This window comes from Sphingomonas silueang, from assembly GCF_040049155.1.
Taxonomy (GTDB): Bacteria; Pseudomonadota; Alphaproteobacteria; order Sphingomonadales; family Sphingomonadaceae; genus Sphingomonas; species Sphingomonas silueang.
In genome coordinates, this window is record NZ_JBDZDK010000032.1 from 1 (window position 1) to 41,735 (window position 41,735).

The 41,735-nt window shown below is 70.1% G+C and carries 47 protein-coding genes and 2 pseudogenes; 19 read left to right on the plus strand and 30 right to left on the minus strand.

Annotated elements, in window-relative coordinates:
- Nucleotides 1–123, minus strand: a pseudogene (locus tag ABLE43_RS19680) (IS5-like element ISNeu3 family transposase); the annotation flags it as partial.
- Nucleotides 124–200: 77 nt separating this feature from the next.
- The gene (locus ABLE43_RS19685; RefSeq protein WP_348979848.1) at nucleotides 201–749 is read right to left on the minus strand and encodes a TlpA family protein disulfide reductase; all 549 of its coding nucleotides are present in this window, start codon (nucleotides 747–749) and stop codon (nucleotides 201–203) included.
- 52 nt (nucleotides 750–801) lie between these two features.
- Here ABLE43_RS19685 and argH point away from each other — a divergent pair, with 52 nt between their 5' ends.
- The 5 genes from argH (at nucleotide 802) to ABLE43_RS19710 (ending at nucleotide 5,516) form a co-directional block, all read left to right on the plus strand.
- On the plus strand, nucleotides 802–2,166 hold the full coding sequence (argH, locus tag ABLE43_RS19690) for an argininosuccinate lyase (RefSeq protein WP_348979849.1): 1,365 nt from the start codon (nucleotides 802–804) through the stop codon (nucleotides 2,164–2,166).
- Entirely contained in the window at nucleotides 2,166–2,402 is a 237-nt protein-coding gene (locus ABLE43_RS19695) for a hypothetical protein (protein WP_348979850.1), read from the plus strand. Before argH ends, ABLE43_RS19695 begins: the two co-directional genes overlap by 1 nt.
- A gap of 143 nt (nucleotides 2,403–2,545) precedes the next feature.
- The gene (gene lysA, locus ABLE43_RS19700; RefSeq protein WP_348979851.1) at nucleotides 2,546–3,814 is read left to right on the plus strand and encodes a diaminopimelate decarboxylase; all 1,269 of its coding nucleotides are present in this window, start codon (nucleotides 2,546–2,548) and stop codon (nucleotides 3,812–3,814) included.
- Nucleotides 3,811–4,566: a precorrin-2 dehydrogenase/sirohydrochlorin ferrochelatase family protein gene (locus ABLE43_RS19705; protein WP_348979852.1), complete on the plus strand. Its 756-nt coding sequence runs from the start codon at nucleotides 3,811–3,813 to the stop codon at nucleotides 4,564–4,566. Before lysA ends, ABLE43_RS19705 begins: the two co-directional genes overlap by 4 nt.
- A complete protein-coding gene (locus tag ABLE43_RS19710) occupies nucleotides 4,563–5,516 on the plus strand; it encodes a CorA family divalent cation transporter (RefSeq protein WP_348979853.1) in 954 nt (317 codons plus the stop codon). The genes ABLE43_RS19705 and ABLE43_RS19710 overlap by 4 nt, the downstream gene beginning before the upstream one ends.
- A gap of 43 nt (nucleotides 5,517–5,559) precedes the next feature.
- Here ABLE43_RS19710 and ABLE43_RS19715 read toward each other — a convergent pair whose 3' ends face one another.
- From ABLE43_RS19715 to ABLE43_RS19805, 19 genes are all read right to left on the minus strand, one after another.
- A complete protein-coding gene (locus ABLE43_RS19715) occupies nucleotides 5,560–6,093 on the minus strand; it encodes an NADPH-dependent FMN reductase (RefSeq protein ID WP_348979854.1) in 534 nt (177 codons plus the stop codon).
- 158 nt (nucleotides 6,094–6,251) lie between these two features.
- Nucleotides 6,252–6,653 carry a flagellar export chaperone FliS gene (locus ABLE43_RS19720; protein ID WP_348979855.1) on the minus strand — a complete coding sequence of 134 codons (402 nt, stop codon included), beginning with the start codon at nucleotides 6,651–6,653 and terminating at the stop codon, nucleotides 6,252–6,254.
- Nucleotides 6,653–8,134 carry a flagellar filament capping protein FliD gene (fliD, locus tag ABLE43_RS19725; RefSeq protein WP_348979856.1) on the minus strand — a complete coding sequence of 494 codons (1,482 nt, stop codon included), beginning with the start codon at nucleotides 8,132–8,134 and terminating at the stop codon, nucleotides 6,653–6,655. Before fliD ends, ABLE43_RS19720 begins: the two co-directional genes overlap by 1 nt.
- Nucleotides 8,135–8,189: 55 nt before the next feature.
- Nucleotides 8,190–9,317 (minus strand): flagellar type III secretion system protein FlhB, encoded by a 1,128-nt coding sequence (flhB, locus tag ABLE43_RS19730; protein ID WP_348979857.1) that lies wholly within the window; start codon nucleotides 9,315–9,317, stop codon nucleotides 8,190–8,192.
- Nucleotides 9,314–10,087: a flagellar biosynthetic protein FliR gene (gene fliR, locus ABLE43_RS19735; RefSeq protein ID WP_348979858.1), complete on the minus strand. Its 774-nt coding sequence runs from the start codon at nucleotides 10,085–10,087 to the stop codon at nucleotides 9,314–9,316. The genes flhB and fliR overlap by 4 nt, the downstream gene beginning before the upstream one ends.
- A gap of 253 nt (nucleotides 10,088–10,340) precedes the next feature.
- Nucleotides 10,341–10,610, minus strand: a complete 270-nt coding sequence (gene fliQ, locus ABLE43_RS19740; RefSeq protein ID WP_348979859.1) for a flagellar biosynthesis protein FliQ — start codon at nucleotides 10,608–10,610, stop codon at nucleotides 10,341–10,343.
- Between the two features lie 4 nt (nucleotides 10,611–10,614).
- On the minus strand, nucleotides 10,615–11,448 hold the full coding sequence (gene fliP / locus ABLE43_RS19745) for a flagellar type III secretion system pore protein FliP (RefSeq protein WP_348979860.1): 834 nt from the start codon (nucleotides 11,446–11,448) through the stop codon (nucleotides 10,615–10,617).
- 122 nt (nucleotides 11,449–11,570) lie between these two features.
- A complete protein-coding gene (locus ABLE43_RS19750; RefSeq protein ID WP_055758118.1) occupies nucleotides 11,571–11,825 on the minus strand; it encodes a flagellar biosynthetic protein FliO in 255 nt (84 codons plus the stop codon).
- Entirely contained in the window at nucleotides 11,825–12,121 is a 297-nt protein-coding gene (fliN, locus tag ABLE43_RS19755; RefSeq protein WP_348979861.1) for a flagellar motor switch protein FliN, read from the minus strand. Before fliN ends, ABLE43_RS19750 begins: the two co-directional genes overlap by 1 nt.
- On the minus strand, nucleotides 12,118–13,083 hold the full coding sequence (locus tag ABLE43_RS19760; protein WP_348979862.1) for a FliM/FliN family flagellar motor switch protein: 966 nt from the start codon (nucleotides 13,081–13,083) through the stop codon (nucleotides 12,118–12,120). Before ABLE43_RS19760 ends, fliN begins: the two co-directional genes overlap by 4 nt.
- Nucleotides 13,084–13,089: 6 nt before the next feature.
- Nucleotides 13,090–13,722: a flagellar basal body-associated FliL family protein gene (locus tag ABLE43_RS19765; protein WP_348979863.1), complete on the minus strand. Its 633-nt coding sequence runs from the start codon at nucleotides 13,720–13,722 to the stop codon at nucleotides 13,090–13,092.
- A gap of 11 nt (nucleotides 13,723–13,733) precedes the next feature.
- Nucleotides 13,734–14,840 (minus strand): flagellar hook-length control protein FliK, encoded by a 1,107-nt coding sequence (locus tag ABLE43_RS19770; RefSeq protein WP_348979864.1) that lies wholly within the window; start codon nucleotides 14,838–14,840, stop codon nucleotides 13,734–13,736.
- A gap of 32 nt (nucleotides 14,841–14,872) precedes the next feature.
- Nucleotides 14,873–15,298: a hypothetical protein gene (locus tag ABLE43_RS19775; RefSeq protein ID WP_348979865.1), complete on the minus strand. Its 426-nt coding sequence runs from the start codon at nucleotides 15,296–15,298 to the stop codon at nucleotides 14,873–14,875.
- A 126-nt stretch (nucleotides 15,299–15,424) separates the two neighbouring features.
- Nucleotides 15,425–16,753: a FliI/YscN family ATPase gene (locus tag ABLE43_RS19780; RefSeq protein ID WP_348979893.1), complete on the minus strand. Its 1,329-nt coding sequence runs from the start codon at nucleotides 16,751–16,753 to the stop codon at nucleotides 15,425–15,427.
- Complete coding sequence (locus ABLE43_RS19785) at nucleotides 16,747–17,505, minus strand: FliH/SctL family protein (RefSeq protein WP_348979866.1); 759 nt, start codon at nucleotides 17,503–17,505, stop codon at nucleotides 16,747–16,749. Before ABLE43_RS19785 ends, ABLE43_RS19780 begins: the two co-directional genes overlap by 7 nt.
- Nucleotides 17,498–18,505, minus strand: a complete 1,008-nt coding sequence (fliG, locus tag ABLE43_RS19790) for a flagellar motor switch protein FliG (RefSeq protein ID WP_348979867.1) — start codon at nucleotides 18,503–18,505, stop codon at nucleotides 17,498–17,500. The genes ABLE43_RS19785 and fliG overlap by 8 nt, the downstream gene beginning before the upstream one ends.
- A complete protein-coding gene (gene fliF / locus ABLE43_RS19795) occupies nucleotides 18,502–20,223 on the minus strand; it encodes a flagellar basal-body MS-ring/collar protein FliF (RefSeq protein ID WP_348979868.1) in 1,722 nt (573 codons plus the stop codon). Before fliF ends, fliG begins: the two co-directional genes overlap by 4 nt.
- A 1-nt stretch (nucleotide 20,224) precedes the next feature.
- Nucleotides 20,225–20,590 (minus strand): flagellar hook-basal body complex protein FliE, encoded by a 366-nt coding sequence (gene fliE, locus ABLE43_RS19800; protein WP_348979869.1) that lies wholly within the window; start codon nucleotides 20,588–20,590, stop codon nucleotides 20,225–20,227.
- A complete protein-coding gene (locus ABLE43_RS19805; protein WP_348979870.1) occupies nucleotides 20,587–21,867 on the minus strand; it encodes a sigma 54-interacting transcriptional regulator in 1,281 nt (426 codons plus the stop codon). Before ABLE43_RS19805 ends, fliE begins: the two co-directional genes overlap by 4 nt.
- A gap of 255 nt (nucleotides 21,868–22,122) precedes the next feature.
- On the opposite strand from ABLE43_RS19805, the gene ABLE43_RS19810 reads away from it, so the two are divergent.
- A complete protein-coding gene (locus ABLE43_RS19810) occupies nucleotides 22,123–23,250 on the plus strand; it encodes a flagellin N-terminal helical domain-containing protein (RefSeq protein ID WP_348979871.1) in 1,128 nt (375 codons plus the stop codon).
- Between the two features lie 391 nt (nucleotides 23,251–23,641).
- Here the strand turns inward: ABLE43_RS19810 and ABLE43_RS19815 are convergent, their stop codons facing one another.
- The 8 genes from ABLE43_RS19815 to ABLE43_RS19850 all read right to left on the minus strand — a co-directional run bounded on the left by ABLE43_RS19815 (nucleotide 23,642) and on the right by ABLE43_RS19850 (nucleotide 29,974).
- Nucleotides 23,642–24,364 (minus strand): sigma-70 family RNA polymerase sigma factor, encoded by a 723-nt coding sequence (locus tag ABLE43_RS19815; protein WP_348979872.1) that lies wholly within the window; start codon nucleotides 24,362–24,364, stop codon nucleotides 23,642–23,644.
- Complete coding sequence (gene flhA, locus ABLE43_RS19820) at nucleotides 24,361–26,448, minus strand: flagellar biosynthesis protein FlhA (RefSeq protein ID WP_425475293.1); 2,088 nt, start codon at nucleotides 26,446–26,448, stop codon at nucleotides 24,361–24,363. Before flhA ends, ABLE43_RS19815 begins: the two co-directional genes overlap by 4 nt.
- On the minus strand, nucleotides 26,448–27,317 hold the full coding sequence (locus tag ABLE43_RS19825; protein WP_348979874.1) for a lytic transglycosylase domain-containing protein: 870 nt from the start codon (nucleotides 27,315–27,317) through the stop codon (nucleotides 26,448–26,450). Before ABLE43_RS19825 ends, flhA begins: the two co-directional genes overlap by 1 nt.
- Nucleotides 27,318–27,488: 171 nt before the next feature.
- Nucleotides 27,489–27,827, minus strand: a complete 339-nt coding sequence (locus ABLE43_RS19830; protein WP_348979875.1) for a flagellar protein FlgN — start codon at nucleotides 27,825–27,827, stop codon at nucleotides 27,489–27,491.
- A complete protein-coding gene (flgM, locus tag ABLE43_RS19835) occupies nucleotides 27,814–28,113 on the minus strand; it encodes a flagellar biosynthesis anti-sigma factor FlgM (protein WP_348979876.1) in 300 nt (99 codons plus the stop codon). Before flgM ends, ABLE43_RS19830 begins: the two co-directional genes overlap by 14 nt.
- Before the next feature lie 138 nt (nucleotides 28,114–28,251).
- Nucleotides 28,252–28,782 carry a hypothetical protein gene (locus ABLE43_RS19840; protein WP_348979877.1) on the minus strand — a complete coding sequence of 177 codons (531 nt, stop codon included), beginning with the start codon at nucleotides 28,780–28,782 and terminating at the stop codon, nucleotides 28,252–28,254.
- The gene (locus ABLE43_RS19845; RefSeq protein ID WP_348979878.1) at nucleotides 28,779–29,327 is read right to left on the minus strand and encodes an OmpA family protein; all 549 of its coding nucleotides are present in this window, start codon (nucleotides 29,325–29,327) and stop codon (nucleotides 28,779–28,781) included. Before ABLE43_RS19845 ends, ABLE43_RS19840 begins: the two co-directional genes overlap by 4 nt.
- Nucleotides 29,324–29,974, minus strand: coding sequence for a MotA/TolQ/ExbB proton channel family protein (locus ABLE43_RS19850; protein ID WP_348979879.1), 651 nt, complete (start codon nucleotides 29,972–29,974; stop codon nucleotides 29,324–29,326). Before ABLE43_RS19850 ends, ABLE43_RS19845 begins: the two co-directional genes overlap by 4 nt.
- 255 nt (nucleotides 29,975–30,229) lie before the next feature.
- Between ABLE43_RS19850 and flgB the strand changes: the two genes are divergently transcribed.
- The 13 genes from flgB (at nucleotide 30,230) to ABLE43_RS19915 (ending at nucleotide 41,040) form a co-directional block, all read left to right on the plus strand.
- Nucleotides 30,230–30,580, plus strand: coding sequence for a flagellar basal body rod protein FlgB (gene flgB / locus ABLE43_RS19855; RefSeq protein ID WP_348979880.1), 351 nt, complete (start codon nucleotides 30,230–30,232; stop codon nucleotides 30,578–30,580).
- Nucleotides 30,581–30,583: 3 nt separating this feature from the next.
- Nucleotides 30,584–30,991: a flagellar basal body rod protein FlgC gene (flgC, locus tag ABLE43_RS19860; RefSeq protein ID WP_348979881.1), complete on the plus strand. Its 408-nt coding sequence runs from the start codon at nucleotides 30,584–30,586 to the stop codon at nucleotides 30,989–30,991.
- A gap of 3 nt (nucleotides 30,992–30,994) precedes the next feature.
- Nucleotides 30,995–31,672, plus strand: coding sequence for a flagellar hook assembly protein FlgD (locus ABLE43_RS19865; protein WP_348979882.1), 678 nt, complete (start codon nucleotides 30,995–30,997; stop codon nucleotides 31,670–31,672).
- 24 nt (nucleotides 31,673–31,696) lie between these two features.
- The gene (locus ABLE43_RS19870; protein WP_348979883.1) at nucleotides 31,697–32,980 is read left to right on the plus strand and encodes a flagellar hook protein FlgE; all 1,284 of its coding nucleotides are present in this window, start codon (nucleotides 31,697–31,699) and stop codon (nucleotides 32,978–32,980) included.
- A 54-nt stretch (nucleotides 32,981–33,034) separates the two neighbouring features.
- Entirely contained in the window at nucleotides 33,035–33,787 is a 753-nt protein-coding gene (locus tag ABLE43_RS19875; RefSeq protein WP_348979884.1) for a flagellar basal body rod protein FlgF, read from the plus strand.
- A 12-nt stretch (nucleotides 33,788–33,799) separates the two neighbouring features.
- Nucleotides 33,800–34,588 (plus strand): flagellar basal-body rod protein FlgG, encoded by a 789-nt coding sequence (gene flgG / locus ABLE43_RS19880; protein ID WP_348979885.1) that lies wholly within the window; start codon nucleotides 33,800–33,802, stop codon nucleotides 34,586–34,588.
- Nucleotides 34,569–35,348 carry a flagellar basal body L-ring protein FlgH gene (locus tag ABLE43_RS19885; RefSeq protein WP_348979886.1) on the plus strand — a complete coding sequence of 260 codons (780 nt, stop codon included), beginning with the start codon at nucleotides 34,569–34,571 and terminating at the stop codon, nucleotides 35,346–35,348. Before flgG ends, ABLE43_RS19885 begins: the two co-directional genes overlap by 20 nt.
- Nucleotides 35,349–35,360: 12 nt before the next feature.
- The gene (locus tag ABLE43_RS19890) at nucleotides 35,361–36,452 is read left to right on the plus strand and encodes a flagellar basal body P-ring protein FlgI (protein WP_348979887.1); all 1,092 of its coding nucleotides are present in this window, start codon (nucleotides 35,361–35,363) and stop codon (nucleotides 36,450–36,452) included.
- Nucleotides 36,449–36,787 carry a rod-binding protein gene (locus ABLE43_RS19895; RefSeq protein ID WP_348979888.1) on the plus strand — a complete coding sequence of 113 codons (339 nt, stop codon included), beginning with the start codon at nucleotides 36,449–36,451 and terminating at the stop codon, nucleotides 36,785–36,787. The genes ABLE43_RS19890 and ABLE43_RS19895 overlap by 4 nt, the downstream gene beginning before the upstream one ends.
- On the plus strand, nucleotides 36,784–38,112 hold the full coding sequence (gene flgK / locus ABLE43_RS19900) for a flagellar hook-associated protein FlgK (protein WP_348979889.1): 1,329 nt from the start codon (nucleotides 36,784–36,786) through the stop codon (nucleotides 38,110–38,112). Before ABLE43_RS19895 ends, flgK begins: the two co-directional genes overlap by 4 nt.
- An 8-nt stretch (nucleotides 38,113–38,120) precedes the next feature.
- Nucleotides 38,121–39,020, plus strand: coding sequence for a flagellin N-terminal helical domain-containing protein (locus ABLE43_RS19905; RefSeq protein ID WP_348979890.1), 900 nt, complete (start codon nucleotides 38,121–38,123; stop codon nucleotides 39,018–39,020).
- A 113-nt stretch (nucleotides 39,021–39,133) separates the two neighbouring features.
- Nucleotides 39,134–39,997 carry a flagellar motor stator protein MotA gene (motA, locus tag ABLE43_RS19910; protein ID WP_348979891.1) on the plus strand — a complete coding sequence of 288 codons (864 nt, stop codon included), beginning with the start codon at nucleotides 39,134–39,136 and terminating at the stop codon, nucleotides 39,995–39,997.
- 131 nt (nucleotides 39,998–40,128) lie between these two features.
- Nucleotides 40,129–41,040: a flagellar motor protein MotB gene (locus tag ABLE43_RS19915; protein WP_348979892.1), complete on the plus strand. Its 912-nt coding sequence runs from the start codon at nucleotides 40,129–40,131 to the stop codon at nucleotides 41,038–41,040.
- Nucleotides 41,041–41,165: 125 nt separating this feature from the next.
- On the opposite strand, the pseudogene ABLE43_RS19920 reads toward ABLE43_RS19915, so the two are convergent.
- A pseudogene (locus ABLE43_RS19920) lies at nucleotides 41,166–41,735 on the minus strand (TonB-dependent receptor); the annotation flags it as partial.

Sequence of the window (41,735 nt, forward strand, 5' to 3'; positions counted from 1 at the left end):
ACATCCGTTCACGAACAGGCGGTTATCCGCGCCTGTCCGGCCGGGATCAGCCGTCTTGCCCGGAACCAGCGATGCAATCCGCAACCATTGTGCCTCGCTCAGCTCGTACCGCTTGATCCCCATCACCTGCTCCGCGTCTCGACACGGGCGCCTATGAATCAGCCTTCACGTCGTTTGGGAATCCTGAATGTCGATCCGACCTAGCCCCGCGCCTCGGCGATCAGCTTCGCGGCGTCCGCGCCCGCCCAGTCCATCGCACCGGTCACGCGCCACACCTCCTTGCCGTCCGCCCCGTACAGGATCGTCGTCGGCAGGTTCAGCCCCAGCTTCGTGGTGAACTGAAGGTCGGGATCGAGGTAGGCGGCGAGGTGGGTCAGTTTCCGCTCGGTCAGGAACGGCTGCACCTTGGCGGGTTCGAGATCCTGCGACACCGCCAGCACGGTCAGCGCATCGCCCGACCTCGCCGCCAGCGCATCCAGCGTCGGCATCTCGCGTACGCACGGCGCGCACCATGTCGCCCATACGTTCAGCAGCAGCGGCTTGCCCCGGAACGCGGCCAGCGTCACCGGTTTGCCTGCCCCGTCCCGGAACGCGAAGGCGGGCATCGCCTCGCCCTGGCGGCTGCGATCGACCTTGCCCGGCGTTTCGGGTGCGGCGGCGGTGTTGGCGGGGGCGACATCGGGCACGGTGCCGTCCGCAGTCGCTTGCTCCGGCGCGGCGGCGCGTTTATCGCAACCCCCGACAGCCATCGCCAATCCGAGGAGAAGCGCGATTACCGGGCGCATGACAGGCTCCAACAGCATGTGGGGGGGACGCTTCGCCGAGGGGCCCTCGGCGGTGATGCGCGAGATAAACGCCTCCATCCCGTTCGACAAGCGGATGTGGCGACAGGATATCGCGGGGTCGAAGGCGCATGCGACGATGCTCGGCGCGCAGGGCATCGTCGAGGCGGGCGACGTGGCGACGATCCTGTCGGGGCTCGATGCGGTGGCCGAGGACTATGCCGAGCACGGCGTGCCCGACGACCTCAGCCTCGAAGACATCCATATGCTGACCGAGGCGCGGCTGGCCGACAAGATCGGTCCGGTCGCCGGGCGGCTGCACACCGCGCGCTCGCGCAACGATCAGGTCGCGACCGATTTCCGCCTGTGGGTGCGCGACGCGATCGACGCGGTCGATGCCGCGCTCCGCCAGTTGCAGGCGGCGTTGCTGTCGCGTGCCGGGGAACATGCCGCCAGCGTCATGCCCGGCTTCACCCATCTCCAGGTCGCGCAGCCGGTGACCTTGGGCCATCACCTGATGGCCTATCACGAGATGATCGCGCGCGACCGGGGCCGCTTCGCCGACGCGCGCGCGCGGCTGAACCGCAATCCGCTGGGATCGGCGGCGCTTGCCGGAACCGGCTTTCCGCTCGACCGCGAAGCGACCGCAAAGGCGCTGGGGTTCGACGGGCCGACGCGCAACTCGCTCGATTCGGTCAGCGACCGCGACTTCGCGATCGAATATCTGACGGCGTGCGTGCAATGTTCGCTCCACCTCTCGCGCCTTGCCGAGGAATTCGTGGTGTGGGCGTCGCAGATGTTCGGCTTCGTCTCGCTGTCGGACCAATGGTCGACCGGCAGCTCGATCATGCCGCAGAAGCGCAATCCCGACGCCGCCGAACTGGTGCGCGGGCACAGCGGGCGGATCATGGGCTGCATGACCGCGCTGATGGTGACGATGAAGGGCCTGCCGCTCGCCTATTCCAAGGACATGCAGGACGACAAGCCGCCGGTGTTCGAGGCGACCGACCTGCTCGCGCTCTCCATCGCGGCGATGACCGGCATGGTCGAAAGCGCGACCTTCCGTACCGATCGGATGCGGGCGGCGGCGGAAACCGGCTTCTCGACCGCGACCGACCTTGCCGACTGGCTGGTGCGCGAGGCGGGCGTGCCGTTCCGCGAGGCGCATCACATCACCGGGCGCGCGGTGAAGCTCGCCGAGAGCAGGGGGTGCCGATTGGATGGGCTCACGCTCGACGATCTGGTCGCGATCGACGCGCGGATCACGGCGGGCATCTTCGACGTGCTGAGCGTCGACGCCTCGGTCGCCAGCCGCCGGAGCTTCGGCGGCACCGCGCCCGAACGGGTGCTGGAAGCCATCGCCGCCGCGCGGGGGCAGGGGTGATGCGCCGCGCGCTCGCCCTCGCGCTGCTCGTGGCGCTCGCCGCCTGCGGATCGCGCCGCGACCTGCGCCCGCAGGAAAATGCCGCGCTGCCGCCCGCGCCCTATGGCGCCACCGCCACGCCGACGCCGGGCGAGTTGCTCGATCCGACGACGCAGCAGCGCCCCTCGCGCAGCGACGAGCTGCTGACCGAATCGAAACCGCGCGGCGACGATCCGTTCGCGCTGCCGCCGCGCTAGTCCGTCATCCCCGCGCAGGCGGGGATCCATATACGCCAGCCGCCGCGATCCTGCCCGAACGGTAGCGTCTATGGATTCCCGCCTGCGCGGGAATGACGAATGGGTGACTTGCTCGCCCATCCCCTGCTTCTAGAAGGGTCTCCATGGACAATTTCACCCTCAAGGACGGCATCCTCCACGCCGAGGACGTGGCCCTGCCGACGATCGCCGAAGCGGTCGGCACCCCGGTCTATGTCTATTCCACCGCCACGCTCGAACGCCATGTCCGCGTGTTCCGCGATGCGGTGGCCGGGCTGGGCACGGGCGAGCCGCTGGTCGCCTTCGCGGTGAAGGCCAATCCGAACAAGGCGGTGCTCGCCACCCTCGCCCGCGCGGGCATGGGCGCGGACGTGGTGTCGGGCGGCGAGCTGCACCGCGCGCTGGATGCGGGCATGGCCCCGGAGAACATCGTGTTTTCGGGCGTCGGGAAGACCGCGGACGAGATGGCGCGTGCGCTGGATGCCGACATCGGCCAGTTCAACATCGAATCCGAACCCGAACTCGACATGCTCTCGGCAGTGGCGTCGGCGCTGGGCAGGACCGCGCGCATCGCCATCCGCATCAATCCCGATGTGGTCGCGGGCACCCACGCCAAGATTTCGACCGGGGGCAAGGAGAACAAGTTCGGCATCGGCTATGCCGCCGCCCCCGCCGCCTATGCCCATGCCGCATCGCTGCCGGGCATCCGGGTGCGCGGCGTCGCGGTGCATATCGGCAGCCAGCTGACCGACCTCGTGCCGCTGGAGGCCGCGTTCGGGCGCGTCGGCGCGCTGATCCGCGACCTGCGCGCCGCCGGGCATGATATCACCCATGCCGATCTGGGCGGGGGCCTGGGCGTCCCCTATGATCCCGCCCGGCCGCTGCCGCCGTCGCCTGCCGCCTATGGCGCGATGGTCGCGCGCGCCACCGCCGGATGGGATGCGCGACTGATGTTCGAGCCCGGACGGCTGATCGTCGCCAATGCGGGGGTGCTGCTCAGCCGCGTCATCCGCGTGAAGCAGGGTGCCACCGCGCCGTTCGTCATCGTCGATGCGGCGATGAACGACCTGCTGCGCCCCAGCCTCTACGACGCCTATCACGACATCCGCGCCGTCGCCCCGACCGGCGAGACGGCCCCCGCCAACATCGTCGGCCCCGTCTGCGAGACGGGCGACACCTTTGCGCTGGGCCGCACGATGGACGTGGTCGCCGCCGACGATCTGGTCGCGTTCATGACCGCCGGCGCCTATGGCGCGACCATGGCCTCGACCTACAACTCGCGCGCGCTGGTGCCCGAGGTGCTGGTGTCGGGCGATGCCTTCGCCGTGGTGCGCGAACGCCCGCCGGTCGAGGCGTTGGCTGAGGCCGACCGCCTGCCGCCGTGGCTGGGATGAACGGCCTGCCGATCCTGCTGCGCACCGCCGCCGTGCCGGTGATCCTGCGGGGGACCGGCGAGGCGGCGGACGCCAAGCGCCGCCTGCTCGAGCGCAGCGGGGCGCTGGTCGTGGCCGACCATTCCGATGCGCGCATCGCCGTCGTCGCGATCGGGGACGAAGCCGAGGCGCAGGCCGCGATCGCCGAACTGAAGGGGCGGGGGGTGCTGGTCAATGCGGTCGATCGTCCGGGCGATTGCGACTTCACCCTGCCCGCGATCGTCGATCGCTCGCCGGTGCTGGTGGCGGTATCGACCGGCGGCGTCTCGGCGGGCCTCGCGGCGGCGATCCGCCAGCGGCTGGAGGGCGTGCTGCCCCCCGGCCTGGGCATGCTGGCCGAGGGGCTGGGTGCGGCGCGCGCCGCGCTGCGCGCCCGCTTTCCCGACGGCGGCACCCGCCGCCGTGCGATCGGCGCGGCGGTGGCGGAAGGGGGCGCGCTCGACCCGCTCGTCCCGCATGGCGACGATGCGGTGACACGCTGGCTGGCGGACGCCGCCCCGCCCGCAGGCCGGGTGGAGACGATCCGCCTGCGCTCCGCCGATCCCGACGATCTGACGCTGCGCGAGGCACGCTGGCTGGGGCAGGCCGATCGCCTCCACGCCGCCGCCCATGTCCCCCCCGCGATCCTGTCGCGCGCCCGCGCCGACGCGGTGCGGCTGGACGGCCCGCCTGCCGATCCGCCGCTCCCCGGCCTGACCGTGGTGATCGCATGAGCGGACAGGCATGGGTCGTCACCGGCGGCAAGGCACACCGCATCGCGCCCGAGCACGCCGCCACCGCCGGGGGCGATTTCGTCTGGGTCCACCTCCACGGCGAGGGCGAGGCGATCGCGCCGTGGCTGCGCGGGGAAGCGGGGCTGCCCGACTATGTCGTCGATCCGCTGACCGCGGTCGAGACGCGCCCGCGCTGCGACAGGATCGGGCAAGGCGCGTTCGTCAACCTGCGCGGCCTGTCGGAGGATGAACTGACCAGCGCCGATCCGCTGGCGTCGGTCCGCCTCTATGCCAGCCGCGGCCATGTCCATTCGGTCACGCGCCGCCGCCTCTCGGCGCTGGCACCCGTCGTCGCGCGGGTCGAGCGCGGCGAGATCGTCGATCCCGGCGACCTGATCGTCGCCTTCGCCAGCGCGATCACCGAGGAACTCGATCCCCTGATCGCCGATCTGGGCGACACGCTCGACGCCTGCGAGGAGGCGCTCGACCCCGCGCGCATCTTCGAGCAGCGCCGCGACGTGACGCGCACCCGCGTCCGCGCGATCGGCTATCGCCGCTTCCTCGTGCCGCAGCGCGCGGCGCTCGAAAAGCTCGGGCAGATGCCGGGCGACTGGTTGCAGGACGACGATCGCCTCCACCTCGCCGCCGCCGCCGATCGCGCCGCGCGCATGGCCGAGGAGGTCGATGCCATTCGGGAACGCGCCGCGCTGGTGCACGAGACGCTGACCGACCTGCGCGCCGAACAGCTCGACCAGCGATCCTTGCAGATCGCGATCGTCGCGATGGTGTTCCTGCCGCTGACCTTCGTCACCGGGCTGCTCGGCATGAATGTGAAGGGCATCCCCTTCGCCGACGAACCCTGGGCCTTTGCCGGGGTGGTCGCGCTATGCGCGGGGATGAGCGCCGCGATCGTCGCATGGTTCCGCCGCAAGCACTGGATCGGGCGGTAGGGTTCCTCGTCACCCCAGAACAAGTCCGGGGTGACGGTGGCGCTCAGCGCCCGATGAACCCCAGCATCTGCTCGACCATCAGCTTCAACTGCGCATCGGCCCGTGCCAGTGCGCCTTCCTCGGCGGTGTTGATCGCCACGCCCACCGGCGTCGGCCAGCCGCGCAGCGCATGGGCGACCGTCCGCAGCGTCGCCATCGTCGCCACGGCCGCCTGCCACCCTGCTGCCGTCGCGACGATGCCGACGGGCATCCCGTCGAAATACACCCGGTCGTCGCGGCGCAGCAGTTCGACATGGTCGAGCGCGTTCTTGACCAGCCCCGACAGCGTGCCGTGATAGCCCGGCGACCCGACGATCACCCCGTCCGCATCGCGCAGCGCCGCGACGAACGCCTGGATACCGGCATGGCCCGCGGCATGTTCGGGTTCGTAATTGGGAAAGTCGATCGCCGGACCGGTCAGCAGCGTCGTGCGCGCGCCGAGCGACCGGGCATGCGCCAGTGCCTGCTCCAGCGCGGTGGCGGTGCCGGAGGTGGGGCGAAGCGTGCCGCCCAGCGCGACGATATGCGGTTGCGTCATGGGAACCCGCGCTACCCGAAGGCGCGGCGCAGCGCTAGGCTCGGGGTGGAGTCGGACAACCAAACGCCCCGTTCGTCCCGAGCGCAGTCGAGGGACGGGCCGCAGGCGTCGCGCGATGCATCTCGACCGCGCGCGACACGAACGGCCCTGCCAGCCCGTTATTTCGGCCGCACCATCTCCCACGCCTCGGCAATGTCGCCGAGCGAGGCGGCGGCGTCGCGGAACGGCTGCGGATCGTCGCCGATGCTCGCATCCGCGATCTGTTGCCTCAGGCCCGCATAGAGCCGCGCAAGCGTGTGCGACAGGTCGCCGCCCTTGTCGAAATCGAGTCCCGCCTCCAGCGCGAACAGCACCGCCATCGCCCGCGTCACCCGTTCGCCCTTCATCTGGAAGCGCTGGTTGGCGGCGGCCCATGCCGCCGAACGCAGCGCGCGGATCGCCTCTTCGTACAGCAGCGACACAAGGCCATGCGCGTCCGCCCCGCCGGTGCGCGCGGCAAGGTCGATCTGGCGGTATCGCTGTGCCGGATCGCCCGCAAGGACGGTGGCATAGCGCGCCATCAGCGATCCGCCGTCCACATCTTGACCATCGTCTCCATCTGCGCCTGCTGCGCCTTGTACGCCGCGACCCGCGCTTCGGAGGCGGCGAACTGCTGGGTCATGCGGGTGCTGGCGGTTTCGGAATCGCGGGTGATCTTGGCCTTTTCGTCGTCGATGACCTGTTGCGCCTTGGTATAGCGGGCCGACGTCGCGCCGAGGCCGGTCTGGGTATCGGTCGCCGCCAGCGAAATGGCGTTGAGCGCCGCCGACAGCCCTTTGCCGGTCGCCCCGGTGCCCTGGACGAACATCGCCTCCACGGCGGCGGGATGGTCGTTCAGCGCCCTGGCGAGCTGCGCCGTCTCGACGCGCAGCGTGCCGTCGTTGTTGGTCGCGATGCCGATCTGCGCCAGCGTCGTCGGGCTGCCGTCGGTGGCGCCGGTCAGTTCGGTCAGCGTCAGGCGTTGCAGCGACCGCTTGAGCGTGGCGGTGGCCGAATCGGAGCGCAGCGCCCCGGTCTTGGGATCGAGCGCCTTCTGCACCGTGTCCAGCACGCCGTTGAACGTCGCGACGAAATCATTGACCGCCTGGGTGATCGCATCGGTCGGCGGGGTGGTCCCGATCGTCGCGGGCACACCCGCGGTCAGCCCGTTCAGCTCCAGCCGCACGCCGGGGATCGCCCCGGTCACGCTGTTGCTGTCGCGCGACAGGTCGACACCGTCGACGGTGAATTCGGCATTGCCCGCGCGCGTCACCAGCCGGGCGCCGGTCGCGTCGTCGCCGAAGCCGACGTTCAACCGCTCCAGCCCGTTGCCTTCCGTATCGGGCTGCGCGGTCAGGGTGAACGCCTGCGCCGCGCCGGTTGCGCCCTTCAGCACCAGCCGCTGGCCGCCCGCATCGCTCACCACGCTGGCGGTGACGCCTGCTTTCGCGGCGGTGATCTTGTCGGCGACCGCCTGCAACGAGATGCTGTCTTCGGCGGTGATGACGATCGGATCGATCGCCTTGCCGTTGGACGCGAACAGCCCGTTGCCGTCGACCTGGCCGAGTTCGAGCACCAGCTTGCCCGTGCCGATCGAGCTGCCCTCGGCCAGCGATTCGCGCGTTACCGCCACCTGCGCGCTCGCCAGCCGCGACACCGTCACCGTCGCGCTGGTGCCCGACACGCGCGCGCCGGGCAGCACCGATGCCTTCACCATGCCGCTGCTGCTCGTCAGCTGCGTGGCGAGGGTGCCGCTCTTGACCAGCGTGGTCAGCGCGCCCGCGAAGCCGGTGATGCCGCTGCGCACTTCGGACAGGGTGGAAATCTGCGCGGTCAGCGTGTCGCTGCGCTTCGTCAGCTGCGCGGTCTTGCCCGCGAACTGCGCATCGACCAGGCTCTTGACCAGCGCGACGGTATCGGTGCCGGAGCCGAGGCCCAGCGACTTGGCGATGTTGCCGGTCGTGCTGCTGGCCGAGGTCGCGGCGGGCGTCGGGGTCGGCGTGCTGCTGCTGATCGTGGCCATGTGTCGAAACTCCCCCGCGCGTCTCCCCCATCAAGCGGCGGGCGCGCGCATTCCTTTAGGCGGATGCGGCGGAAAGATTGCCGTTCTCGTCGAAGCGCGCGGCGATCGGCACCTCGACCGGCGGCTGGATGCCCCCCGCCACCTTGTTCACCCCGAACACGAACGCCAGCACCGTCGCGATCGCCATGTACAGGTCGTCGCGCACCTCCTGCCCCTCCTGCGTGGTGTAATAGACCGCGCGGGCGAGCTGGGGATATTCGAGCACCGGCACCGCCCGCTCGGCGGCCAGCTCGCGGATCGCCAGTGCGGTCGCCCCGCGCCCCCTGGCGACCACCACCGGCACCTGGTCGCGCCCCCGGTCATAGCGCAGCGCGACCGCGAAATGCGTCGGGTTGGTCAGCACGACATGCGCCTCGCCCACCGCTTTCCGGAAGCCGCCTTTCAGTATCTGGTGCCGCCGCTGCCGGATCTGCGCCTTGACGTGCGGGTCGCCCTCGACCTCCTTGTGCTCGTCGCGCACCTCCTGCTTGGTCATCATCAGCCGGTTGAGCCGCTGGAAGATCGCCAGCGGCACGTCGAGCCCGGCGATGAGGACGAGGCCCCCGGCCATCACGAACAGCAATGTCAGGAAGGTGCCGCCGAGGTCGCCGACCGCCTGCGCGATGTTCGACGATACCAGCCCCATCGAGCTGACCGCCGCCGACTTCAGCATGACGTATCCGATCGACCCCAGCAGCACGACCTTCAGCAGCGACTTGCCGAGTTCGATCCACCCCTGCGGCCCGAAGATGCGTTTCAGGCCCGATGCCGGGTTGATCCGCGATCCCTTGGGCGCCAGCGCCTTGCCGTCGAAGCGGATGCCGGTCAGCCCGGCCTGCGCCGCGATCCCCGCCACCATCGCAAAGGCGAGCACCGCGCCGAGCGAGGGGGCGAGCTTCCACCCCGCCTCGACGAGCGGTCGCCACGGCTGGAAATCCTCGATATCGCCGCGGCCGAAGGTAAAGCTGGCGGTCATCACCGCCTTGCACGCCGCCACCAGCGACGGCCCGAACATCGCCAGCCAGCCGCATCCGGCAAGGATCACCAGCGCGGTGCCCAGTTCCCTCGACTTCAGGATATCGCCGTCGTCGCGCGCCTTTTGCAGGCGCTTGGCTGTCGGGCTTTCGGTCTTGTCCTCGCTCATCCGAGCACCAGCGTCTTCGTGGCGTCGAGCGCTTCACGCACGATCACCAGCATGTAATCGCTCATCGCGGGCATCGCGACGAACAGCGCGACGACGCCCACGAACAGGCTGGCAGGCAGCCCCACCGCGAACAGGTTGAGCGCGGGGGCCGAGCGCGAGAGCATGCCGACCACGAGGTTCAGGCACAGCAGCAGGAACCCGACCGGCAACGCCAGCAACAGCCCCGCAAGGAACGCATAGCCGCCGAACAGCGCGATATTCTGCAGCTTGGCGGCGCTCAGCCACGCCGCGCCGGGCGGCAGCAGTTCGTACGATCGCACGATCAGCTCGACGAGAATCAGATGCCCGTCGAGTGACAGGAAGAGGAGCGTCAGCAGCACCGACAGGAAGGTGCCGAGCGCGGGGCTCTGCGCGCCGTTCTGCGGATCGACCATCGCCGCGAAGCCGATGCCCATCGACGTGCCGATCACCTCGGCGGCGATCAGCGGTGCCGCGAACGCGATCTGGAGCACGAAGCCGAGTGCAAGGCCCACCAGCGCCTCGGCGAACACGCCGAGGAGGGTGGCGAGCGAGAAGATCTCGGTCGGGATGGCGAAGCTCTGCGCATGCAGCACCAGCACCGCGATCGCGCCCGACAGCAGCACCCGCACCTGCACCGGCATCGCGACCGCACCGAACACCGGGGCCACGACGAACGCCGCGCCGACTCGCACCATCGTGAACAGCAGCGCCCAGAGCTGCGGCTCGACCGAGAGGCCGAGGCCTAGCATGGCGCGCCCCCCCCATGGCCCGTACCTCCGCGCAGGCGGGGGTCCAGAGCCACGATCGCTACCGTCCGTGCTGACCCGCCCTGGACCCCCGCCTGCGCGGGGGTACGGCAGGGTGCGGGTACGACCTGGTCCCCGCCCACCCCGTCATTCCGGCGAAGGCCGGAATCCATTGTGTCGGATGTCATCGACGGCATGCAACCGTCCCCCCAACCATGGATTCCGGCCTCCGCCGGAATGACGAACGTCGCGAACATCACCGCACCAGTTCCGGAATCCGCTCGAAAATCCCGGTCGTGAAATCGCTCAGCAGTCCGAGGATCATCCCGCCGAACACCGCAAGGCTGATGCCCACCACCGCCAGCTTGGGCACGAACGACAGCGTCTGCTCGTTGATTGACGTCGCCGCCTGGATCATGCCGAGGATCAGGCCGGAAAGCAGCGCGGGGATCAGGATCGGGGCCGCGACCAGCGCCAGCACCCACATCGCCTCGCGCGCGACGGTCATGAAATAGCTCGCGTCCATGGGTCTACCTCACGAAGCTGGCGGCAAGGCTGCCCATCGTCAGCGCCCATCCGTCGACCAGCACGAACAGCAGCAGCTTGAACGGCAGCGAGATGATCGTCGGCGACAGCATCATCATGCCCAGCGACATCAGGACGGTGGCGACCACGAGGTCGATGACGATGAACGGCAGGAAGATCAGGAACGCGATCTGGAACGCGGTCTTGAGTTCGCTGGTCACGAACGCGGGCAGCAGGATCGAGAAGGGCGTGTCGGCGGGCGTCGCGATCGGGCCGGACTTGGCCATGTCGGCGAACATCGTCACGTCCTTGGTCCGGGTCTGCTTCAGCATGAAGGCGTGCAGCGGCTTGCCCCCCGCCTCGATCATCTGGGTCGAGGTGATCTGCCCGGCGGCATAGGGCTTGAGCGCGGTCTCGTTGATCTGGCCGATCACCGGCGCCATCACGAAGAACGACAGGAACAGCGACAGCCCGATCAGCACCTGGTTGGGCGGCGTCTGCTGCAACCCCAGCGCCTGGCGCAGTACCGCCAGCACGATGATGATCCGGGTGAAGCTGGTCATCATCAGCAGGATGCCGGGCAGGACCGACAACAGCCCCATCAGGATGAGCACCTGCAGCGACAAGGCCATCGGCGCGTCGTTCTGCCCGCCCAGCTGCGACAGCGCCCGGTCGAGCGCGTCCGCCGCCCCCGGCGTCGCCACCGGTGCCGGTGCCGCGGGCACCCCTTGCGCAAAGGCGGGCACGCACAGGAACAGCATCAGCGCGACGCCGACCAGCGCCAGCAGCAGCTCGGCCCGCCACGGCCGCCGCGCCGGAGCCGGACGCCGCACCTTCACCACGTTTCGACGGGGTAGACTGCTCCGGCCCGCTCCCCCACCCGGCCACCCATCAAGGATACGCTGTGGGTGGCCGGGGGGGGGAGCGGGCCGGAGCCGGGCGAACGGCAAGCGCAGGCTGCTCACTTGTTGCCCCCGTCGAGCAGGGTCACGCCGCTGCGGCTCACCGACACCAGCAGCTGCCGCCCCTGGAATTCCAGCACCGCGATCTTGGTGCCGGTCGACACCATCATCGTCTCGCGCACCTTGACCAGCCGTTCGCCCTGGTTGCCGGGCATCCGCGCCTCCAGCCGCCGCCACAGATACAGGCAGCCGATCATCAGGCCGCACACCAGCGGCAGCAGCACGACCAGCTTCAGGATGTACGACCACATCATCAGCGGGAAACCCGCTTGTCGGGGCTGACCAGCTCGGTCATGCGCACGCCGAAGCGGTCGCCGACCGTCACCACCTCGCCCCGCCCGATCAGCGTGCCGTTGACGAACACGTCGAGCAGCTCGTTGGCGGCGCGGTCCAGCTCGATCACGCTCGATTCGCCCAGCGCGAGGAGTTCGCGCAGGCTCAGGTGGGTCGATCCGATCTCGACCGTGAGCTTCACGTCCACGTCCTGCAACAGCTTGAAATTGGCGGCGAGCGACGCCTCGGCGGGGAAGCCGCCGGTCATGTCGTTCATTGGAAGTCCTCTTCGAAACCGGGGTCGATGTTCAGGAGCCTGATCGCGGCCTGCCCGTTGGCGGTGCCGACGGTGCCGGTGCCGAGCCGCCGGTTGGCAACCCACACGGGCACTTCGGGGCCGAAGCTGATCGGGATGACGTCGCCTTCCTTCAGCTCCAGCAGCAGCCCCAGCGACACCACCGGCTCGGCCAGCACCGATCGCACCGGCAGCTTCACCGCCATCACCGCGCGGGTGAGGCCGGAGCGCCAGCGCGGGTCGGGAGTGGCGGTCTTGCCGTGGACCTTGGTGGTCAGGCGCGGCGCATGCGGCTTCAGCGCGGCGACCGGATAGAGGATGTCGATGAAGGTCGGGCGCCCGTCCTGCGCGGCGATGCCGAAGCGGGTGGCGACCACCGCATCCTCGCCGTCGATCTGCGGCAGCATCGCCGGATTGGCCTCCGGGTTGCCGGGGTCGAACGCGATCCCGGCCAGCGGCCCCCATGCCTCGCTCATCGGCGTGGCGATCGCGCGCGCCACGCGGCGCAGCATCGCCTCGGCGGCGGGGGAGAATTCGCTCGGCATCGGGCTCGGCACGTCGCCGAACCCGCCGAAGAACAGGTCGAGCGCCTCGAGCAGGAACGCCCCGTCCACCACCAGGATGGCGGGCGTGCCCCCGGTCGAGAGCGCCAGCGGCACCCATGCGGTCAGCACCGCCCCCTCGCTCGCCCGCCGTGCGGTGAAGGCGGCGAAGCGGTCGACCTCGACCGGTTCGGCCCAGCTCCGGACCGCGCGGCGCAGCAGCGGCTCGAACACCTGCCGCATCGACCGCGCGAGCCGCGCCGACAGATGCTCGAAGGCATGCAGGTCGCCGAACGGGTTGAGGTTGGTCGCGCCCAGCGAGGGCACATGCGCGGCGGGTGCCGTGCGGCGGGCCTTCTCGCGCCGGTCGGCGGGGGTGGATATGGCGGGCGTGTTAACCATGCCCGTTCACTGAACAACGAAATTGGTAAAGTAGACGTTACCGATCCCGCCGAATCCCTCCTTTTGCTCCAGCGTGTCGTTGATCGCCTTCTTCAGGCGCAGCGCCAGCTGCTTCTTGCCCTCGGCGGTGAACACCTGATCCTCGGTCGCCTCGCCCAGCGCCATCAGCACCGCCGAACGCACCGCGATCTCGTGAGTCTTGAGGTTGTCCAGTACCTTATGGTCGTAGGGCGTGGACACGGCGATGCCGACCTGCGCGAAATGCACGCTGTCGGCCAAGTTCGCGGTGAACTCCTTGTCCATCGCGTAATAGCTCGACGCATATTTGTCGCCGCCCTCGCCCTCGGGGGTCGGCTTGCCGCCCTCGGAGGCCGATTCGTTGCCGCCGCCCTCCTCGCCGCCGCCGCCCGATTCGGCGGCGGCCTTCGTCTCTTCGGACTTGGGCACCAGCCGGGGCGTATCGGGATCGGCGGCCTCCTTGTGGCCGCCGCCGCCGATCAGCCCGGACGAGCTGGCATAGAGCCCGGCGCCCACGCCGCCGCCCAGCAGCACCAGCATGCCGATGCCCATCACGGCGATCTTGGCGAACTTGCCCTTCTTCTTGACCGGCGCTTCGGCCGGCTTGTCCTTGTCACTCATGGCTCGGTTCCTCAGGCGATACGAATGTCGTCGGTTGCGGGGTCGGCGCCCGGCGCGCCGGTGGATGCGATGCGGGCAGGGCGCGCGGCGGGCGGTGGCCGGTCGTGGCGCGGGGCATCGCGCCCGCCGCCGACATCGACCTGCATGCCGCCCAGCCGCACCCCGCGCGCCTGCGCCAGCTCGGCAAGGCGCGGCTGCGCATCGGCCAGCGCGCGCGCGGCATCGGCGTTGTCGCTGGCGAAGCGCACCTCGATTCCGGCGTCGCCGTGGTGCAGCACCACCTCCACCTCGCCCAGCGCATCGGGCGACAGGCGGATGCGCGTCCCGGCGGTCGCGCCGCCCGCATCGCGCAGCGTCTCGATATGATCGATCATCGCCTGCATGCCCGCGTCGTCGCGCAGGTCGAGCCGCGGCGCTTGCCCGCCGTCCGCCGCAAGGATCGGGCGCGGGGCAAGGTCGGCGGCGACGAGTGGCAGCGGCTCCCCCGCACGCTCGACCGACGGGGCGTCGCGCGGATCGTCGCGCGCCGCATCGCGCGTCAGGCCCGCGACGACCGCCTCTGCCACACGCGGCGGGGCGAGCGTGACGACCGGCGCGGCATGCTCACCGGGCAGGGGACGCCGCACGACGGGGGCAGGGTCCGATCCGCGCGCCCCAAGCGGCCCTCCGTTCGCGCCTTCCGCCCCCCCGTTCGTGTCGAGCGTAGTCGAGACACCCTGCGCAGCATGTGCGGCACGTCCCTCGACTTCGCTCGGGACGAACGGCGGGTCGGGGTCGGTCGGACTCGGACGGAACCGTGCCGAAATGGCATCGGGCAACGGGGCTGCATCGGGCATCGCCGGAACCGGCACCGCGCGGCCGGTCGGCGGCGGCGGGGCGGATACCGGCGTCAGCGGCGGGGTATCGACCGGCTGCACCGCCATCGGCGGCACGATCAGCGCCGGATCGATTGCCGCCACCGGCAACCGCTTGCCGCCGGGGGCGGCAGCCTGCCGTTCCGCGTTCCCATCCTCGCCGCCGATGCCGTCGAGCAGCAGCGCAAAGGCGTCGCCGATCGTCCCACCGGGGCGGACGGGCGGGGCGGGGCTGGTGCGGTCGATGGCGGAAATGGGCTGCATGCAAAGGTCCGTCGAAGCTGTCGACGGACCGATCAGCAAGGATCGTGCCGGTTTGGCCGACGCACCGGCGGTGCATTCTCCAGCGCGCGCATTTCGCGGAGCGCCTGCGCCGCATCGGCGCGCGCGATCAGCTTTTCGACCGCGCTCTGGTCGCGCTTGGCCTCCAGCGTCGCCGATCGCGCGCGCTCGACGCCCAGATCGGCCTGCGCCACCCGGCGTTCGGCGAGCTGCGCCGACAGGTGCAGCCGTTCGCGATAATGCGCCGCCGCGCCCAGCATCGCCGCGCTGGCGGCGGGCAGCGCGACCGGGGCGACGGCCTGCGCCAGCCCGAGGATGCGGTCGCGCAGCGCCGCCTCGTCCGCCGCCTTGGCCAGCGCCCGCGCCTCCTCGGCACGGGTCAGCCCCAGTTGCAGCGTGCGGACGCGCAGCACGCGCTCGAGCCGCCTGGCCTTGTTCATGCGCTACGCTCCCACCCGCCGCACGCCCCCCCCGTTCGTCCCGAGCGAAGTCGAGGGACGTGCCGCAAACGCTGCGCAGCGTGTCTCGACTGCGCGCGACACGAACGGGGGAGAATGGCCGGCAGCTCAGCCACCGAACACGCCGGTCAGCTCCGCGACCGAATCGGGCAGCGACACGATCTCGTCGGCGTCCTGGCGGATATATTCCATTACCGCCGGTTGCGCGGCGATGGCGTTGTCGATCGCCGCGTCGGTGCCGTGGCGATACGCCCCCATCAGCACGAGGTCGCGATTCTCCTCGTACGTCGCCAGATGCCGCCGGAGCACCCGCGCGGCGGCCAGATGCGGCTTGTCGGCGATGTCGGTCATGACGCGGCTGACCGAGGGGCCGAGGTCGATCGCCGGATACACCCCGCGCTCGGCCATCTGGCGGCTGAGCACGATATGCCCGTCGAGGATCGATCGCGCCGAATCGACCACCGGGTCGCTGTTGTCGTCGCCGTCGGCCAGCACGGTATAGATGGCGGTGATCGACCCGCCGGTCCGCACGCACGTCCCCGCCCGCTCGATCAGCCCCGGCAGCATCGCGATGGCACTGGGGGGATAGCCGCGTGCACTGGCGGGTTCGCCCAGCGCCAGCCCGATCTCGCGCCCCGCATGCGCCACGCGGGTCAGCGAATCGATGATGAGCAGCACCTTCTTGCCCTGCTCCCGAAACGCCTCGGCGATGGCGGTGGCGCGCAGCGCGCCGCGGATGCGCAGCACCGGCGAATGGTTGGCGGGCACCGCCACCACCACCGATCGTTCGCGCGCGCCCCCCTTCAGCTTGGTTTCGAGGAAGTCGGACACCTCGCGGCTGCGCTCGCCGATCAGCCCGACGACGACCACATCGGCCTCGGCCGCGCGGACCATCATGCCGAGCAGCACCGACTTGCCGACGCCCGATCCGGCCATGATGCCGACGCGCTGGCCCTGGCCGATCGTCAGCAGCCCGTTGATCGCGCGCACGCCCACGTCCATCGGTTCGAGCACGCGCCCGCGGTCGAGCGGCGATTGCAGCTTTCCGGCGAGCGGCCAGCGGCCCGCGCCCCGGATCGGCCCCTTGCCGTCGATCGGCTTGCCCGCGCCGTCCACGACTCGCCCGAGCAGCGCGTCGCCGACCTCCGCCTCGCCCGGTGCGCCGCCGGGGCGCACCAGCGCGCCGGGCAGCAGCGCGGCGGGACCGCCGAGGTTCATCATCAGCGTGCGCCCGTTGCGGAACCCGATCGCCTCCGCCTCGATCTCTCCGCCGTCGCCCGCATCGACCGTGCACACGGTCCCGACCGGCAGCGACAGCCCGACCGCCTCCATCAGCAACCCGTCATAGGAGGCGAGCCGCCCGGCGACGCGCGCCTTGGGACGGAAGCCCGCGGGGGCCAGCGCGTCCAGATATTCGTCGGTGAAGCGGTTCAGCACGGTGCGGGCACCGGCACGCGCTCGATCGCCGCGCCCAGCTCGGCCAGCCACAGCGACGGCCCGTCCTCGACCACGGTCGATGCGGATTCGAGGAGGAACCCGCCACGCTCGATCGCCGGATCGACGATCGCGACCACCGCCCTGGGCAGCCTGCCCTCGACCAGCGCGATATCGGCGGCATGCATCCGCAGGATCGCCGATTCGGCACTGTCGGCCAGCAGTTCGCTCGCCGCATCGATCCGTTCGTGCAGATGGTTGGCCGACACGCCGATCTCGCCGACGATCTGGCGCACCAGCGTCAGCACCGTCGCGCGCAGCCGCCCGGCCATCGCGTCGCGGTCGATATGCGTCGCCTTGCCCAACGCATCGGCCAGATGGACCAGCAGCGCCTGATCGCGCGCCAGGTCGATCCGCGCCTGCGTGAGCGCCGCCTCATGCCCCTCGGCATAGCCTGCCGCGTGCGCATCGGCGATCGCGTCGGCGACCGGAACCTCGGCATCGGCGGCGGCGGTGAACGGGTCCCAGCCCTCGGTCGCGTGATGATCGGGGTCGGCGGGGTGGAAATGCTTCGGGCTAACCTCGGGCGCGGTGAAGCCCGCGGGCGGCGTCGGCACCACGCCGGTCGCCGCGAACGGCCCCGGCGCGCCGAACGCACGCGCGAGGATGTCGGCGGCGGCGACGTGGCGGCTGGCGAAGCCCGCGACGAAATCGGGGCTGGGCGTGGGGGCGAGCGGCGCGGCACCCTCAAACATAATCGTCCTCCCCGCCGCCCATCATGATCGTGCCGTCCTTGGCGAGCTGCCGGGCGACGGTGATGACGCCCTTCTGCGCGTCGAGCACCTCGGTCAGCTTCATCAGCCCGCGCGCCTCCATCTCGTCGCGGATGCCGTCGGCGGCGCGCGCCGACATGCAGCCGAGGAAGCGTTCGCGCACGCTCTCGTCCACACCCTTCAGCGCGCGCACCAGCATGTCGCTCTCGACGTTGCGGATCAGGATGCCGAGGTTCTTGTTGTCCATCTCCAGCAGGTTGTCGAAGACGAACAGCGCTTCCTCGATCGCCCGGGCGACGTCGCGGTCGATCTTGGCGATCTTGGGCATGACCCGCGTCTCGGTGGCCTTGCGCCCCGACGACAGGATGCGCGCGGCGTCCCTGGTCCCGCCCAGCTGCACGCCCGCCGACGACTGTTTCGATCCCATCCGCCGCGACAGCATCGACTTCAGCGTCTCGATCGCCTCGGGCGTGATCGGCCCCAGCCGCGCGATGCGGTGCAGGATCTGCGGCTGGACCGCCTCGGGCATGCTCTCCAGCACCTGCGCCGCGACGCCGGGGTCGAGGTTGGCGAGCAGCACCGCGACGATCTGCGGATGCTCGTCCTTGATGAGCCCCGCGATCTCGCCCGCGTCGAGCCAGTCGAGCAGGTCGATCGCGCATGCCGCCTCGGGCGGGATGATCCGCGCCAGCACGCTCTCGGCCTTGTCGGGCCCCAGCGCGCGGGTCATCACCGTCTCGATATGCGGGCGGGGGTCGAAGCCGACGGCGGTCCGCTCGCGCGCCCGCTCGACGAAATCGTCGAGCACCAGCGTCACTTCCTGCTCGCTGACGTCGGCGACGGCGAACATCGCCTTGCCCAGCTGCCGGACCTCTTCCGGTTCCAGCTTCTGGAGGATGGCCGCGGCCTCCTCCTCGCCGACCAGCATCATCAGGACGGCGGCCCGTTCGACGCCGGAATAGATTCGGGTGGGAGCGTTCATTGCTTGGCATCCGATTGGATCATGTCGCGTACCGCCAGCGCGGCACGGGCGGGATTGTCCCGGGTGAAGCCGCGCACCAGCCCGACGCGATCGTCATAGCTGCGGGCGCTCTCCAGCATCTCGATGCTGACCGGCTCGTGCGGCGGCTCGCCGGGGGCGGGCGGGGGCAGCACCTCGCCGTTCTCGTCCAGCGTCGCCGCGCCGCTGCCGCCGTCGGGCGCGGGCAGCTGGCCGCTCATCGGCAGGCCCGGCGCCTCGGGCGCCTCGCGCTTCTTGAGCAGCGCCCTGGCCATCGGCCGCACGCCGAGGAACAGGACCAGCAGCGCGATCACCAGCGCGGTGCCGTTGCGCGCCGCGATCGGCACCCAGTCGGCATCGTACCACGGGCGCGCCGCCATCTCGACCACATCGGGCGAGAATTTGCGGCTGACGACCGTCACCATGTCCTGCCGCGCCGCGCTATAGCCGACCGCCGCCTTCACCAGATCGTTGATCTGCTGGATTTCCGCCGCCGACCGCGGCTTGGCCCCGTCCGCCTCGCGCAGCAGCACCGCGACCGACAGGCGGCGGATGCCGCCCGGCGCGGCGCGCGTCACCGACACTTCCTTGCCGGTGTCATAGGCGCGGCTGAAATTCTCGGCGGTCTTGACCGGCTGGGCCGCACCCGGCGCGGTGCCCGGCTGCACGGTCGCGCCTGCCGGACCCGGCGTGGCCTGCGCCAGCGTGGACGCGGCGGGCGGCGTGTTGCTCAGCGCGCCGGGGATGCCGCCGGGCGTCGCGGCCTCGGGTGCATTGCCCTGCCAGTTGCCCTGTTCGGCGCGGACCACGCCCTGCTTGTCATAGCTTTCGCGCGTCGCCTGGCTCTCGTCCAGATCGACGTCGGCCTGGATCTCGGCGGAGAAATTGCCCGCGCCCAGCAGCGGGGTGAGCAGCGTGGTCAGCTGCGCGCGATACTTGTCCTCCACGCGGCGCTGGTAGTCGATCCGCGCGTCGGTGAGCGCGTCGTTGCCGCTGCCGTCGCCGGGCTTGGACAGCAGCGCGCCCATCTGGTCGATGATCGTCACCTGATCCGCCTTCATCCCCGGCACCGAGGAGGCGACGAGGTTGACGATCGAGCGGACCTGCGCCTGCGTGAGGCTCCGCCCCGGTTCCAGCCGGACGATGACCGAGGCGGAGGGCTGGGCATTGTCGCGCACGAACACGCTGGATTCGGGCATGGCGAGGTGGACCCGCGCGTCCGCGACCGATTCGATCTCGCCGATCGATTTCGCCAGCTCGGTTTCGCGCGCCTGGCGCAGCCGCTCGCCCTCGACCGCGCGGCTGACCCCCATCGGCAGCTGGTCGAGGATCGCATAGCCGCCGGGCGCCGCCTTGGGCAGGTCCTGCCCGGCCAGCAGGATGCGCGCGCGGTGGTAATCGTCCTCGGCGACGGTGATCCCGCCCGAATCGTCGACGTGCGACGGGATGCCGGCCGCCTGCAACGCATCGACCACCGCCTGCTTGTCGCCGTCGGGCAGCTGCGGGAACAGCACGCGCTGCGGCGGGGTGGCGAGCGCCAGCCACGCGATCGCGGCGCTGAGGATCAGGCCGACGAGGAAGATCATCGGCAGGCTGCGCTTGACCGCGGGCTGCTGGATCAACCCGGTCAGCTGCCCGACCGGATTGGCGAAGCGCGAAGCGGGGGCCGCGACGGCGGCGGGGGCGAGAGCGTTGTCCATGTCAGACCGGCATGCTCATGATGTCCTTGTAGGCGGACAGAAGTTTGTTTCGGACCTGCAACGTCGCCTCGAACCCGACCGAGGCCTGCTGGCGCGCCATCATCACCTTGGCGATGTCCACGGTCTCGCCGCGTTCGTACATCGCCGACAGCTCGCCCGCCCGGTTCTGCTGCGCGTTCACGCCCTTCAGCGCCTCGGTGAAGGTGTCGGTGAAGCTGGCGGTCTTCACCGGCTCCGGCGTGGCCGGGGCGGGGGCCAGCGTGGCGTTGGCGCGCGAGAGCGCCTGGTTGCGTTCGAGGATCTGCGCGCGCAGCTGCATCACCCGGTCGATGCTCATCGCACCGCCGACACCGCCGATCCCGCTCATGCCGACACCGCGATGGGCTGGGCCGCGTTCTGGGCGGCGGGGGCGATCGGTTCGCCCGCGTCACGCGCCTTGGCGAGGCGGTAGCGCAGCGTACGCTCGGAGATGCCGAGCCGTTTCGCGGTTTCGATCCGGTTGCCGCCGCATTCCTCCAGCGTGCGGCGGATCGCGGCGAACTCGTGCATCTGCACGATGTTGCCGAGCGTCCCCGTCGCCGCCTCGATCGGGCCGCGTGCCGGGGTGGAGGGACGGTCGAACACGATGTCGCGCGCCTCGATCCGGTCGCCCACGCCCAGCAGCAGCGCGCGCTGGATCACATTCTCCAGCTCGCGGGCATTGCCCGGCCAGTCGTGGCGGACCAGCGCCGCCAGCGCCTCGTCGCTGATCCACGGCAGCACGCCCCGGTTGCCCGCATGGCGCGCGACCATCGCCGTCGCCAGCGCCGCGACATCGTCGGGCCGCTCGGCCAGCGCACGGGTGACGAGCGGAAAGACGCTCAGCCGGTAATAGAGATCGGCGCGGAACCGCCCCGCCGCTACCTCGCCCTGCAGGTCGCGGTTGGCGCAGGCGACGATGCGCACGTCGACGCTTTCAGCCTGGGTCGCGCCGATCGGCACGACCTCGCGCTCCTGCAACACGCGCAGCAGCTTGGCCTGGAGCGGCAGCGGCATCTCGGCGATCTCGTCGAGCAGCAGCGTGCCGCCGTTCGCCGCGCGGAAGAAACCCTCGCCCGCCGCCGCCGCGCCGGTGAAGGCACCCTTCACATGGCCGAACAGCATCGCCTCCAGCATCGATTCGGGCAGCGCGGCGCAGTTGATCGCGACGAACGGCTTGTCGGCGCGGCCGCTCTCGGCATGGATGGTGCGGGCCAGCACTTCCTTGCCGGTGCCGGTGGGGCCGCCCACCAGCACGGTGATGTCCGCGCCCGCCACCCGGCGGGCAAGCGCGTAGAGCGCAAGGCTTTCCGGGTCCGCCGCCACCGCCTCGTGGCGGTCGCGCAGCATCGCTGCGGCATAGCCGTGCGCCAGTTCGGCATCGGCGTTGGTATAGGTCAGGCGCGCCGGGCGACCGTCGGCGAAGGGCACCGCCTGCACCGGGCCGTTGCCGAGGATCAGCGTGCGCGCAGCGATCGGCGGCACCTCGCCCTCCATCACCAGGAACATGTCGCGCGGCCCCGGCTTCTGCCCCGCCGTGGCAAGGGCGAACCCCTGTGCGCGCAGCGACGAGACCAATGTGAACTTGGACGCGAGTACGGCGGCGGACGGATAGATCGAACGCATCGGTGAATGATTCCCCCTGGACGGCAAATCCTTGCGGCCAGTCTGGTTAATGCGCAGTAAAATATGTCCGGCATCGGATACGATTCGGCTCTGTACGCCGCGTACGCACTCGCGCGCGCGCGAGGTGCCGGACCGCTCGCGATTTTTCTCCTAAATCGTGTGGCCGGGCCGCCGTTACTCCCTGTGGCAGCTTCGTTCCCGAACGCTTCATGGGGGGGATGCGGGGTCGCCGAAAACAGACTGGAGAACATTACCATGGCCGTTATCGGTACCAACATCGGCTCGCTGCGCGCCGCAAACGCCAACACGATGGCGAACGAAGCGCTGAAATCCTCGATGGAGCGCCTGTCGACCGGCAAGCGCATCAACTCGGCGAAGGACGACGCCGCCGGCATGGCGATCTCGTCGTCGATGACCTCGCAGATCAAGGGCATGAGCCAGGCCGTCCGCAACGCGAACGACGGCATCTCGCTCGCGCAGACCGCCGACGGCGCGCTGAACGAAGTGTCGAACATGCTCCAGCGCGTCCGCGAACTGGCGGTGCAGGCGAAGTCGGGCACCTACAGCAGCGACGACCGCGCCACCATCCAGACCGAAGTCTCGGCGCTGACCGCGCAGATCAACGACGTGCTCGACCGCACCGAATTCAACGGCGTGAAGCTGTTCGACAAGACCGGCAACGACGCCAACAGCAAGTCGCTGAAGATCCAGGTCGGCGCGACCGCCGACAACACCGTCGACATCAAGATCAAGTCGCTCGACGCCACCAAGCTGAAGAACGAGAACGGCGGCCTGACCGTGTCCGGCTCGCTCGAACTCAACACCGCGCTGAACACCGCGCGCACCGAGCAGAAGACGGCGCAGACCAACTACGACAACAGCATCCAGACGCTGAACCAGAAGAAGGCCGAACTGGCGATCTCGACCGCCAAGGGCACGAACACCACGGCGCAGCAGACCGCGGTGGACGATGCGCAGAAGGTCGTGGACGGCGATCCCTCGGCGACCGACGCCTCGCTGAAGGCCGGTACCAAGGCGCTGCTGGCCTCGGCCAACCTCGTCGTCAGCGCCGCGCAGACCTCGGTCGACGCCTCGGCGGCGACCGCGGCGACCACCACGCTGACCAACGTCGACAATGCGCTGAAGGACGTGAACGGCCTGCGCGCGTCGCTGGGTGCCACGCAGAACCGCCTCAGCTCGGCGGTCAACAACCTGACCCAGAACATGACCAACCTGACCGACGCGCGCAGCCGCATCGAGGACGCCGACTTCTCGACCGAAACGACGCAGCTCGCCAAGTCGCAGATCCTGGCGCAGGCCTCGACCGCGATGCTCAGCCAGGCGAACCAGTCGCAGCAGGGCGTGCTGAAGCTCCTCGGCTAAGGCGGCCTGCCGGTTCCGCCGTCCCCCCCCTGAAAAGGCGGCGGGACCGGACCGACCGCGATGCGGAACGACGAACCCCCGGTGGCCTGCCGCCCCCGGGGGTTTCGCGCGTCGGCACAGGATCCTCCCCGGCACGGGGAGGGGGACCGCCGCCGACAGGCGGTGGTGGAGGGGGGTATCCGCATACGGAAGGGTTGCGTGTGCCGAAGCCCCCCTCCACCAGCCTGCAGCCGGTCCCCCTCCCCGTGCCGGGGAGGATGACAAGCACCCTTTCCCATCACCCCGGCAAACCGCCGCCACGAGTGTAAAGTTTGTAAAGTTCGGGCGTGAAAAGGGGCCCGGAACGCTCCCGCGCCCGGACCCCCGTGACCCTACAGACCCGCGCGCGCGGTCACATGCCCGCCATCGCCTTCTTCAGCCGGTCGTGCGCGCTCTTCTTGATCTGGCACACCCGCGCCGCGCCGACGCCCAGCACCAGCCCGATCTCCTCGAGGTTCATCTCCTCGACGTAATAGAGCTGGATCACCTGCGCCTCGCGCTCGGGCAGCGCGGCGATCGCGGCGATCAGCCGGGTGCGCAACTCGCCCTCGGCCAGTGCCTCGAACGCATCGGGGCCGTCGTCCATGAACCACGGGCCCTGGTCGGTATAGACGTCCTCGATCGAATCGAAGTGCAGCGACTGGATGTCGGCATAGTCCTGCCGCAGCCGCGCCACCGTCACGCCCAGCCGCCGGGCGACCTCGGCGGGTTCGGGCGCGCGGCCCAGTTCGGTGGTCAGCGCGTGCACCGCCTGCTGATACTGGCGGCGGCGCTGCATCGCGCCGCGGCTGATCGTCGCCTGTCGCCGCAGTTCGTCGATCATCGCCCCGCGCAGCCGGGTGGCGAGATACTGCTCGAACGTCACCTGGCCCCGGTCCTCGAACATCGCCACCGCCTCGACCAGCGCGACGAGGCCGACCTGCACGAGATCCTCGACATCGACCATGCTGCTCATATGGCCATGGACGTGCCACGCGATGCGCCGGACGAGCGGGAGGTGGCGGCGGACGACCGCGTCGGTATCGCCGCTCGCGCGGGCGGTGCGGGTATAGAGCTGGGCGGCGGGCTGCGTCATGCGGCGATGGCCTCCGGTGCGCCGATCACGGCGACGACTTCGACCGCCTTGTCCTCGGGCACCTCGTAGAAGCTCATGACCGGGGTGTCGGGCAGGCAGGATTTGACGAGCTTGCGGATGGCGAGCCGGATCGCGGGCTGCACCACCAGCGCGAAGGGCTTGGCCTCCGCCATCAGCGGCTGCGCGGCCTCGGTCAGCGCCTCGACGATACGGCGGCCCAGATCGGGTTCGATCGTGTGGCGGCGGCTGGGATCGGCGCGCATCGCCTGGCCCAGCAGCGCCTCCAGATGCCCGTCGAGCGTCATGACGCGCAGCGGCTCGCGCACGCCGCACAGCTTCTGGATGATGAGCGCGCCCAGCTGCGGCCGGACCAGCTCGACGATCTCCTCGGCGTCCTGCGTCCGCTGCGCGACGACGGCGATGGCCGAGGCGATGCGGCGGAACTCCTTGAGCGGGATATTCTCCGCCAGCAGCGCACGCAGCACCTGCGTCAGCGTGGTCAGCGTCAGCGGCTGCGGGCTGAGCGAGGCGACGAGGCTGGCGGCGCGTTCCTTCAGCCCGTCGAGCAGCGCCTGCGTCTCGTCCGGACCCAGCAGGTCGGCGGCATGGGTCGTCAGGATATGGTTCAGGTGCGTCGCGATGACGGTGCCCGGATCGACGACCAGATAGCCCGCACCCGTCGCGGCATCGGCATCGCCCGGCTGGATCCACACCGCGTCCAGCCCGAAGGTCGGGTCCTTGGCGGGCTTGCCGTCGAGGAAGCCGACCGCCTGTCCGGTGTCGAGCGCCAGCATCTCGGTGGCCGACGCCACATCCTCGCCGACGACGACGCCGCCGATGATGATGCGATAGGTATAGGGGGCGAGGTTGATGTCGTCGCGCACCCGCACCTGCGGCACGACGAAGCCCAGGTCCTTCGACAACTGGCGGCGGACCCCGGTGATGCGGCCCATCAGCGGTGCGCCCTTGCGCTCGTCGACCAGCGGCACGAGGCCGTAGCCCACGTCGAGCATGATGTTGCAGCTGTCGGCGACTTCGTCCCAGCCGATCTTCGACAGGTCGGTCGGCTCGGGCAGCGGCGGGGGCGGCGGCGGCGCCGCCTTCGCCTTGCCGAGCTTCCACGCGGCGAAGCCCGCGGCACCGGCGGCGGGGGCGAGCACGAGGAACGGCATCCCCGGCAGCATCGCCAAGAGGCCGAGGATCCCCGCGACCGGCGCCCAAGTGCGGTGCGACGCGAACTGCGACCCGATCTGCCCGGCCAGATCCTGCTGCGAGGTGGAGGCGACGCGGGTGACGATCGCGGCGGCGGCGATCGACAGCAGCAGCGAGGGTACCTGTGCCACCAGCGCGTCGCCGATCGCGAGCAGCACATAGGTCTGCGCCGCCTGGCCCACCGCCATCGCATGGCTGACGACGCCGAGGATCAGCCCGCCGACGATGTTGATCGCGAGGATCAGCAGCCCCGCGACCGCATCGCCCTTCACGAACTTCGACGAACCGTCCATCGCGCCGTAGAAGTCGGCTTCCGCGCCGGTCTCGATCCGCTTGGCGCGGGCTTCGTCGGGGGTGATGAGCCCGGCGTTCAGATCGGCATCGATCGCCATCTGCTTGCCCGGCAGCGCGTCGAGCGTGAAGCGCGCCGACACTTCGGACACGCGCCCCGCGCCCTTGGTCACGACGATCATGTTGATGATGATGAGGATCGCGAACACGAACAGCCCGACGACATAGTCGCCGCCGATCAGGAACGTGCCGAACGCCTCGATCACATGGCCCGCCGCCGCCTCGCCCTCATGGCCGTGGACCAGCACGACGCGGGTCGAGGCGACGTTGAGGCCGAGGCGGAACAGCGTCGCGAACAGCAGCACCGTGGGGAAGGCGGAGAAGTCGAGCGGCTTCTGCGCGTTCAGCGCCACCATCAGCACCGCGATCGAGATCATGATGTTCATGACGAAGAAGATGTCGAGCATGAACGCCGGGATCGGCACGACCATCAGCAGCACGAGCAGCAGGATGGCGCCCGGCAGCGCCGATCCGCGCATCGCGGGCAGCATCAGCCGGGGGTTGCTCAGCATCGCCTGCATCATGCGGCTCCGAGATTGGCGAGGATCGAATAGGCGAGACGCGCCGAATCGGGCGTCGGGCGATAGAGCGAGGCGACATCGACCCGCGGGCGCGCGCCGCCGCGCACGACGTTGAGGTTGGCGATGGTGGTCGCCAGCCATGCTTCGTCGCCGCCCTGTGCCTCGTTGCCGAGCACCACCTCGCCGTCGAAGCCGTTCAGCTGCACCGCGCGCTGCATCATCCCCGACGCATCGCCGCCGCCGCCCACCGCCTGCGCGCCGCGATCGAGCCGGGCGGCGAAGCGCTGGTAGATGTCGGACAGCGAGCGCGGCTGCCCGCCCTCGCCGAAGAAGATCGAACGGTTGGCGCGGGCGGCGGCGGGAAACATCGCCGCGCCGCTCCGCCCCGGATTGTCCGCCATGGCGGCAAGGAACTGCCGCGCGCCGCCCAGCCCGAGGAAATGGGCCATATAGAGGTCGGTGCCGGTCGCCTCGCGCCCGAAGCTACCCTCCAGCGCGGCCTTGTTGTCGGCGGCATGTTCGGCGGCCATCAGCGACGCCGCCTGCGGATCGTTGCGCAGGCCGAGGATCGCCTGACGCGTCGCGGGGTCGGCGACGTAATAGCGGCCCGACGCCGTGCGCCGGATGCTGTCCGCCGCCCAGCCGAGGCCGTGGTCGGCGCCATGCGCCTTCACCACGCCCAGCCAGCTCTGCTCGACGAACTGGTAGAGCCCGGTCGCCGACGAGGTCGCGGCGCGCGCGTTGGCGCGCATGCCGCTTTCGACCTGCGCCTGCCCCAGCAGATAGTCGAAGTCGATGCCGGTGCGCGCGCTCGCGGTCGCGATGGCGCTATGGACGGCGGTTCGGTTGTGTAGCGGAACGACGCTCATCGGCCTTGCTTGTGCTTCCCCTGTTCGGGGTCACATCAGCAAGGCGCGTGCCAGTTGCCTGTTCGTCATCCCCGCGAAGGCGGGGACCCCTACACGCTCAGGCTGGCGAAGGTGCCGAAGCGTCGGCGGCAATGGATTCCCGCCTGCGCGGGAATGACGAGCGGTGGAACCCTATCCCACCAGCGCCATGCGCGGGGTACCGCGGCGACCGGCAAATTGCGGCCGGTAGGACGGCAAGCCGCCGCCGCCCAGCTGGTCGATCCGCCGCCGTACGTTCGCCGCCATCAGGTTGACGTAGATGCGCGCGGTCTCGTTCAGCCGCCGCGCCTCGCCCGTCAGCATCCGCAGCTCGTCGTCCATCGGCATGTCGCCGTCGGCGGCGATCGCCTCGACGGTCGCGAGCTTCGCGTCGGTCGCCTCGCGCAGCGCGGCCATGTCGTTCGCCTGCAACGCGGCGATCTCGGCATGCAGGCTGTCGATGACGCGGATCAGGGCTTCACGACGGTTCACGGTCGATCCAATCGAGCTTGAGGGCGATGAGGCTGTCGGCGATCGTCGCGGGAGAGATGGGGAAGCGGCCTTCCTCGATCGCGCGGCGTACCTGCGCCACCCGGTCGAGATTGACCGGCGGCGATTCGGACAGCGCCGCGGCGGTCCGTGCCGCCTCGACCTTGTCGGTCCGGACGGGCGGCGCGTCGCCGCTCGTCGCGGCTGCGACCGGCGACGGGGCCTGCGCCCGCGCTACGGCACGCGGGCCTGTCGACGATATCGGGCGATTGCCGATGGGTTCCACCATGTCCTTCGTCCTCGAAACGAACTGCTGACATGGGGAGTAACGGCAAGGACGCCGAGTCCTTTAGGAAAAATTACCGATTTTTTCCGCGCCGGTCTGAAAGCGCGCGGGAGCGGCAGGCCGGTACCGCCCCGAAAGCGCTCAGCCGGTGAATCCGGGCAGCGCGGCCCGCCCTGCCTCGATCGCCACCGCCTGGATCGGCGGCTTGGCGGGATCGACCTTCACCATCAGCCGCCCGCCCGCAGGCGCATCGCCCAGCGCCACGCCGTCGCGGGTGATCGAGAAGCCGGGCGCCCCCGCCTCGACCATGATCGGATCGCCGCGGCGGATCACCGGTTCGGCCTTCGCCGGTACGGCGGCGGCGACCGGCGTCGGGGCGGGCGCGGCGATCGGCGTCGCGCGGCGGACGGGGACGTAGATCTTCCACGCCGGGGCCATGCAGCTGACCACCACCGCGTCCTGCCGTGCCGAGAGCCAGCCGAACTGCGGCATCGCGCATCGCGCGAGCCGGAGGCGCGGATCGACCGGCATCGCCGCGCCGCCCTCCATGCCGATCGCGACCCCGGTGAATTGGGCGACGGCGGTGTCGAGCTGCGCGGTCGACTGGAACTGCTGCGCGGCGACGGGCAGCGCCATGGCGAGCAGCGGCAGGGCAAGGAACGGGCGGATCATCGGGTCACTCCATCTGTCGGGGCGGCAGGCGGCGGTTGCCGGTCGGCAACGCCTTGCCGCTCGCCCGCAAAGCCAAGGTCGATACGGACGTGCCGCCCGCCGGTGGCGGGGGCGGCAAAGCTGATCTGGCCGGGGCGCACCGCCCCTTGCGCCACCAGCACGGCGGCGACCGCGCGGGCGCGATCGGCAGCGAGGATCGCGCCGCTGCCGGTCGCGGGATCGGCGTCGCCGTCGCTCGCGCCGGTCAGCGTGACGGCGATGCGCGGATCGCGTGCCGCCTCGCGCACCTCGGCGACCAGCGCGCCATAGGATGCGGGCAGGATCGCCGATCCGGGCGCGAACCCGTCCAGCGCCAGCGCGGCGACGGCCATCGGCGGGGGGGGCGCGTCGAACGCGGCGCGGATGCCCGCCGCCTGCGCGGTGCGATCGCTCCCTTGCGTCGCATGGACGAACACGAAGAAGCCGACCAGCAGCAGCGACAGATCGGCCAGCGTCGTCAGCCACAAGGGCCGCCCGGCGGCATGCTCGAAGCGCGACAGGTTCATTCCGCCGCCTCGCGGAACTGCGGGCGTTCGCGGCGGGCCAGCGCCACCAGCGGGCCTTCCAGCCGGGCGCGCTCGAACGCCTCGGCACGCGCGCGGGCGCGCAGCCGCCCGGCCAGCGGCATGCCGACCAGCGCCGCCAGGATCGCGCCATAGAGGGTGGCGAGCAGCGCCATCGCCATCGCCTGCCCGATCGCCGCCGGATCGGTCATCGCCATGAACATGCGCACGAGGCCGATCAGCGTCGCGACCATGCCGAGCGCGGGCGCGAGTTCGGCGACCGCCGCCCAGGTGTCGGCGGCGGCGAGGTGGCGTTCGGCGCGCGCCGCGTTGCGGTGGCGCACCAGCGTCTCGACCTGCGCCGGGCCTGCGCCGTCCACGACGGCGGCGATCGCGGCGGCGATGTCGGGGTCGGCGATGCGGGACTTGTCGAGCGCCATGACCCCGTGCCGCCGCGCGATCCGTGCCAGCGCCGCGATCTGTTCGAGATGCGGGTCGGCGACGAACGGCGCGCGGCCGACGGTGGCGACGGCGCGCAGCGCCCGGCCGATCACGGCGAGCGGGGTGCGGATCAGGATCGCGAGCGACGTGCCGCCCACCACGAATGCGGCGGCGGCGGGATCGGCGAAGGGGGCGAGCGTGGCGAGCATCGGCGCTCGACCAGCAAGGATGGTGCCAGTTTGCGTGCGGCAAGCGCTTGCCGGGCGGGTTGCCGGGCCTGCCGGTGTTGCCTTGCCCGTCATTCCGGCGAAGGCCGGAATCCATGGATACGACACGGTTCGGCTCCATCGATACGGCCCGGGTCCATGAATCCCGGCCTGCGCCGGGATGACCGATGAAACTGGCACGCCCCTTGCTGATCTCCTGCCCGACGCGCTGCGTGCGCCAGAGAGGATCACAGGTCGATGGCTGAAAACAGTCTCTTCGGAATACACGGCGCCGCGCTGGAAGTGCGGGCGCAGCGCATGGGGGTGCTCGCCTCCAACATCGCCAACGCATCGACGCCGGGGTTCAAGGCGAAGGACATCGACTTCCGCTCGGCGCTGTCGGGCGTGGCGCGCGGCGGCGATGCCGATGCGGCGATCGAGCGCAGCACGCTCTACCGCATCCCGCTCCAGGCCTCGCTCGACGGCAACACCGTCGAACTGACTACCGAGCAGACCGCCTTTGCCGAGAATGCGGTCGCGTATCAGACGACGCTCGCCTTCCTCAACGGGCGCATCTCCACCGTCACCCGCGCGCTGAAGGGAGAATAGCGCATGCCCGGACCGATGAACCTGTTCCAGGTCGCGGGCCGCGCCATGTCGGCGCAGCTCGTCCGCATGAACACCACCGCCTCCAACCTCGCCAATGCGGGCGCGGTGTCGTCGAGCGAGGGGGGCGCGTTCCGCACGATGAAGCCGGTGTTCCGCACCAGCTTCGACAATGCCACCGGCCTCGCCACCGTCGATGTCGAGAAGGTCGTGACCGCGGGCGAGAATCCGACGCGGCGCTACGACCCCGGCAACCCGATGGCCGATGCGCAGGGCAATATCTGGGAAAGCGCGGTCGACGAATCGCGCGAGCTGGTCGACATGATGGAGGCCGCGCGCACCTATCAGAACAATGTCGAGGTGATGTCGACCGCCAAGACGATGATTACCGAAACCCTCCGGCTGGGACGCTAGGCGATGAGCTACGACACCACCGTCGCCGCCATGGGCGTCAAGCGTACCGGCACCGATGCCACGAGCACCGCCAGGCTCGGCCAGCGCTCGCTCGGGCAGGAGGACTTCCTCGCGCTGATGACCGCGCAGATGAAGAACCAGGACCCGTTCAAGCCGGTCGACAATACCCAGATGGTCGCGCAGATGGCGCAATTCTCGTCGCTGGCGGGCATCACCGAGATGTCGAGCACGATGAAGGCGATCGCCGACAAGCTGGGCGCGACCACCCCCGCCGATGCGCTGTCGTGGGTCGGCAAGCACGTCCTGACCGAAGGCGCGACCGCATACCCCCGCAGCGACGGCAGCCTGTCGGGCGCGGTCGAGCTGGACGGCGATGCCGCCGCGCTCGACCTGACGATCAAGGACGCGAAGGGCAATGTCGTCCGCGAGGTCGCGATGGGCGCGCAGGCCAAGGGCAGCATCGCCTACGACTGGGACGGCACCACCGATGCGGGCGAACCCGCGGGGACCGGACCCTATACCATCACGGCAAAGGCGACCGGCAGCGACGGCAAGGCCGTGGCCGCGCGCAACCTCGTCTGGGCGCCCGTCACCTCGGTCGGCCTGACCGGCGGCCAGCCGGTGCTGAGCGTCACCGGCGTCGGCCAGGTCGCCCCTTCCGCCATCCGTCAGGCCGCCTGACCCCATTTCCAAGGAGCATCCGCAATGTCCTTCTACACCTCGCTGTCGGGCCTGAAGTCCGCGCAGAACGACATGTCGTCGATCAGCCACAACCTCGCCAACGTCTCGACCACCGGCTTCAAGAAGAGCCGCGCCGAATTCGCCGATGTGATGGCCAGCAACTTCACCCGTTCGCCCACGCAGATGATCGGGCAGGGCAGCGTGATGCGCGGCAACCGCCAGCAGTTCGGCGAGGGCAATCTCAGCCAGTCGTCGGGCGCGCTCGACCTCGCCATCTCGGGCGACGGCTTCTTCGCGGTGAAGGACGGGGCGGCGGGGGCGGGCCTCGCCTATACCCGCAACGGATCGTTCCGGGTCGATGGGAACCAGTATGTCACCGATGCGCAGGGCAAGCGGTTGCAGGTCTATCCGGTCGACGGATCGGGCAACGTCGTCGGCCAGAGCATCGGCGCGCTGACCGACCTGAAGCTCGCCGCCACCTCGGGCACGCCCAAGGCCACCGGCGCGGTGGCGCTGAACGTCAACCTCGGCGCCAAGAGCGCGCTGCCCGCCAAGACGCCGTTCGATCGCTTCGATGCGGCGAGCTACAATCAGGCGACGACCACCACCGTGTATGACGCAGGCGGCACGCCGATGACGCTGACCAGCTATTATGTCCGCACCACCAAGCCGGTGGAGACGGCGGCGGGGGCGACGCCGGACCTGTCGAGCAGTTGGGAAGTCCACAGCTTCATCGGCGACCAGCCGCTGAAGGCGGGCACCGCCACCACCGTCCCGATGAACTTCGACGCGACCGGCAAGCTGACCGCGCCGACCACGCCGACGACCTTCGACGCCTTCATGCCCGCCAGCGGCGTGGCGCAGCAGCAGCTCTCGCTCGACTTCGCCGGTTCGACCGGTCAGGCGACCCCGTTCAAGCTGGCCGGCCAGACGCAGGACGGCGTCGCGGTCGGCGAGTTGCAGGGCGTGGCGGTGGACGAGCAGGGGCTGGTCAAGGCCAGCTACTCGAACGGCGATGCCAGGACGCTGGGGCAGGTGGCGATCGTCAACTTCGTCAACCCCGCCGCGCTGCGCCAGATGGGCGACGCCACCTGGACCGCGACCGGCACGTCGGGCGCGCCGGTCGCCACCGCGTCGGGCGCGAACGGCGCGGGCGACCTGCATTCGGGCATGATCGAGGGATCGAACGTCGACATCACCGAGGAACTGGTCGGGCTGATCGCCGCGCAGCGCAATTTCCAGGCGAATGCCAAGGCGCTCGATACCGCCGGGCAGATCACCGAATCGATCATCAACATCCGTTCGTGATGAAACTGGCATGACCCTTGCTGCGAAGCAGGGGTCATTCGTAGGAGCAAGTCGATGGACCGTCTGGTCTATACCGCCCTGTCCGGCCTCAAGAGCCACCTCGCGTCGCAGGCGGCGATCGCGAACAACATCGCGAACGCCTCGACGATCGGCTACCGCGCCGACCGGGTGAATTTCGAGCGGCTGGTGCTGAAGGGGGCTAACCGCGAACTCGATTCGCGCGCCCCCGCCGCCGAGGAAGTGGTCGACATGGACCGGCGCGCAGGCGCGATCATGTCGACGGGCCGCGACCTCGACGTGGCGGTGCAGTCGGACTCATGGATCGCGGTGCAGGCCGCCGACGGCTCGGAAGCCTATACGAGGCGCGGCGACCTGCAGGTCACGCTGGCGGGCACGCTGGAGACGGGCGATCATTTCCCGGTCATCGGGGTGGGCGGCCCGATCACCGTGCCGCCCTACCAGTCGATCGAGATCGCCGAGGACGGGCGCGTGCTGATCCTGCCGCAGGGCGCCGAGCGCGGCACCCCGCCGCAGGAGATCGGCCAGATCAAGCTCGCCAGCGCCACCGGCAGCAAGACCGCCAAGGGCCTCGACAACCTGCTGCATGTCGAAGGCGGCGGCGCGCTGCCCGCCGACATGACGGCCAAGGTGCGGTCGGGCGCGCTGGAACAGTCGAACGTCAATCTGACGCAGGCGCTGGTCGACATGATCGAGAACCAGCGCAGCTACGAGGTGCAGGCGAACCTGCTGAAGGAGGCGAAATCGATGGACGAGAGCGCCGCCAACCTCATGCGCATCCAAGCATAAAGAGGAGTCACCATGGCAAATGCGGCAATGCACATCGCGCGCACCGGGCTGGATGCCCAGGACATGCGGATGCGCGTGATCTCGAACAACCTCGCCAACGTCAACACCACCGGCTTCAAGCGCGACCGCGCGGCGTTCGAGACGCTCTCCTATCAGGTCGTGACCGCGGCGGGATCGCAGTCGACGCAGGAATCGCGCTATGCGACCGGCCTCAACCTCGGCACCGGCGTGCGGGTGCAGGGCACCGCGCGCATCGATACGCAAGGGTCGCTCCAGACCACCGGCAACAGCCTCGACATGGCGATGGACGGCGACGGCTTCTTCCAGATCCAGCTGCCGGGCGGGCAGCTGGGCTACACCCGCGCGGGCAATTTCTCGCGCAGCGCCGAAGGGCTGCTGGTGACGAGCGAGGGCTATCAGGTGATGCCCGGCATCACCATCCCCGAGGGCACGACCGCGGTGACGGTCGGCAGCGACGGCACGGTCAGCGCCAAGGTCGCGAACCAGACCGAGGCGCAGCAGCTCGGCCAGCTCCAGATCGCGAATTTCGCCAATCCGGCGGGGTTGCAGGCGACCGGCGACAACTACCTGATCGAGACGGCGGCATCGGGCGCGGTCGCGATGGGCATCGCCGGACAGGACGGTCGCGGCCAGATCCGGCAGGGGATGCTCGAGGGATCGAACGTCAACGTCGTCGAGGAACTCGTCGACATGATCGAGACGCAGCGCGCGTACGAGGTCAATTCCAAGATGATCTCGGCCACCGACGAGATGCTGAAATATGTCAACCAGAACATCTGATCGGGCCTCCCGCCCGTTCGTCCCGAGCGCAGTCGAGGGACGTGCCGCAGCCGCGGCGCTCACGACCCGTGCCTCGACTGCGCTCGGCACGAACGGGCTGCGGGCACTGGTCGCGGTCGCGCTGCTGGCGGCAGGCCCGGCAACCGCGCGTCCGCTGTTCGGCAGGAAATTGCCGCCCGAGGATTACAGCGCGACCCGGCCCGAGGTCGCGCCCCCGGTGCGCGTCGCGACCGGCGCGATCTTCCAGGCCGACGACGGCTATGCCGCGCTCTACGAGGGCTGGCGCGCGCGGAAAGTCGGCGATCCGCTGACGATCGTGCTGGTCGAGCGGACGACCGCGTCCAAATCGGCGGCATCGAAGCTCGACAGCGGCGGCGGCTTCTCGATCACCCCGCCCGCCGCCGGGCCGCTGACCTTCGATCCGAATGTCGCCCGTGCGTCGGGCACCCGCAACTTCAACGGCGGCGGATCGGCGGATCAGGCGAACGCGCTGTCGGGCGAGGTGTCGGTGACGGTCGCCGAAGTCTATCCCAACGGCACGATGCTGGTGCAGGGGCAGAAGCGGGTGACGCTGAACCGCGGCGACGAGATCGTCGCGATCAAGGGCGTCGTGCGGATGGCGGACGTGGACGCGAACAACCGCGTGCCCTCCACCCGCGTGGCGGACGCCCGCATCGCCTATACCGGCAAGGGCGACGTCGCCCGCGCCAGCCGCCAGGGGTGGCTCAGCCGCTTCTTCCAGGTCGTCAGCCCCTTCTAGGAACCCGCACCCATGCGCTTCCTCCTCGCCCTTTTCGCGTTCCTCGCGCTCGCCGGATCGGCCCATGCCGAACGGGTCAAGGACCTCGGCCGGTTCCAGGGCATCCGCTCGAACCAGCTGACCGGCTACGGCATCGTCGTCGGCCTGCCGGGGACGGGCGACGACAATCTCGAATATACCGTGCAGTCGGTGAAGGCGATCACCTCGCGCATGGGGCTGCAACTGCCGCCCGGGGCGAATCCGGGGCTCAAGAACGCGGCGGTGGTGATGATTACCGCCGAACTGCCCGCCTTCGCCAAGCCGGGGCAGCGGATCGACGTGACCGTCGCCTCGATGGGCAAGGCCAAGTCGCTGCGCGGCGGCGCGCTGGTGCTCACCCCGCTGCTGGGCGCGGACGGACAGATCTATGCGATGGCGCAGGGCAATCTCGCGGTCGGCGGGCTGGGCGCGGAAGGGGCGGACGGCTCCAGGATCGTCGTCAACATCCCCTCCGCCGGGCGCATCCCCGACGGGGCGACGGTCGAGCGGGTGGTCGACACCGGTTTCGCCACCGCGCCGACGCTGACCTTCAACCTTGCGCAGGCCGATTTCACGACCGCGCAGAACGTCGCCAATGCGATCAACCGCCGCTTCGGGCTGGGCACCGCGACCGCGATCGACGCGGTGTCGGTCGCCATGCGCGCCGCGCCGGGGGCGACCACGCGCGCGATGCTGATGAGCGAGGTCGAGAATCTCTCGGTCGAGGCGGCGGAGACGGCAGCGCGGGTCATCGTCAACGCGCGCACCGGCACCGTCGTCATCAACTCGGCGGTGCGCGTGTCGCCCGCCGCCGTCACCCACGGCAAGCTGAGCGTCCGCATCGACGAGGACCAGCGCATCAGCCAGCCCGAGCCCTTCAGCCAGGGCCGGACCGCCGTCGAACAGAAGAGCGGCGTCACCATCGAACAGGAGATCAAGCCGATGTTCGTCCTCTCGCCGGGGCCGAAGCTCGCCGATGTGGTGAAGGCGATCAACGCGATCGGGGCATCGCCCGCCGATCTGGTCGCGATCCTCGAGGCGCTGAAGGAAGCGGGCGCGCTCAAGGCCGAGCTGGTGGTGCTGTGAGCATCATCGGCGCCACCACCGGCATCGGTGCCGATACCAGCCGCCTGGGTTCGGACAAGAACCTCAAGGCGGCGGGCGAGCGGTTCGAGGCGGTCTTCACCGGCATGATGCTGAAGTCGATGCGCAAGACCAAGCTGGCCGAGACGCTGTTCGAGAGCAAGGCCGCCGACCAGTTCCGCGACATGTGGGACCAGAAGGTCGCCGAGGGCATGGCGGTGTCCACGCCGCTGGGCATCGGCAAGGCAATGACCGATTTTCTCGGGAAAGCGGCTGCGACGAGCACGCAAGCCGCGCCACATTCTGCCGTTACTCCTGAGGAAGGGACCAACGGATGAGCGACCTGCTGTCGATCGGGGCGAGTGGCGTAAAGGCGCATCAGCAGGCGCTGGCGATCACGTCCGACAATATCGCCAATGCCGCGACGCCGGGCTATGTGCGCCGGAGTGCGACGCTGACCCAGGTCGGCGGCACGTCGGTGCGGCTCGGCGGCGGCATGGGTGTGGCGGTCGGCGGCATGGCGCGCGCGGCGGATGCGTTCCGCACCGCGCAGGTGCGGCAGGCGGGCAGCGACCTGTCGCGCACCGAAACCGGCATGGTCTGGCTGGAGCGGATCGAAACCAGCCTCGGCGGACAGGGGCTGGACGCGCGGCTCGGCGACTTCTTCAACGCCGCGACCGCGCTGTCGGCCGACCCCCCCGCCGCCGCCCCGCGCGCGGCGATGCTGGAGGCGGCGCGCGGTGTCGCGCAGGCGTTCTCGGGCACGGTGCGCGGGATCGACGATGCGATCGCCGATCTCGACACCGCCGCCGCCGCTGCCGCCACGAAGCTGGAGGAAACCGCCAGCGCGCTGGCCAAGGTCAACGATGGCCTCGGCCGGGTCGGCGACGGCAGCGCGGGGCAGGCGCAGCTGCTCGACCAGCGCGACCGGCTGCTCGAGACGATGAGCGGCCTGACCGACATCGCCGTGCAGTTCGATCCCGCCGGTCGCGCCTCGGTGCGCGGCGGGGGTGCGGGCGGCGCGGTGCTGGTGCACGGACCGGATTCCGCGAAGATCGGCTATGCCCGCAACGCCGACGGGGCTACCACCTTCGTCACGTCGCTGGCGGGCAAGGAAGCGATACTCACCCCCAATGGCGGATCGATCGCGGGCATCGCCGAGGGCGCGGCACGCCTTGCCGAGGCGCGCGGCGCGGCGGTCACGCTGGCGGGCGAGTTCGTCAAGGGCGTGAACGAGAATCAGGCACGCGGCAGCGACCTGAACGGCAGGGGCGGCGCGGCGATGTTCGCGCTGGAGACCGGCGGCACCGTGACGATGACCCTCGCCGACCCGGCGGGGATCGCCGCCGCCACCGCGGGCAAGGGCGCGCGCGACAACGGCAATCTCGCCGGGCTGTCCGCCTTGCGCAATTCGGGCCGGTTCGAGGCGCGCACCGTAGCACTTCAGGCCGCCAACGGCTCGGCGCTCGCCGCGCGCAAGACGGTGGCGGAGGCGCAGGGATCGATCCACGACTCGGCGGTCGCCGCGCGCGACGCCGCATCGGGCGTGAACCTCGATGCCGAGGCGATCAACCTGATGCGCTTCCAACAGGCCTATCAGGCGTCGAGCCGCGTGATCCAGGTCGCGCGCGAGACGCTCGATACGCTGCTCCAGATCCGATAGGCCCACCCATGCAGATCTCGACCGCAGGCTTCTATCGTCGCGCCGCCACGCGGATGGCCGACCTGAACGCCACCACCGAACGGCTGATGACCGAGATTTCGACCAGGAAGGTCAATGTCGCCTCCGACGACGCGACCGGCTGGACCCGGCTCGGCGGCATCGCGCGCGACGAGGCGGCGGACGGGGCGTACAAGGCCAATGTAACGCTGGCGCGCGGGCTGCTGGCGCAGACCGACACCGCGCTGGAGGGCGTGTCCGACCGGCTGGTGCGGGTGCGCGAGCTGGCCATCAACGCCAACAGCGGCACGCCGGGCACCGACGGGCGCGCGGCGATCGCGACCGAGCTGGAGGCGATCCGCGACGATCTTCTCTCGCTCGCCAACAGCAGGGACGTGCGCGGGCAGCCGGTCTTCGGCGGCACCGGCGAGGCGGCCTATGCGAAGGCGGCGAACGGCAGCATCGCCTATACCGGCACCGCCGAGGTGGCGAGCGTGCCGATCGGCACCGATTCATCGGTCCAGGTCGGCGCGGACGGCGCGCGGGTGTTCGGCGGCGCCGACGGCACCACCGACGTCTTCGCGATGATCGCCGCGCTGTCCACGGCACTGCGCGATCCGCAGGCGAACCTGCCGCGGGCGGTGTCGGACGCGCTGGAGGGCCTCGGCAAGGTGGAGACGCAGGTCACGACCGCGCGCGCCTCGACCGGTGCCCGCGCCGCGCGGCTGGAGGTCGAATCCGCCCGGCTCGACACGGTCGCCCTCGACCGTGAGGAAGCGCGCGTCGCGATCGAGGCGACCGACGTGCCGACCGCGATGGTCGAACTGCAACAGACCATGCTGGTGCTCCAGGCGACGCAGGCGAGCGTGACCAAGCTCGCGGGCATGTCGCTGTTCGATCACCTGAAATAGGGGCAGGTGCCCCGACTCGGGGCTACGGTAACCATTTCTCGACCTTCGTCGTGAATAACCGGGAAAGCATGATCGCCACGGGCTGCGATCCACTCCAAGGGGGCTAGTGCCACATGTTTCCGGCCATCGGTTTCGTCGTCCTGATCGCGATGGTGTTCGGCGGGTTCGCGATCACCGGCGGTGCGCTCGGCCCCGTCATGCACGCGCTGCCGCACGAGATGCTCATCATCGGCGGCGCGGCGGTCGGCGCGCTCATCATCGGCAATTCCGGCAAGGAACTGAAGGCGATGGGCGGCGGCTTCATGAAGGTGATCAAGGGCCCGAAGTACAAGAAGCAGGATTATCTCGACGCGATCTTCCTCGTCTCCAAGCTGATGAAGATGCTGCGTGCCGAGGGGCCGATCGCGCTGGAGCCGCATGTCGAGGACCCGAAGTCCTCGGCGATCTTCTCCGAATATCCCCGGCTGATGGCGGACCACACGCTGGTCAACCTGATCGCCGACACGCTGCGCCTCGTCGTCGTCTCCTCGGGCACGCTCGACGTGCATGCCGTCGAGGAGGTGATGGACAATGCGATCAAGACCCACCACCACGAGGTGCAGGGGCCGCAGGGCACGTTGCAGGGCCTCGCCGACGCGCTGCCCGCGCTCGGCATCGTCGCCGCGGTGCTGGGCGTGGTCAAGACGATGGGGTCGATCGACAAGCCGCCCTCGATCCTCGGCGGCATGATCGGATCGGCGCTGGTCGGCACCTTCCTCGGCGTGCTGCTCGCCTACGGCATCGTCGGCCCGCTCGCCACGCGGTTGCAGCAGGTGATCGACGCCGATGCCGCCATCTATCACGTGGTCAAGCAGATCATCATCGCCTCGCTCCACGGCCATCCGCAGCCGCTGGTGATCGAGGCGGCGCGATCGGGCATCGCCCACCACAACCAGCCCGGCTTCGCCGAGGTGTTCGACGGGCTGCGCGGACGGTGATGGGGCTTTCGTCCGGCTGCGCCGGAGCGGCACCGGCCCGCTCCCCCACCCGACCACCCAGCCAGGCTACTCTTGTGGGTGGTCGGGTGGGGGAGCGGGCCGGTGCCGCGCGACCGAAGGGAGCAGCATAGATGGCCGCCCGCGCACCGCACGGCAACAACCAGCCGCCCAAGATCATCATCGTCAAGAAGATCATCGAGGCGGGTCACGGCGGCCATCACGGCGGCGCGTGGAAGGTCGCCTATGCCGATTTCGTGACGGCGATGATGGCGTTCTTCCTGCTGATGTGGCTGCTGGGTGCCACCAACGAGAAGCAGCGCAAGGCGCTGGCCGATTACTTCGCGCCGACGCTGGTCGAGCTGAAGCAGAATTCCGCGGGGTCGAACGGCATCTTCGGCGGCGAATCGATCATCGACAAGGACAATTACCCGCACAAGGCGGCGCAGACCGGCACCCGGTCGATGACGATTCCGATCGACGCGACCGGCGGCGTACAGACCGGCGCGGGCGACAAGGGTGCGATGAAGAACCGCCAGCAACTTGCCGCCGAGGACAAGCAGGCGTTCGACAAGATCAGGCGCACGCTCAGCCGCCGGATGCAGACCGACCCGCGCCTCGCCAGGCTGGCGAAGAACGTCCGTATCGTGCCGACGCGCGACGGGGTGCGGATCGATCTGGTCGACAATGCCGATTATTCGATGTTCGCGCTCGGCACCACCGCGCTGGCGCCGGAGGCGAGCCAGCTGATGGGGCTGATCGCCGATACGGTGCGCGAGCTGCCCAACACGATCATGATTCGCGGGCATACCGATGCGGTCGCCTATGGCCGGCCGCAGGATATGAACAACTGGATGCTCTCGTCCGGCCGGGCGGAAGCCACGCGCCGCCGCCTTGCGCTCGGCGGGGTGGGCGAGCGGCGGTTCGAGCGGATCGAGGGCGTCGCCGACCGCGAACCGATGATCGCCAAGGACCCCTACGATCCGCGCAACCGGCGGGTAGCGATCACGCTGCTGTATCAGGCGACGCGCGGGTTCGGCGGGTAAGCCCCGCGCGGCAGCGTTCGTCGTTCCCGCGCAGGCGGGAACCCATAAACGCTATCGTTCCAGTCCGATCGTGACGGCAGCGGCAATGGATTCCCGCCTGCGCGGGAATGACGAAGTGGAATGCTTCAGAAGAACAGCTTGCGGAACGTCAGGCGCACCACCCGGCCCAGCGGATCGATGAACCCCGGCTGGAAGCGGAACGGCACCTCGCCGTCGGCATCGGTCACGCGCTGGCGGGCGTTGAAGACATTGTCGACCGCGATGCTGACCCGGCTTCCCCGCAGCCAGCGGTTGTTCCGCACCAGCGACGGCTGCTGCCCCAGATCGACGAACAGCCGGGCGTTGACCCGGGCGATCCCGCTGAAATCGAGCGACTGGCCGCCGGTCGCGCCGCCGTCCACCCGCGTCCCCTCGCGCCAGTCGACGCCCAGCCGCGCGCCGATCCCGTCGCGGGTATAGCCGCCGTTGAACTGCACCCGGTTGCGTGCCGTACCGCCGTTGTTGGCAAGCGCCGCGCCGTCCAGCAGGTCGAGTTCGGGCAGGCCGGGGCGGATCAGGATCGTGTCGGTGAAGACGACCGTATGGTACAGGCTCGCCTGCCAGCCACCGCCGCCGCCCCCGCCGAAGCCGCCGCCGCCGAAACCGCGTCCGCCGCCGCCGCCGGGGCCGCCGAAGCCGCGGCCGCCGCCCGGCCC

Coding starts and splice junctions, on each gene's coding strand:
- ABLE43_RS19685 (WP_348979848.1), bottom strand. CDS start 749: ATGGCTGTCGGGGGTTGCGATAAACGCGCCGCCGCGCCGGAGCAAGCG.
- argH (WP_348979849.1), top strand. CDS start 802: ATGTGGGGGGGACGCTTCGCCGAGGGGCCCTCGGCGGTGATGCGCGAG.
- ABLE43_RS19695 (WP_348979850.1), top strand. CDS start 2,166: ATGCGCCGCGCGCTCGCCCTCGCGCTGCTCGTGGCGCTCGCCGCCTGC.
- lysA (WP_348979851.1), top strand. CDS start 2,546: ATGGACAATTTCACCCTCAAGGACGGCATCCTCCACGCCGAGGACGTG.
- ABLE43_RS19705 (WP_348979852.1), top strand. CDS start 3,811: ATGAACGGCCTGCCGATCCTGCTGCGCACCGCCGCCGTGCCGGTGATC.
- ABLE43_RS19710 (WP_348979853.1), top strand. CDS start 4,563: ATGAGCGGACAGGCATGGGTCGTCACCGGCGGCAAGGCACACCGCATC.
- ABLE43_RS19715 (WP_348979854.1), bottom strand. CDS start 6,093: ATGACGCAACCGCATATCGTCGCGCTGGGCGGCACGCTTCGCCCCACC.
- ABLE43_RS19720 (WP_348979855.1), bottom strand. CDS start 6,653: ATGGCGCGCTATGCCACCGTCCTTGCGGGCGATCCGGCACAGCGATAC.
- fliD (WP_348979856.1), bottom strand. CDS start 8,134: ATGGCCACGATCAGCAGCAGCACGCCGACCCCGACGCCCGCCGCGACC.
- flhB (WP_348979857.1), bottom strand. CDS start 9,317: ATGAGCGAGGACAAGACCGAAAGCCCGACAGCCAAGCGCCTGCAAAAG.
- fliR (WP_348979858.1), bottom strand. CDS start 10,087: ATGCTAGGCCTCGGCCTCTCGGTCGAGCCGCAGCTCTGGGCGCTGCTG.
- fliQ (WP_348979859.1), bottom strand. CDS start 10,610: ATGGACGCGAGCTATTTCATGACCGTCGCGCGCGAGGCGATGTGGGTG.
- ABLE43_RS19750 (WP_055758118.1), bottom strand. CDS start 11,825: ATGATGTGGTCGTACATCCTGAAGCTGGTCGTGCTGCTGCCGCTGGTG.
- fliN (WP_348979861.1), bottom strand. CDS start 12,121: ATGAACGACATGACCGGCGGCTTCCCCGCCGAGGCGTCGCTCGCCGCC.
- ABLE43_RS19760 (WP_348979862.1), bottom strand. CDS start 13,083: ATGGTTAACACGCCCGCCATATCCACCCCCGCCGACCGGCGCGAGAAG.
- ABLE43_RS19765 (WP_348979863.1), bottom strand. CDS start 13,722: ATGAGTGACAAGGACAAGCCGGCCGAAGCGCCGGTCAAGAAGAAGGGC.
- ABLE43_RS19770 (WP_348979864.1), bottom strand. CDS start 14,840: ATGCAGCCCATTTCCGCCATCGACCGCACCAGCCCCGCCCCGCCCGTC.
- ABLE43_RS19775 (WP_348979865.1), bottom strand. CDS start 15,298: ATGAACAAGGCCAGGCGGCTCGAGCGCGTGCTGCGCGTCCGCACGCTG.
- ABLE43_RS19785 (WP_348979866.1), bottom strand. CDS start 17,505: ATGTTTGAGGGTGCCGCGCCGCTCGCCCCCACGCCCAGCCCCGATTTC.
- fliG (WP_348979867.1), bottom strand. CDS start 18,505: ATGAACGCTCCCACCCGAATCTATTCCGGCGTCGAACGGGCCGCCGTC.
- fliF (WP_348979868.1), bottom strand. CDS start 20,223: ATGGACAACGCTCTCGCCCCCGCCGCCGTCGCGGCCCCCGCTTCGCGC.
- fliE (WP_348979869.1), bottom strand. CDS start 20,590: ATGAGCGGGATCGGCGGTGTCGGCGGTGCGATGAGCATCGACCGGGTG.
- ABLE43_RS19805 (WP_348979870.1), bottom strand. CDS start 21,867: ATGCGTTCGATCTATCCGTCCGCCGCCGTACTCGCGTCCAAGTTCACA.
- ABLE43_RS19810 (WP_348979871.1), top strand. CDS start 22,123: ATGGCCGTTATCGGTACCAACATCGGCTCGCTGCGCGCCGCAAACGCC.
- ABLE43_RS19815 (WP_348979872.1), bottom strand. CDS start 24,364: ATGACGCAGCCCGCCGCCCAGCTCTATACCCGCACCGCCCGCGCGAGC.
- flhA (WP_425475293.1), bottom strand. CDS start 26,448: ATGCAGGCGATGCTGAGCAACCCCCGGCTGATGCTGCCCGCGATGCGC.
- ABLE43_RS19825 (WP_348979874.1), bottom strand. CDS start 27,317: ATGAGCGTCGTTCCGCTACACAACCGAACCGCCGTCCATAGCGCCATC.
- flgM (WP_348979876.1), bottom strand. CDS start 28,113: ATGGTGGAACCCATCGGCAATCGCCCGATATCGTCGACAGGCCCGCGT.
- ABLE43_RS19840 (WP_348979877.1), bottom strand. CDS start 28,782: ATGATCCGCCCGTTCCTTGCCCTGCCGCTGCTCGCCATGGCGCTGCCC.
- ABLE43_RS19845 (WP_348979878.1), bottom strand. CDS start 29,327: ATGAACCTGTCGCGCTTCGAGCATGCCGCCGGGCGGCCCTTGTGGCTG.
- ABLE43_RS19850 (WP_348979879.1), bottom strand. CDS start 29,974: ATGCTCGCCACGCTCGCCCCCTTCGCCGATCCCGCCGCCGCCGCATTC.
- flgB (WP_348979880.1), top strand. CDS start 30,230: ATGGCTGAAAACAGTCTCTTCGGAATACACGGCGCCGCGCTGGAAGTG.
- flgC (WP_348979881.1), top strand. CDS start 30,584: ATGCCCGGACCGATGAACCTGTTCCAGGTCGCGGGCCGCGCCATGTCG.
- ABLE43_RS19865 (WP_348979882.1), top strand. CDS start 30,995: ATGAGCTACGACACCACCGTCGCCGCCATGGGCGTCAAGCGTACCGGC.
- ABLE43_RS19870 (WP_348979883.1), top strand. CDS start 31,697: ATGTCCTTCTACACCTCGCTGTCGGGCCTGAAGTCCGCGCAGAACGAC.
- ABLE43_RS19875 (WP_348979884.1), top strand. CDS start 33,035: ATGGACCGTCTGGTCTATACCGCCCTGTCCGGCCTCAAGAGCCACCTC.
- flgG (WP_348979885.1), top strand. CDS start 33,800: ATGGCAAATGCGGCAATGCACATCGCGCGCACCGGGCTGGATGCCCAG.
- ABLE43_RS19885 (WP_348979886.1), top strand. CDS start 34,569: ATGTCAACCAGAACATCTGATCGGGCCTCCCGCCCGTTCGTCCCGAGC.
- ABLE43_RS19890 (WP_348979887.1), top strand. CDS start 35,361: ATGCGCTTCCTCCTCGCCCTTTTCGCGTTCCTCGCGCTCGCCGGATCG.
- flgK (WP_348979889.1), top strand. CDS start 36,784: ATGAGCGACCTGCTGTCGATCGGGGCGAGTGGCGTAAAGGCGCATCAG.
- ABLE43_RS19905 (WP_348979890.1), top strand. CDS start 38,121: ATGCAGATCTCGACCGCAGGCTTCTATCGTCGCGCCGCCACGCGGATG.
- motA (WP_348979891.1), top strand. CDS start 39,134: ATGTTTCCGGCCATCGGTTTCGTCGTCCTGATCGCGATGGTGTTCGGC.
- ABLE43_RS19915 (WP_348979892.1), top strand. CDS start 40,129: ATGGCCGCCCGCGCACCGCACGGCAACAACCAGCCGCCCAAGATCATC.